Source organism: Enterobacter sp. T1-1 (genome assembly GCF_000710795.1).
Lineage (GTDB): Bacteria > Pseudomonadota > Gammaproteobacteria > Enterobacterales > Enterobacteriaceae > Enterobacter > Enterobacter cloacae.
Genome location: NZ_JALW01000044.1, coordinates 1 through 57,671, shown reverse-complemented (window position 1 = coordinate 57,671; position 57,671 = coordinate 1). Strand labels below are relative to the sequence as shown.

General features: G+C 55.5%; 53 protein-coding genes and 5 tRNA genes. 15 read left to right on the top strand and 43 right to left on the bottom strand.

Annotated features, from left to right (window positions below):
• Positions 1-44 precede the first annotated feature (44 nt).
• Positions 45-998: an HTH-type transcriptional regulator MetR gene (gene metR / locus AK59_RS0114805; RefSeq protein WP_013099245.1), complete on the top strand. Its 954-nt coding sequence runs from the start codon at positions 45-47 to the stop codon at positions 996-998.
• Here metR and AK59_RS0114800 read toward each other — a convergent pair.
• The 3 genes from AK59_RS0114800 to pldB all read right to left on the bottom strand — a co-directional run bounded on the left by AK59_RS0114800 (position 886) and on the right by pldB (position 3,686).
• The gene (locus AK59_RS0114800) at positions 886-1,785 is read right to left on the bottom strand and encodes a carboxylate/amino acid/amine transporter (protein WP_032618597.1); all 900 of its coding nucleotides are present in this window, start codon (positions 1,783-1,785) and stop codon (positions 886-888) included. The two genes, metR and AK59_RS0114800, sit on opposite strands and share 113 nt — an antisense overlap.
• 82 nt (positions 1,786-1,867) lie before the next feature.
• Positions 1,868-2,668: a sugar/pyridoxal phosphate phosphatase YigL gene (yigL, locus tag AK59_RS0114795; RefSeq protein WP_013099247.1), complete on the bottom strand. Its 801-nt coding sequence runs from the start codon at positions 2,666-2,668 to the stop codon at positions 1,868-1,870.
• A 25-nt stretch (positions 2,669-2,693) separates the two neighbouring features.
• On the bottom strand, positions 2,694-3,686 hold the full coding sequence (pldB, locus tag AK59_RS0114790) for a lysophospholipase L2 (RefSeq protein ID WP_013099248.1): 993 nt from the start codon (positions 3,684-3,686) through the stop codon (positions 2,694-2,696).
• Positions 3,687-3,797: 111 nt separating this feature from the next.
• On the opposite strand from pldB, the gene rhtB reads away from it, so the two are divergent.
• Entirely contained in the window at positions 3,798-4,418 is a 621-nt protein-coding gene (rhtB, locus tag AK59_RS0114785; RefSeq protein ID WP_013099249.1) for a homoserine/homoserine lactone efflux protein, read from the top strand.
• Here rhtB and rhtC read toward each other — a convergent pair.
• The 3 genes from rhtC to pldA form a co-directional block, all read right to left on the bottom strand.
• Entirely contained in the window at positions 4,415-5,035 is a 621-nt protein-coding gene (gene rhtC / locus AK59_RS0114780; RefSeq protein WP_014833703.1) for a threonine export protein RhtC, read from the bottom strand. The two genes, rhtB and rhtC, sit on opposite strands and share 4 nt — an antisense overlap.
• Before the next feature lie 61 nt (positions 5,036-5,096).
• Positions 5,097-6,926 carry an ATP-dependent DNA helicase RecQ gene (gene recQ / locus AK59_RS0114775; RefSeq protein WP_029883130.1) on the bottom strand — a complete coding sequence of 610 codons (1,830 nt, stop codon included), beginning with the start codon at positions 6,924-6,926 and terminating at the stop codon, positions 5,097-5,099.
• 90 nt (positions 6,927-7,016) lie between these two features.
• Entirely contained in the window at positions 7,017-7,886 is an 870-nt protein-coding gene (gene pldA, locus AK59_RS0114770) for a phospholipase A (protein ID WP_013099252.1), read from the bottom strand.
• 162 nt (positions 7,887-8,048) lie between these two features.
• Between pldA and yigI the strand changes: the two genes are divergently transcribed.
• Entirely contained in the window at positions 8,049-8,516 is a 468-nt protein-coding gene (gene yigI / locus AK59_RS0114765) for an acyl-CoA thioesterase YigI (protein ID WP_013099253.1), read from the top strand.
• 51 nt (positions 8,517-8,567) lie between these two features.
• The gene (rarD, locus tag AK59_RS0114760) at positions 8,568-9,464 is read left to right on the top strand and encodes an EamA family transporter RarD (protein WP_029883129.1); all 897 of its coding nucleotides are present in this window, start codon (positions 8,568-8,570) and stop codon (positions 9,462-9,464) included.
• Between the two features lie 70 nt (positions 9,465-9,534).
• Here rarD and corA read toward each other — a convergent pair whose 3' ends face one another.
• The 8 genes from corA to lptM form a co-directional block, all read right to left on the bottom strand.
• Positions 9,535-10,485, bottom strand: a complete 951-nt coding sequence (gene corA, locus AK59_RS0114755; protein WP_008501540.1) for a magnesium/cobalt transporter CorA — start codon at positions 10,483-10,485, stop codon at positions 9,535-9,537.
• Between the two features lie 151 nt (positions 10,486-10,636).
• Positions 10,637-10,693: a YsgD/CorL family protein gene (ysgD, locus tag AK59_RS1000000125275; RefSeq protein WP_212743980.1), complete on the bottom strand. Its 57-nt coding sequence runs from the start codon at positions 10,691-10,693 to the stop codon at positions 10,637-10,639.
• Positions 10,694-10,842: 149 nt separating this feature from the next.
• On the bottom strand, positions 10,843-13,005 hold the full coding sequence (uvrD, locus tag AK59_RS0114750) for a DNA helicase II (RefSeq protein WP_013099255.1): 2,163 nt from the start codon (positions 13,003-13,005) through the stop codon (positions 10,843-10,845).
• Between the two features lie 108 nt (positions 13,006-13,113).
• Positions 13,114-13,830, bottom strand: coding sequence for a 5-amino-6-(5-phospho-D-ribitylamino)uracil phosphatase YigB (gene yigB / locus AK59_RS0114745; RefSeq protein WP_013099256.1), 717 nt, complete (start codon positions 13,828-13,830; stop codon positions 13,114-13,116).
• Entirely contained in the window at positions 13,830-14,732 is a 903-nt protein-coding gene (gene xerC, locus AK59_RS0114740) for a tyrosine recombinase XerC (RefSeq protein ID WP_013099257.1), read from the bottom strand. Before xerC ends, yigB begins: the two co-directional genes overlap by 1 nt.
• Positions 14,729-15,436, bottom strand: a complete 708-nt coding sequence (locus tag AK59_RS0114735; RefSeq protein WP_023621549.1) for a DUF484 domain-containing protein — start codon at positions 15,434-15,436, stop codon at positions 14,729-14,731. Before AK59_RS0114735 ends, xerC begins: the two co-directional genes overlap by 4 nt.
• Positions 15,433-16,257 (bottom strand): diaminopimelate epimerase, encoded by an 825-nt coding sequence (gene dapF, locus AK59_RS0114730; RefSeq protein WP_013099259.1) that lies wholly within the window; start codon positions 16,255-16,257, stop codon positions 15,433-15,435. The genes AK59_RS0114735 and dapF overlap by 4 nt, the downstream gene beginning before the upstream one ends.
• Before the next feature lie 35 nt (positions 16,258-16,292).
• The gene (lptM, locus tag AK59_RS0114725; protein WP_013099260.1) at positions 16,293-16,496 is read right to left on the bottom strand and encodes an LPS translocon maturation chaperone LptM; all 204 of its coding nucleotides are present in this window, start codon (positions 16,494-16,496) and stop codon (positions 16,293-16,295) included.
• Positions 16,497-16,631: 135 nt separating this feature from the next.
• On the opposite strand from lptM, the gene cyaY reads away from it, so the two are divergent.
• Positions 16,632-16,952, top strand: a complete 321-nt coding sequence (cyaY, locus tag AK59_RS0114720) for an iron donor protein CyaY (protein WP_013099261.1) — start codon at positions 16,632-16,634, stop codon at positions 16,950-16,952.
• A gap of 73 nt (positions 16,953-17,025) precedes the next feature.
• Here cyaY and cyaA read toward each other — a convergent pair whose 3' ends face one another.
• Positions 17,026-19,569: a class I adenylate cyclase gene (gene cyaA, locus AK59_RS0114715; RefSeq protein WP_013099262.1), complete on the bottom strand. Its 2,544-nt coding sequence runs from the start codon at positions 19,567-19,569 to the stop codon at positions 17,026-17,028.
• Positions 19,570-19,919: 350 nt separating this feature from the next.
• On the opposite strand from cyaA, the gene hemC reads away from it, so the two are divergent.
• Genes hemC through hemY form a run of 4 tightly spaced genes read left to right on the top strand, consistent with a single transcriptional unit; the run spans position 19,920 to position 24,018 of the window.
• Positions 19,920-20,861: a hydroxymethylbilane synthase gene (hemC, locus tag AK59_RS0114710; protein WP_032618596.1), complete on the top strand. Its 942-nt coding sequence runs from the start codon at positions 19,920-19,922 to the stop codon at positions 20,859-20,861.
• On the top strand, positions 20,858-21,598 hold the full coding sequence (gene hemD / locus AK59_RS0114705) for a uroporphyrinogen-III synthase (RefSeq protein WP_029883127.1): 741 nt from the start codon (positions 20,858-20,860) through the stop codon (positions 21,596-21,598). Before hemC ends, hemD begins: the two co-directional genes overlap by 4 nt.
• Before the next feature lie 21 nt (positions 21,599-21,619).
• Positions 21,620-22,816 (top strand): uroporphyrinogen-III C-methyltransferase, encoded by a 1,197-nt coding sequence (hemX, locus tag AK59_RS0114700; protein WP_029883126.1) that lies wholly within the window; start codon positions 21,620-21,622, stop codon positions 22,814-22,816.
• Positions 22,817-22,818: 2 nt separating this feature from the next.
• A complete protein-coding gene (gene hemY, locus AK59_RS0114695) occupies positions 22,819-24,018 on the top strand; it encodes a protoheme IX biogenesis protein HemY (protein WP_013099267.1) in 1,200 nt (399 codons plus the stop codon).
• 538 nt (positions 24,019-24,556) lie between these two features.
• Here hemY and AK59_RS0114690 read toward each other — a convergent pair.
• The 17 genes from AK59_RS0114690 to trxA all read right to left on the bottom strand — a co-directional run bounded on the left by AK59_RS0114690 (position 24,557) and on the right by trxA (position 39,708).
• A tRNA-Pro gene (locus AK59_RS0114690) sits at positions 24,557-24,633 on the bottom strand.
• Positions 24,634-24,675: 42 nt separating this feature from the next.
• Positions 24,676-24,762, bottom strand: a tRNA-Leu gene (locus tag AK59_RS0114685).
• Positions 24,763-24,782: 20 nt separating this feature from the next.
• Positions 24,783-24,858, bottom strand: a tRNA-His gene (locus AK59_RS0114680).
• Between the two features lie 67 nt (positions 24,859-24,925).
• Positions 24,926-25,002 (bottom strand) — tRNA-Arg (locus AK59_RS0114675).
• Positions 25,003-25,104: 102 nt separating this feature from the next.
• Positions 25,105-26,490, bottom strand: a complete 1,386-nt coding sequence (thrP, locus tag AK59_RS0114670) for a bifunctional threonine/serine APC transporter ThrP (protein ID WP_029883125.1) — start codon at positions 26,488-26,490, stop codon at positions 25,105-25,107.
• Between the two features lie 197 nt (positions 26,491-26,687).
• The gene (gene wecG / locus AK59_RS0114665) at positions 26,688-27,428 is read right to left on the bottom strand and encodes a lipopolysaccharide N-acetylmannosaminouronosyltransferase (protein ID WP_013099269.1); all 741 of its coding nucleotides are present in this window, start codon (positions 27,426-27,428) and stop codon (positions 26,688-26,690) included.
• A gap of 12 nt (positions 27,429-27,440) precedes the next feature.
• Positions 27,441-28,793, bottom strand: a complete 1,353-nt coding sequence (gene wzyE / locus AK59_RS0114660; protein ID WP_014833719.1) for an ECA oligosaccharide polymerase — start codon at positions 28,791-28,793, stop codon at positions 27,441-27,443.
• A complete protein-coding gene (locus AK59_RS0114655) occupies positions 28,790-29,869 on the bottom strand; it encodes a TDP-N-acetylfucosamine:lipid II N-acetylfucosaminyltransferase (RefSeq protein ID WP_029883124.1) in 1,080 nt (359 codons plus the stop codon). The genes wzyE and AK59_RS0114655 overlap by 4 nt, the downstream gene beginning before the upstream one ends.
• Positions 29,866-31,116, bottom strand: coding sequence for a lipid III flippase WzxE (gene wzxE, locus AK59_RS0114650; RefSeq protein WP_013099272.1), 1,251 nt, complete (start codon positions 31,114-31,116; stop codon positions 29,866-29,868). The genes AK59_RS0114655 and wzxE overlap by 4 nt, the downstream gene beginning before the upstream one ends.
• Before the next feature lies 1 nt (position 31,117).
• A complete protein-coding gene (gene rffA / locus AK59_RS0114645) occupies positions 31,118-32,248 on the bottom strand; it encodes a dTDP-4-amino-4,6-dideoxygalactose transaminase (RefSeq protein WP_014833721.1) in 1,131 nt (376 codons plus the stop codon).
• Between the two features lie 4 nt (positions 32,249-32,252).
• Positions 32,253-32,930: a dTDP-4-amino-4,6-dideoxy-D-galactose acyltransferase gene (rffC, locus tag AK59_RS0114640; RefSeq protein ID WP_029883123.1), complete on the bottom strand. Its 678-nt coding sequence runs from the start codon at positions 32,928-32,930 to the stop codon at positions 32,253-32,255.
• Complete coding sequence (gene wecC / locus AK59_RS0114635; RefSeq protein WP_029883122.1) at positions 32,927-34,189, bottom strand: UDP-N-acetyl-D-mannosamine dehydrogenase; 1,263 nt, start codon at positions 34,187-34,189, stop codon at positions 32,927-32,929. The genes rffC and wecC overlap by 4 nt, the downstream gene beginning before the upstream one ends.
• Complete coding sequence (wecB, locus tag AK59_RS0114630) at positions 34,186-35,316, bottom strand: non-hydrolyzing UDP-N-acetylglucosamine 2-epimerase (RefSeq protein WP_029883121.1); 1,131 nt, start codon at positions 35,314-35,316, stop codon at positions 34,186-34,188. The genes wecC and wecB overlap by 4 nt, the downstream gene beginning before the upstream one ends.
• Before the next feature lie 56 nt (positions 35,317-35,372).
• Positions 35,373-36,419 carry an ECA polysaccharide chain length modulation protein gene (wzzE, locus tag AK59_RS0114625; RefSeq protein WP_028028025.1) on the bottom strand — a complete coding sequence of 349 codons (1,047 nt, stop codon included), beginning with the start codon at positions 36,417-36,419 and terminating at the stop codon, positions 35,373-35,375.
• Positions 36,420-36,432: 13 nt separating this feature from the next.
• The gene (gene wecA, locus AK59_RS0114620) at positions 36,433-37,536 is read right to left on the bottom strand and encodes a UDP-N-acetylglucosamine--undecaprenyl-phosphate N-acetylglucosaminephosphotransferase (RefSeq protein ID WP_014833726.1); all 1,104 of its coding nucleotides are present in this window, start codon (positions 37,534-37,536) and stop codon (positions 36,433-36,435) included.
• Between the two features lie 242 nt (positions 37,537-37,778).
• Entirely contained in the window at positions 37,779-39,038 is a 1,260-nt protein-coding gene (gene rho, locus AK59_RS0114615) for a transcription termination factor Rho (protein WP_001054528.1), read from the bottom strand.
• 340 nt (positions 39,039-39,378) lie between these two features.
• Complete coding sequence (gene trxA, locus AK59_RS0114610; protein WP_004386384.1) at positions 39,379-39,708, bottom strand: thioredoxin TrxA; 330 nt, start codon at positions 39,706-39,708, stop codon at positions 39,379-39,381.
• 144 nt (positions 39,709-39,852) lie between these two features.
• Here trxA and rhlB point away from each other — a divergent pair, with 144 nt between their 5' ends.
• Both rhlB and gppA read left to right on the top strand, forming a co-directional pair.
• Positions 39,853-41,118, top strand: coding sequence for an ATP-dependent RNA helicase RhlB (gene rhlB / locus AK59_RS0114605; RefSeq protein WP_013099279.1), 1,266 nt, complete (start codon positions 39,853-39,855; stop codon positions 41,116-41,118).
• 6 nt (positions 41,119-41,124) lie between these two features.
• Positions 41,125-42,609: a guanosine-5'-triphosphate,3'-diphosphate diphosphatase gene (gppA, locus tag AK59_RS0114600; RefSeq protein ID WP_013099280.1), complete on the top strand. Its 1,485-nt coding sequence runs from the start codon at positions 41,125-41,127 to the stop codon at positions 42,607-42,609.
• A 51-nt stretch (positions 42,610-42,660) separates the two neighbouring features.
• On the opposite strand, the gene rep is transcribed toward gppA, so the two are convergent.
• Positions 42,661-44,685 (bottom strand): DNA helicase Rep, encoded by a 2,025-nt coding sequence (gene rep / locus AK59_RS0114595; RefSeq protein WP_029883120.1) that lies wholly within the window; start codon positions 44,683-44,685, stop codon positions 42,661-42,663.
• An 85-nt stretch (positions 44,686-44,770) separates the two neighbouring features.
• On the opposite strand from rep, the gene ppiC reads away from it, so the two are divergent.
• Entirely contained in the window at positions 44,771-45,052 is a 282-nt protein-coding gene (ppiC, locus tag AK59_RS0114590) for a peptidylprolyl isomerase PpiC (protein WP_013099282.1), read from the top strand.
• 85 nt (positions 45,053-45,137) lie between these two features.
• On the opposite strand, the gene ilvC is transcribed toward ppiC, so the two are convergent.
• Positions 45,138-46,613: a ketol-acid reductoisomerase gene (ilvC, locus tag AK59_RS0114585; protein ID WP_013099283.1), complete on the bottom strand. Its 1,476-nt coding sequence runs from the start codon at positions 46,611-46,613 to the stop codon at positions 45,138-45,140.
• A 152-nt stretch (positions 46,614-46,765) separates the two neighbouring features.
• Here ilvC and ilvY point away from each other — a divergent pair, with 152 nt between their 5' ends.
• Positions 46,766-47,656, top strand: a complete 891-nt coding sequence (gene ilvY, locus AK59_RS0114580; RefSeq protein ID WP_013099284.1) for an HTH-type transcriptional activator IlvY — start codon at positions 46,766-46,768, stop codon at positions 47,654-47,656.
• A 45-nt stretch (positions 47,657-47,701) separates the two neighbouring features.
• On the opposite strand, the gene ilvA is transcribed toward ilvY, so the two are convergent.
• From ilvA to ilvL, 7 genes are all read right to left on the bottom strand, one after another.
• On the bottom strand, positions 47,702-49,246 hold the full coding sequence (gene ilvA / locus AK59_RS0114575) for a threonine ammonia-lyase, biosynthetic (RefSeq protein WP_029883119.1): 1,545 nt from the start codon (positions 49,244-49,246) through the stop codon (positions 47,702-47,704).
• Positions 49,247-49,248: 2 nt separating this feature from the next.
• Complete coding sequence (gene ilvD, locus AK59_RS0114570; protein ID WP_013099286.1) at positions 49,249-51,099, bottom strand: dihydroxy-acid dehydratase; 1,851 nt, start codon at positions 51,097-51,099, stop codon at positions 49,249-49,251.
• Between the two features lie 60 nt (positions 51,100-51,159).
• On the bottom strand, positions 51,160-52,089 hold the full coding sequence (gene ilvE / locus AK59_RS0114565) for a branched-chain-amino-acid transaminase (RefSeq protein WP_013099287.1): 930 nt from the start codon (positions 52,087-52,089) through the stop codon (positions 51,160-51,162).
• Positions 52,090-52,107: 18 nt separating this feature from the next.
• Positions 52,108-52,371, bottom strand: a complete 264-nt coding sequence (ilvM, locus tag AK59_RS0114560; protein ID WP_003860184.1) for an acetolactate synthase 2 small subunit — start codon at positions 52,369-52,371, stop codon at positions 52,108-52,110.
• Positions 52,368-54,014: an acetolactate synthase 2 catalytic subunit gene (gene ilvG, locus AK59_RS0114555; protein WP_023620832.1), complete on the bottom strand. Its 1,647-nt coding sequence runs from the start codon at positions 54,012-54,014 to the stop codon at positions 52,368-52,370. The genes ilvM and ilvG overlap by 4 nt, the downstream gene beginning before the upstream one ends.
• Before the next feature lie 2 nt (positions 54,015-54,016).
• Positions 54,017-54,067, bottom strand: coding sequence for a peptide IlvX (gene ilvX / locus AK59_RS1000000125010; protein WP_102046757.1), 51 nt, complete (start codon positions 54,065-54,067; stop codon positions 54,017-54,019).
• Positions 54,068-54,153: 86 nt separating this feature from the next.
• A complete protein-coding gene (gene ilvL / locus AK59_RS0114550; RefSeq protein WP_023620831.1) occupies positions 54,154-54,252 on the bottom strand; it encodes an ilv operon leader peptide in 99 nt (32 codons plus the stop codon).
• A 341-nt stretch (positions 54,253-54,593) separates the two neighbouring features.
• On the opposite strand from ilvL, the gene AK59_RS0114545 reads away from it, so the two are divergent.
• On the top strand, positions 54,594-56,114 hold the full coding sequence (locus tag AK59_RS0114545; RefSeq protein WP_029883118.1) for a YifB family Mg chelatase-like AAA ATPase: 1,521 nt from the start codon (positions 54,594-54,596) through the stop codon (positions 56,112-56,114).
• A gap of 32 nt (positions 56,115-56,146) precedes the next feature.
• Here AK59_RS0114545 and AK59_RS0114540 read toward each other — a convergent pair whose 3' ends face one another.
• Positions 56,147-56,485: a DUF413 domain-containing protein gene (locus AK59_RS0114540; RefSeq protein WP_013099290.1), complete on the bottom strand. Its 339-nt coding sequence runs from the start codon at positions 56,483-56,485 to the stop codon at positions 56,147-56,149.
• 118 nt (positions 56,486-56,603) lie between these two features.
• Here AK59_RS0114540 and hdfR point away from each other — a divergent pair, with 118 nt between their 5' ends.
• Positions 56,604-57,425, top strand: coding sequence for an HTH-type transcriptional regulator HdfR (hdfR, locus tag AK59_RS0114535; RefSeq protein ID WP_020685959.1), 822 nt, complete (start codon positions 56,604-56,606; stop codon positions 57,423-57,425).
• A 102-nt stretch (positions 57,426-57,527) separates the two neighbouring features.
• On the opposite strand, the gene AK59_RS0114530 is transcribed toward hdfR, so the two are convergent.
• Positions 57,528-57,603 (bottom strand) — tRNA-Trp (locus AK59_RS0114530).
• Positions 57,604-57,671 lie beyond the last annotated feature (68 nt).

Sequence of the window (57,671 nt, the reverse complement as noted above, 5' to 3'; positions counted from 1 at the left end):
TATTCCTCAAGCGCAAAATGTTCATGGCGAAGTGAAGGACTTTCATGATCGAGATAAAACACCTGAAAACGCTACAAGCGTTGCGAAACTGCGGTTCTCTCGCGGCGGCGGCGGCCTCACTGCACCAGACTCAGTCCGCCCTTTCTCACCAGTTCAGCGATCTGGAACAACGTCTCGGCTTTCGTCTTTTTGTGCGTAAGAGCCAGCCGCTGCGCTTTACCCCCCAGGGCGAGATCCTCCTGCAGCTGGCAAATCAGGTGCTGCCGCAGATTGCCAGCGCGCTTCAGTCCTGCAATGAGCCGCAGCAAACTAAATTGCGTATCGCCATTGAGTGCCACAGCTGTATTCAGTGGCTGACCCCCGCGCTTGAGAACTTCCGCCAGAAGTGGCCGCAGGTAGAAATGGACTTTACCTCCGGCGTGACGTTTGACCCGCAGCCGTCACTCCAGCAGGGCGAGCTGGATCTGGTGATGACGTCAGACATTCTGCCGCGTAGCGGCCTGCATTATTCGCCAATGTTCGATTATGAGGTGCGTCTGGTGCTGGCACCGGATCATCCGCTGGCCAGCAAGACGCGTATCACCCCGGAAGACCTGGCGACTGAAACGCTGCTGATATACCCGGTGCAGCGCAGTCGCCTGGATATCTGGCGCCATTTCCTGCAGCCGGCGGGCATCAGCCCACAGCTGAAAAGCGTGGATAATACGTTGCTGTTGATTCAGATGGTTGCCGCCAGAATGGGCATCGCGGCGCTGCCGCACTGGGTGGTAGAGAGTTTTGAACGCCAGGGCCTGGTGGTCACCAAAACCCTGGGAGAAGGACTGTGGAGCCGGCTGTACGCCGCCGTGCGCGATGGCGAGCAGCGTCAGCCGATCACGGAAGCGTTTATTCGCTCAACGCGGAACCACGCGTGCGACCATCTTCCGTTTGTGCGGAGCGCGGAGCGACCCAACGGCGATGTACCCACAGCGAAGCCAGGATCACCGCTCCCCCAATAAGGAAACTCGGCCAGTGGGGCTGTTGCTGCCAGATAGCAAGGTTTACCAGTAGCCCCGCGGGCACGTGCACGTTGTTCATGATACCCAGCGTACCGGCGTCTACCTGAGTTGCGCCGTAGTTCCACATGAAGTACCCCAGCCCCGAGGCCACCACGCCCAGCCAGACCAGAATGCCCCACTGCACGGCGGTGGTAGGTAATTTTTGCGGGTTACCCAGCATAAACCAGGCCACGACCGCGACCACCGCCGCCCCCATATAGAACCAGGCAAACGCGTTGTGCTGTGGCATCGGGCGGGTTTCCATCAGACGCTTGTAGCCCACCATACCAATAGCGAAGCTGATGTTTGCTAACTGCACGAACATCAGGCCGGTCCAGAAGTGATCGCTCACTTTATCGTAGCGAATAATCGCCGCGCCAATCACCGCCAGCGCTGCGCTCAACAGATAGCCCCAACGCAGACGACGCCTGCTGAGCAGGTCGTAAATCAGCGTGATATAGAGCGGCGTCAGCACTGTAAAGAGCAGAAACTCCGAGACGGACAGGTAGATATACGCCCGAAAGCTAAACAGATACATGATGCCGAGCTGCATCGCCCCCACCAGCATATACAGCAAAACGGTTTGCAGGGATTGTCCGCGCGTACGCAAAAAGGGCAGGAACACCAGCGCCGCCAGCCCCACGCGCATCAGCACCGAGAAATAGCTGTCGACCGATCCGGCAAGGTATTCGCCAATCAGGCTAAAGGAGAAGGCCCACAGGATAGTGGTGATAATGAGTAGCGCCACAATGCTTGTCTCTCAGAAAGAAGGAGAGGCATTGTAGCGAACTCTTTAGTTGACAACTGAGCAATAAACAACCAAATGAAGATTATTCAAGGAACAGCTTGCGCAGATATTTTGGTACCGCATTGTCTGCGTTGGTGCCGATCACTTCCAGCTCCGGGTGCAGGTCTTTCAGGCGCTGGTGCGCGTTCTGCATGATGCAGCCTTTACCCGCCATCGAGAGCATCTCAGCATCGTTCATGCCATCACCAAAGGCGATACAGTCTTTCAGCTCAAAGCCCATGCGTTTGGCCACCGCTTCCAGAGCGTGCCCCTTGGAAACGCCACCCGCCATCACTTCCAGGCAGGTCAGCGTGGAGAAGCTTACGTTGACGCGATCGCCCCAGCGGGCGTTGATCGCCTGCTCCAGCGGCAGCAGTTCTTCGTGACTTTCGCAGGTAAAGAAGACTTTGCTGATCCCTTCCGGCTCGAGCAGACCTGGCTCATACAGGGAGTAGTTAAACACCGCTTCTTTGAAGAAGCGCATCTCTTCCGGACGGTGGCGGTTCATGAACCAGTCATCGTCGCGGTAAACGTTCGTGACGATAGCCGGATTATTGTGCACCACACCGAACAGATCGGCGGCAATATCGCGATCCAGGTTGTGGGTAAAGATCAGATTGCCATCGGTGTCGTGAACACGCGCACCGTTGGAGGTGATCATGTACGATTTAATCTCAAGATTATCGCGGATCTGCCCCACATCCACGTGGTGGCGCCCGGTGGCAAACACAAAGTGCACGCCACGGGCAGTCAGCAGCTTTAAGGTCTCTTTCGCGTACGGCGACAGGGTGTGGTCGGGGGAAAGCAGCGTGCCATCTAAATCAGATGCAACAACCTGGTACATAGGAAAATTTAACCTCAATAGAAAATCAGTTATGCCGGTCGAAAAACTCGACGATGGCGTTAAGCGCGACTGAGCGCATAGCGTCCTTTTCAAAAAGGATCTCATGGTACGCGCCGTTGATGACCAGTGGTTTACCCCCTTCACAAGGGTGACCGGCGGCAGCGCGCAGTTCACAAAAACGGTCATGCATGCGGTTATCCACCACACGCTCTTCTTCAGCCTGAATCAGGAGTGTCGGCGTGTCATCATCACCAACGCCCGCCAGAACCTGCTCCCCTGCATGTATCCCCTCCCGCACCCAGTGCCAGGTGGGGCCGCCAACGCGCAAGCGAGGCTCATCGGCATAGAAGCGCAGGTTGCGGCGATAACGCTGACGGCTATGGGTTAAGACGTTGAGGGCAAACGGCAAAGCCCGCCAGCGCCCTGTTCCGATGGCGTAGCCTTCACGAATGCGCTGATGGCCCTCAGCCCAGTCGAGAAGATGGCGCACCATCCAGTCCGGAAAACGTATCACAATGCCATACATCGGCGCGGTCAGCGCAATGGCATCGCACTGGTGATCGTAGCGCTGCAAAAAGAGCGTAGAGATCGCGCCGCCCATGGAGTGCGCAAGAATATAGCGCTTACGCCACGGGCCGGGCTGCACTTCCTGCTGCCAGAAGGCGGCAAGATCGTCGACATAATCGCTGAAGTTATCTACGTGGCCACGATGGGTATCCGGCAACATTCGACCGGAAAGCCCCTGCCCGCGATGGTCGATAATTAACACGTCAAAACCCAGATGGAACAGGTCGTACGCCAGCTCGGCATATTTGATGTAGCTTTCGATACGCCCGGGGCAGACCACAATCACCCGGTCATTTTTTTCATCACGGAAACGAACAAAGCGTACCGGGATATTCCCGACGCCCGTAAACTCATCTTCCTCACGCTGACGCCAGAAATCGGTCAGCGGCCCCATGGAGAAAGCAGCAAATGCGTTTTCTCGTGTTTCCCAGTCCTTTTTCTGCTGCAACATCGGGTTTCCACCCCCCGTCATTCAGGGAATATCGTTTTTTTCGTAAATGGTCACAAAATGACTCAACAATAGCGTATTGTGGCATAAAAACAGACGATTCGGGAGTTTCAAATGACCTTCGAGTGGTGGTTCGCTTACCTGCTGACATCCATCATCCTCAGCCTGTCACCGGGTTCGGGGGCAATTAATACCATGACAACCTCCATCAACCACGGTTATCGCGGAGCGGCAGCATCCATTGCCGGTTTGCAAACCGGACTGGGGATTCACATTGTGCTGGTGGGCGTGGGTTTAGGGACGCTCTTCTCCCGCTCGGTGCTGGCATTTGAAGTGCTGAAATGGGCCGGTGCGGCGTATCTGATTTGGCTCGGCATTCAGCAATGGCGCGCAGCAGGCTCAATTGACCTCAACACTCTTGCCCGGACGCAAACGCGCGGTCGCCTGTTTAAGCGGGCGGTGTTTGTGAATCTGACCAACCCAAAAAGCATCGTTTTTCTGGCTGCCCTGTTCCCGCAGTTTATCGTCCCGCATCAGCCGCAGGTCATGCAGTACGTAGTCCTGGGCGTGACCACCATTGTTGTCGATATTATTGTGATGATTGGCTACGCGACGCTGGCGCAGCGGATTGCAGCATGGATTAAAGGGCCTAAGCAAATGAAGGCCCTGAACAAAGTGTTTGGTTCGCTGTTTATGCTGGTTGGCGCGCTGCTTGCGTCAGCGCGTCATGCTTAGCGAGAGATAATAAGATGGATACCAAAGCCGGCGAACAGCGCGCCGGCGAAGCCGTCAATCCACTTCGCGATGCGCTGATAGCCACGGCGCATCGCCGGTAAGGCAAACAGGCTGGCAACAACGGTGAACCACGCAAACGTCTCAACCACAATCAGCAGGAAGATACCCCAGCGTGCACCCGCCCCCACGCTGTCGCCCACGAACAGGGAGAAGACGGAACCGAAATAGATAATCGCTTTCGGGTTCGCCAGGTTGGTCAGCAGCCCTTTCACAAAGCTACGGCCGCCCGTTGCCAGCTCAACTTTTGGCTCTTGCGGTTTTTTCTCTTCTTTCTTCAACGCTCCGCGCAGCATCTGGTAGCCCATCCAGCACAGGTACAGACCGCCACCGACCATGATGATGTTATGCAGCCACGCCATCTTCGCCAGGATCAGGTTCAGGCCAAGCAGCGCCACGGCCGCCCAGACCATAACCCCCATAGTAATACCCAACACCCCCATCATGGCTTCTTTGCGGGAGCGGCTGACGGCGGTTTGTGACACGAAGAAAAAGTCAGGGCCCGGGCTCATCAGCGCAACAATGTGCACCAACGCCACGGTAAGAAATAGCATTAACATAATTCGCTCGCGGGGAAATAATTCAGTGAGTCATCATCCTGGCACTTTTTTGCGCGGCTGACTACTCCTCATCATCACCATCGACATGTGAACGGATGAGCGCCATGAATTCTTTACCAAAGCGCTCCAGCTTGCGCGTGCCCACGCCGTTGACGCTGAGCATTTCGCTGGCGCTGAGCGGCATCTGCTCGGCCATCTCGATCAGCGTCGCGTCGTTGAAGACCACATATGGTGGAATGTTCTCTTCATCGGCAATCGCTTTACGCAGCTTGCGCAGTTTGGCAAACAGCTTGCGGTCGTAGTTGCCGCCGTAGGATTTCTGCATCACCCGCGGTTTCAGGGCAACTACGCGCGGCACGGCGAGCTTGAGTTCAACATCCCCACGCAGCACCGGGCGCGCGGCTTCGGTGAGCTGAAGCGCGGAGTGCTGGGCAATGTTCTGTGTGGCAAAACCGAGGTGAATCAACTGACGAATAATGCTGACCCAATGCTCGTGGCTCTGGTCTTTGCCAATACCGTAGACAGGCAGCTTATCGTGGCCCATGTCGCGGATACGCTGGTTATTGGCGCCGCGCAGCACTTCCACCACGTAGCCCATCCCGAAGCGCTGATTAACACGGTATATGGTCGAAAGCGCCTTACGCGCGTCCATCAGGCCATCGTACTGCTTTGGCGGGTCGAGACAGATATCGCAGTTGCCGCACGGCTCCTGACGCCCTTCACCAAAGTAGTTGAGCAGCACCAGACGGCGGCAGGTCTGCGCTTCCGCAAACGCGCCCATGGCGTTGAGTTTGTGGCGCTCGATATCCTGCAGCTGTCCCTGCGGTTTCTCTTCCAGGCAGCGGCGCAGCCACGCCATATCGGCCGGATCGTAAAACAGCATCGCTTCCGCAGGCAGGCCATCACGGCCGGCGCGGCCGGTTTCCTGGTAGTAGGATTCGATATTTCGCGGAATGTCGAAGTGCACCACAAAGCGGACGTTGGGCTTGTTAATGCCCATGCCGAACGCCACCGTCGCCACCACAATCTGCAGGTCATCACGCTGGAATTTTTCCTGCACGTCGGCGCGGATGTGGTTTTCTAACCCGGCATGATAGGCCGCCGCGCTAAAGCCGCGGTTTTGCAGACGCGCAGCGGTGTCTTCCACCTTCGCGCGGCTGTTGCAGTAAATGATGCCTGACTTGCCGCGTTGCTCCTGCACATAGCGCAGAAGCTGATCCAGCGGCTTGAATTTTTCCATCAGCATATAGCGGATGTTCGGGCGGTCGAAGCTGCTGACCTGGATCAGCGGGTCGTTCAGCCCCAGCAGGCGGACGATATCCAGCCGCGTGGTGTCATCTGCCGTGGCGGTCAGCGCCATAAACGGCAGTTCAGGGAAGCGCTGACGCAGCTGACCAAGTGCCGCATATTCCGGGCGGAAATCGTGGCCCCACTGCGAGATACAGTGTGCTTCATCAACGGCCAGCAGAACGGGATTCCAGTGCGCCAGATGGTCGAGGAAGTTATCCAGCATCAGACGTTCTGGTGCGATATACAGCAAGCGAACCTGTCCGGTACGGCAACCGGCCATCACCTCTTGCTGCTGCTCGCGGGTTTGCGTGGAGTTAAGACAGGCCGCCGCCACGCCGTTGGCGAGCAGCTGGTCAACCTGGTCTTTCATCAGAGAAATCAGCGGCGATACCACGACCGTCAGGCCATTAAGTACCAGCGCGGGCACCTGATAACAGAGCGATTTACCGCCACCGGTCGGCATTACCACCAGGCAATCACGGCCTTCCAGCACGGTTTCAATGATGGTTTCCTGGCCAGGACGGAACTGCTGGTAGCCAAAGGTTTCATGCAAAACCTGTTTAGCCAGCGACTCCTGATTCAATACTTCCGCCTGCGCCACGTTAACCCCATATGCCAGAAATGAAACAGGCGCTATTTTCAGCGCCTGAGAGAGAAACTTCAACGTTTAACGCAAAAACATTCGAGCGTCTTAGAAAATATCGTTCAGCATTACGCCGACACCCACGCGGGTCTGATTGAAGTTGTAATCGATGAGCGACTCGCCGTAACCGCTGTAGACCTGTGTATAGATACGCACGTGTTTGGTCATCGGGTAGCTTAAGCCCACTTCTGCGCCGCCGTAACCGGTGTTCCAGTTGTACTGGCCCCTGGCGCTCAGCACCGCATCACCCAGCTGATAGCCAATCCTGAGCTGATAGTAGCCCATATATTTGGTGATATCCGGGTTGTCATCGGTGCTGCCCACCACGTACCACGGCTTCACTTCCACCATCATATTACCGTTTTGCGCCATCAGGCGCGTATAGGCGCGGTTCCAGCTACGTGAGGTTGGATCGGAACGGCCGTTGGAGTCATGGTTGAAGCCCACTTCAACGTCACGCAATGTCCAGCCTGCAAACTCATAATCCGTGGCGAACCCCAGGAACAGCTGGGGCTCATAGTTGGTTTCACGGAACGGTGAAGATTCACCGCTGTTGGAAAGCTGCCACCAGGATTTCTGGGTATAAGATGCACCGAGAACCGAATTCGGCCCCAGAATGCCGCGCCAGAACGGAAACGCGAGGCTGAGCTGATATTTCACCTCATCTTTGCGCGCATTCTCAGCCCAGTCATAGGAGCGAATCGCCTCTTTGTTGAGATCGCTGGTCCAGGTATAGAGCACATAGTTGGTGTCGTACGGGTAGAGCGTGAAGGGATTATCATGCTCCTGCAGCAGGTTAGCGATAATGCTACCGCGAACTGCTGGCGTATCATGCACCTCTTTGACTGTCGCTTCCTGCGCATAGGCTGTGAGGGGCAGCGCAACCGCTGCCAGTAACCCTGCCAGATACGTCCGCATCGGTGGTGTTCTCCTGCAAAATGTTAAATGATCTGAATCGTTATATGGCGCACATTCTACAGACTTCTGCAGCAACTGCTGCATCCTCGTTTCTGAAAGTGGCATTCTTGCCTGTCCGGGCATAAAATCAACATTTTATTAACATTAAGGATGTGATGTCTCATGTCAGCCATGCTAACCGCCGAAGAAGCGTTAAAACTCGTGGGCGAGATTTTTGTTTACCATATGCCATTTAACCGCGCGCTGGGACTGGAGCTGGAGCGTTACGAAAAAGACTTTGCCCAGCTCAGTTTTAACAACCAGCCGATGATGGTAGGCAACTGGGCACAGAGCATTTTACATGGCGGAGTGATTGCCTCCGCGCTGGACGTGGCTGCAGGGCTGGTATGTGTTGGCAGCACCCTGACGCGCCATGACACCATCAACGAAGACGAGCTGCGTCAGCGTTTATCCCGCATGGGTACCATCGATTTACGCGTCGATTATCTGCGACCCGGGCGCGGAAACCGCTTCACCTGCAGCAGCAGCCTGCTCCGTGCGGGTAATAAGGTCGCCGTGGCGCGTGTTGAATTGCATAACGAAGAACAACTTTATATCGCCAGCGCAACCGCCACTTATATGGTGGGTTGAAGCTGAAAAATCGGGTAAAGTTAATTCACTTTTTTGTCACGGATTTTCCCGATGGATGCTAAACAGACGCGGCAGGGCGTGTTACTCGCCCTTGCCGCTTATTTTATTTGGGGTGTCGCACCCGCCTACTTTAAATTTATCGCTTACGTACCGGCTGATGAGATCCTCACTCACCGCGTCATCTGGTCCTTCTTCTTCATGATCGCGCTGATGAGCGTTAGTCGTCAGTGGTCTGGCGTCAAAACGCTGCTACAAACTCCGAAGAAGATCTTCCTGCTGGCACTCTCGGCAGTACTGATTGGCGGAAACTGGCTGCTGTTTATCTGGGCGGTGAATAATCATCATATGCTCGAAGCGAGTCTGGGCTACTTTATTAACCCGCTGGTGAATATTGTGCTGGGGATGATTTTTCTCGGCGAGCGCTTCCGCCGGATGCAGTGGCTGGCGGTGATCCTCGCCTTCTGCGGCGTGCTGGTTCAGCTGTGGACCTTCGGTTCACTGCCTGTTATTGCGCTGGGGCTGGCGTTCAGCTTTGCGTTCTACGGGCTGGTGCGTAAGAAGATTGCCGTGGAAGCGCAAACCGGCATGCTGTTTGAAACCCTGTGGCTGTTGCCGGTGGCCGCTATCTATCTGTTCGGCATTGCCGACAGCCCGACCAGCCACATGGGCAGCAACCCGTGGTCCCTGAATGTAATGCTGATGGCCGCAGGCGTGGTGACGACCATCCCACTGCTCTGCTTTACCGGTGCGGCAACGCGCCTGCGTCTGTCCACGCTGGGCTTTTTCCAGTACATCGGCCCGACGCTGATGTTCCTGCTGGCGGTGGTGTTTTACGGCGAAGTGCCGGGTGCGGATAAGATGGTGACGTTCGCGTTTATCTGGGTGGCGCTGGCGATTTTTGTCGCTGATGCGATTTATACCCAGCGCCGGGTGCGTAAAGGGCTGTGATTTTCCCCCTCCCGGTGGGAGAGGGAATTCGATCGTAGGGCGGGTAAGCGCAGCGCCACCCGCCAGATTTTTACAGCCAGTTCCTGCGCTTGAAATAGAGATACGGCGCCAGCCCGGCGAGGATCATAAAGATAATCGCCCCCGGATAGCCGAAACTCCACTTCAGCTCTGGCATAAACTCAAAGTTCATCCCATAGCTGGATGCCACCAGCGTCGGCGGCAGGAACACAACGGATACCACCGAGAAGATCTTGATAATGCGGTTCTGCTCGATGTTGATAAAGCCCATCGCCGCCTGCATCAGGAAGTTGACCTTCTGGAACAGTGATTCGTTGTGCGGCAGCAGGGATTCGATATCGCGCAGGATCTCACGCGCCTGTTCCAGCTGGCCGCCCGGCAGACGCGCCTTGCGCACCAGGAAGTTCAGCGCGCGCTGGGTATCCATCAGACACAGACGCACCTTCCAGCCGATATCTTCCAGCTCCGCCAGCGTGGAGAGCGCTTCGTCGTATTCATCGCCCTGATGGCCTTCCATGATGACGCGGCTAAGTTTTTCCAGATCGCTGTAGATGTTTTCAATCTCATCTGCCAGCTGCTCAATTTTGGTTTCGAACAGATCGAGCAGCAATTCGTAAGCATTGCCGTCCACCATCGCCTGGCTGCGGGCGCGCATACGGTAGAGACGAAACGCCGGCAGTTCGCGCTCGCGCAGGGTAAACAGGCGACCGTCGCGAATGGTAAATGCCACGGTGGAGTTCCCCGCGTGGTCTTCGGCATCTTCAAAGAAGAAGAAGGAGTGAATGTGCAGGCCGTCTTCGTCTTCAAAAAAACGTGCGGATGCTTCGATGTCTTCCAGTTCCGGGCGAGTGGCCAGACTCTGCCCCAGCTCAGATTGTACGCGCAGGCGTTCATCGTCGTCCGGCTCGACCAGATCCACCCATACGGCATCAATGAGGGGCTGTGACTCTTCGGCTTCAAGCCGAGTCAGTCGGTTATTTTCGAGTTGAAATGCGCTCAACATGACCGGGACTCCCAATGCAAAAAATATCGGACAGTTCGGTGGGCACACAGAAACAAATTGGGTTTCAGACCATTAAACAGCCTGACTCAGCGCGACGGGAATAATGCAGGTCGCTGACAACCACTAAGGCCATCAGCAAGAGGAGATAGCCTTAGGAGTTGTTCCTGGATGACAGGGAATTGAGCCAGTATCTACTGGGTGTGTCCAAGGCGAATGTCCTCTTAGCGTAATCGTGCGCGCATGTTACGCCAGCAGCAACTGTGGCGTCAACACGCAACGAAACGCTGAAGGGCATTAATTGACCTTCAACGTATAAGGCTAGCAGATTATTACAAAATAATGATATTTTTCTGAAAGTTACACTGCTTCCAGCTTGGCATACGCGGCCACCAGCCATTTGATCCCCTGCCCCTGGAACGCCACCTGCAGGCGACTGTGCTCGCCGCTGCCTTCCAGATTGACGATGGTGCCTTCGCCAAACTTCGAATGGCGCACGCGCTGGCCCAGCTTGTAGCCAGTGTCGGTTTCCGCAATCGGCGAGCCCATCCGCTGATGGCTGACCGGGCGGCTGATACTGGCACGCAGACGAACCTCTTCGACACACTCTTCCGGCAATTCGCCGATAAAGCGCGACGGACGGTGATAGACCTCTTTACCGTACAAACGGCGGGTTTCAGCGTAGGTCAGCGTCAGCTTCTGCATCGCTCGCGTCACGCCTACGTAAGCCAGACGGCGCTCCTCTTCCAGACGCCCGCCTTCATCCAGCGACATCTGGCTCGGGAACATGCCCTCTTCCATGCCGACGATAAACACCTGCGGGAATTCGAGGCCTTTGGCAGAGTGCAGGGTCATCAGTTGAACCGCATCCTGCCAGGTATCCGCCTGCCCTTCGCCCGCTTCCAGCGCGGCGTGAGAAAGGAACGCCTGCAGCGGCATCAGGTCTTCGTCTTCTTCGTTGTAGCTGAACTGGCGCGTTGCCGTCACCAGTTCCTCTAAGTTCTCAATACGGGTCTGGCCCTTCTCGCCTTTCTCCTGCTCGTACATGGTGCGCAGGCCGGAGTCTTTGATCACCCGGTCAGTCTGCACGTGCAGCGGCATGTCGGCGGTTTCCTGCGCCAGCGCGTCAATTAATTCCAGGAAGCGCTGCAGCGCGCTGGCAGCGCGTCCGGCGAGGGCTTTTTCCTGCAACAGCTCGCGGCACGCCTGCCAGAGCGTAAGCTGGCGATCGCGCGAGGCCTGACGCACCACGTCCAGCGTTCGGTCACCAATGCCGCGGGTTGGCGTATTCACCACACGTTCAAATGCCGCATCGTCGTTTCGGTTAGCGATCAGGCGCAGATACGAGAGCGCGTCTTTGATCTCCTGACGTTCGAAGAAGCGCATGCCGCCGTAGATACGGTACGGCATGCTCACCTGCAGCAGCGCCTCTTCCAGCACGCGCGACTGGGCGTTGCTGCGGTAGAGAATGGCGCACTGTTCCAGCGCGCCACCGTTGTCCTGCCAGGTTTTGATGCGGTTCACCACGAAACGTGCTTCGTCGAGCTCGTTGAAGGCGCAGTAAATCGAAATCGGCTCACCGTCGACCCCATCGGTCCACAGCTTTTTACCCAGGCGCCCGTTGTTGTTTTCAATCAGGGCGTTGGCCGCGCTGAGGATATTGCTGGTCGAGCGGTAGTTCTGCTCCAGACGGATAGTTTCGGCGCCGGGGAAGTCGTTGAGGAAGCGCTGAATGTTTTCCACCTGCGCGCCACGCCAGCCGTAGATGGACTGGTCATCATCGCCTACGATCATCACCTTGCCGGTATCCCCGGCCAGCAGGCGGATCCAGGCGTACTGGATGTTGTTGGTATCCTGGAATTCGTCCACCAGGATATTAGTGAAGCGTTCACGGTAGTGCTGCAGGATATGCGGTTTGTTCAGCCACAGCTCGTGGGCGCGCAGCAACAGTTCGGCAAAGTCCACCAGCCCGGCGCGGTCACACGCTTCCTGGTAGGCCTTGTAAACGTTCTGCCAGGTCTGCTCCACCGGATTGCCAAAGCTCTGAATATGGTGCGGGCGCAACCCTTCGTCTTTCTGGCCGTTGATGTACCACATCGCCTGACGCGGCGGCCACTGTTTCTCGTCGAGATTCATCGCCTTAATCAGGCGTTTCAGCAGACGGAGCTGGTCTTCACTGTCGAGGATCTGGAAATCCTGCGGCAGATTGGCGTCCATATGGTGCGCACGCAGCAGACGGTGCGCCAGACCGTGGAAGGTGCCGACCCACATGCCGCCCTGGCTGGTGCCCATCAGTTGGGCAATACGGTGGCGCATCTCCGCCGCCGCCTTGTTGGTGAACGTGACCGCCATGATGGAGTACGGAGAGCAGTTTTCCACGCTCTGCAGCCAGGCGATACGGTGAACCAGCACGCGCGTCTTACCACTGCCCGCCCCAGCCAGCACCAGCAGGTTGGTACGCGAGGCGGCAACCGCGTCACGCTGTTTGTCATTAAGGCTGTCGAGCAGGTAAGAAACGTCCATTGGCACCGTCACATAGTATTCAGGAACACAGCAAAGCGCCCGGTGGCGCTTTGCTTACCGGGCCTACAACTGCAAAAACCCTGGTAATTTATACAATATTACTGGTGATTATATCAGCGTCGTGAGGGATGCCAACCGTGAAATTTCCAGGTGCGGCAGAAGACGGCTGTCCGGGGCGATCATCAGGTCCGTCTTTTCTGGCTTGATCCAGCAGGCCTGCATACCGCAGCGGATGGCACCCGCTACGTCTGTGGTCAGGTCATCACCCACATGCAACATTTCGCCGAGCGGCAGGTTCAGCTTCTCCGCCGCCAGATGATACATATCGTTAAACGGCTTCGAGCGCCCGTGCGGACCCGCCCGCAGCACAAATTCGAAGTAATCCCCCAGACCAAACAGCTCCGGCTGCGCATTGCCATTGGTGATGGCGACCAGCGGCCATTTTTCTGCCAGTTTTGCCAGGGTGTCGTGCGTTTCCTGCGGCACGTCGATACGGCTGCGCCATTTGGCGAAGTTTTCCATTGCGGCTTCAGCCCCGACGGCCGCATCCTGTGCGCTCAGCCCAGCGTTGAGCATCGCCTGCTCCACCGCACGGCGACGCCATTCGGTTACATCGTGATAAATATCCGGCTCGGTCTCACGCAGGGACTGGCGCAGCAGCTGAAAGTCCTTGTTCTGCATCGTCTTTAGCGCCGGATGGTAGTTCTGAACAAACGCCAGTGACTCCTGCTCAGTTCGCAGGATCACTTCACGGTTGTCATAAAGGGTGTCATCAAGATCAAAAGTCAGGGCTGAGATGTGACCCAGTGGGCGGTAAAAACGCATTATTTCCCCCGTTTGGCGCGTGGATGCGCCGCGTCATACACCGACGCAAGGTGTTGAAAGTCTAAGTGGGTATAGATTTGGGTGGTGGAGAGATTCGCGTGGCCGAGCAGCTCCTGCACGCCACGCAGATCGCCACTCGATTCCAGCATATGGGTGGCAAAGGAGTGGCGCAGCTTATGTGGATGTACGTGGCTGTTGAGCCCCTGCTTAATGCCCCACTCTGCAAAGCGTTTCTGCACGTTACGCGCCGAGATCCGCTTGCCGAGTTTCGACAGGAACAGCGCATCCTCCTCGGCGCCAAACAGCCCGCGCAGATCCAGCCAGTGCTCAATCCACGAGACGGCATTACGGCCAATCGGCAGGCGGCGCTCTTTGCTGCCCTTACCCATCACCCACACTTCGCCGGACTCCAGATCGAGATGTTTTAAATCGAGATTAACCAGTTCGGAAAGACGCAGACCCGCACCGTACATGACCTCCAGCATCGCGCGATCGCGCACGGCCAGCGGGTCGTTGAGGTCAATATCCAGCAGGCGGTTTACATCGTCGACGTCGATATTTTTCGGCAGGTGACGCGGGGCTTTCGGCGTGGCGATGCCTTTCGCCGGGTTGGCTTTTAAGCCGCCCTGGCTCACCAGCCAGTCGAAGAAACTGCGCAGCGCAGAAAGCCTGAGCGCCAGACTCGCCGGGCTTAGGTTTTTTTTACGGCTGCGCACAACAAACCCACGGACGGTCGCAGCGTCACATTGTTGCCAGCTTTTCAGGCCGATCTCATCGGCAATCTGCATGATGGCATCAAGCTGACGCTGATAGTTCAGCAGCGTAATGGGGCTTAGCTGACGTTCAACGCCCAGGTAGCGCAGAAAGCGCGAGACGTCAGTCGCGAGCAGGGCGTCCGTCATACACGTTCAATCCAGCGCTCCAGCAGCTCAGGCAGCATCAGGGCGATCTCCTGCAGCAGCTGCGTGCCTTGTCCCTGCTCGTAATGATGCGCGTCGCGGCTGGTAAATAACATCACCCCCAGATCGCCATCACGCCCCATCATCGACATCGCCACCGAGCCTATCGCTTTCGCCTCCGGCAGTACCACCAGCAGTTCCGGCCCGTTAAGCGGCCCAAGATAGTGATGTTCGTGGCCCAGACGCTGAATACGCAGGGGTTCAAACGCCTGGCGACTCAACGCCAGATGGGTAAAACCGGACGGCGCGCCAATGCGCCAGCGGTCAGGGAAAAGACGAATCGTTGCGCCAGCCAGCCCCAGTTCACGCGCCCAGCGGTGGAAGCGGCTGAGAAATTCTTCAAGGCTGTGCGCCGAGGCCAGACGCGCCTGCAGATGCAGAAGACGATAGAACAGGCTTTCGTTCGTGTTGGCCTGCTCCATCAGCAGCGTCATGTTCTCTTCAAGCTGACTGATGTGGTTGCGCGAGCGTGCCATGTGCCATTCGACCAGCGACACGGTCCCGCGAACCGGATGCGGCACACGCATCGCTTCGACGACGCGTGCATTGCGAATAAAAAACTCAGGATTGCGCAGCAGATAATCAACAACAGCCCTGTCGTCCAGTTCCGTCACCGTTTCCTGCAGTTCTTCCCCTGGTTGTTTCATAGATGGATAAACCCGTCATAGACATGTGCCGCCGGGCCAGTCATATACAGTGGATGACCCGGTCCTTTCCAGGCGATATCAAGACGACCGCCTGGCAACTCCACGCGAACCTCTTCGGCCAGTAACCCCTGAGAGATGCCGACGGCCACCGCAGCACAGGCACCGCTTCCGCAAGCCTGCGTTTCGCCCGCGCCGCGCTCGTACACGCGCAGACGGATATGCTCACGCTTCACCACCTGCATAAAACCGATATTCGCCCGTTCCGGGAAACGTTCATGGCTTTCCAGCACCGGACCCAGGGTTTCAACCGCGGCCGTTTCCACGTTATCGACCTGAATCACACAGTGTGGGTTGCCCATCGAGACGACGCCACACAATACTGTCTGCTCGGCCGCACGCATAATATAGGTCTTTTCCGCTTTGTTTGCGCGAAACGGCACCGCAGAAGGCTCGAAGTTTGGTTCGCCCATGTTCACGCGCACCAGCTCGTCATCGGTAACGCTGAGCACCATGCGGCCATTCGCCGTGCTGACTCGGATATCGCGTTTGTTGGTCAATCCTTTCAGGCGGACAAAGCGGGCAAAACAGCGCGCGCCGTTGCCGCACTGATTCACCTCGCTGCCATCCGCATTGAAAATACGGTAGTGGAAATCGAGGTCGGGATCGTACGGCGGTTCAACCACCAGCAGCTGATCGAACCCCACGCCCAGGTGTCGATCCGCCAGGCGGCGGATCAGTTCCGGGGAGAAAAAGACATTCTGCGTTACCGCGTCGACGACCATAAAATCGTTACCAAGGCCATGCATTTTAGAGAACTGCATCATTTGCTCCATTGCGCGGGTACAGAACGTGATCGTCAGAGATTAACCTGAGTCGGGCCACCGTTGTTGCCACGATCGTTAGTGTCTGGCGTAGATGACTCAATGCCGCTGTTCACTGGCTTCGTCGGCGGCGGCGCGGTTTTATCCGCTGGCGGGAAGTACAGCGGCCCCTTCAGCCCACAGCCAGTCAGACTAAACAGCGTGATGAGAACGGCAAGCGTTCGGAAAGCGTTTTTCATTATAAAGTTGCCCGTAAGTTCAAATCTGTTTCTATCATCGCAGGAGAAGACACAAAAGCAAGAGTTTGCCGCTTTCCTGCAACGGGAATTATTTAGGGTTATACTGCCGGCATCACGAAAAACAGGAACAAAACCATGAACGACAGTGAATTCCATCGCCTTGCCGACACCCTGTGGATGACCATTGAAGAGCGCCTGGACGACTGGGAAGGCGACAGCGATATCGATTGTGAAATCAACGGCGGTATCCTGACCCTCAGTTTCGAAAACGGCAGCAAAATTATTATTAACCGCCAGGAGCCGCTTCACCAGGTATGGCTGGCGGCCAGACAGGGTGGCTACCATTTCGATCTGAAAGGGGATGAATGGGTTTGTGACCGTAGCGGCGAAACCTTCTGGGATCTGCTGGAGCAGGCTGCAACCGCGCAGGCGGGGGAAGATGTGAGTTTCAGGTAGTGTTGTTGCCCGGTGGCGGCTACGCCTTACCGGGCCTACAACGGCTCGGACCGTAGCCACCCGGCGAAAAGCATCACGAGAAATACTGCTGCAACAGCGGTGCGGTATCCTGATTCGCAGGCACGGCAGGCGTGACGGCCTGAGTACGGAACGGAATCACCTGCGCACGGCCATCGACATTCACAATCTGGTAGAACTGCGGCAGGTTGAAGTTGATGAAGCTGGAGCCGTAGGTGAAGCGGTCGTGTGATGAGGAGTAGAAGCGGCTAACGTCACGCACCAGCTCCTCTTTACTGCCTTCGCAGTGGTGATACACCTCTGCGCGGTTGGTCTCATCAAGAATATAGATGTTGAAACCGGCATCGTCTCCCGACTCTTCAAAGAAGAACTGGATAATCCCTTCACTGGCAAATCCATCCACCACCTGCGGCAGCTTGACGTGGTTAGTCTCCACCTGAACCGACAGGCCATGCAGTTTGTTGTGGGAAATCGCGCCGTAAAACTCAATGGCGTTCTCCAGCTTCTGCACCGACACGTTCAGGCGTTCGAAGAACAGACCCCAGGTTTGCCCTGAAACACGCAGCGCTTTAAAGCGACCGGTTTCCTGACGGGTACTGGAAAGACGCAGCTCAATACACTCTGAAACTAACTGCTGCACGCGGGTACGAATCAAACCACGCAGGTGCTGGCTGTAGCAGAACACTTCCACGCTGTCCGGCGGCGCGGCATCCTGGTGCATCTTACCGAGAATGGTTTTCAACGCTTCGATCATCGCCTGCTCACCGTTGAAGTGCAGCGTACGCACTTCGTTCCACGAGTTGCGGTACAGCAGATCCACGCTGCCGACCAGGCAGTTTTGCTGCTCGCCAAAGCTGAAGACGTCCAGCTTGCGGAAGTCAAAATGCACGACCTGATTGCGGAAGGCCGCCGTCGGGTCATATTCCAGGTTGACGATAATCGCCAGATGACGAATTTCACACGGGCTGTAGAGCGCTTTTGGCGTGGGTGCTGGCAGACGCAGCGGGAAGTGATGGGAGACATCCGCCACCATCTCCTGCAGTTTGGCTAAATCGACCACCTCGTTGCCTTTGATAAACAGGCGGGTGCGCGAGGTCAGCAGGCCGTTAAACCAGGCCCAGGCCACCAGCTTGTTCAGGTAACGGTTATACTCCAGCGGCTGATGACTAATGATCGAATCCATGCTTGGGGCACGGTTATACAGATACCACCCGGTGCGGTTCGCGCGGCCCGGCGGCACATAGATAAAGGTCAGGTTTGGCTCTGACAGATCGGGCGAAATTTGCGGGTTAACCAGAGTGACTTTGCCCGGCAGCGCTTCAAACGCGGCATACAGTTTGCGGGTCAATACCCCGATGTCCTGCGGGCTGGCGGACACGCTGAGGTTGTTACGGCGCGCAAAGCGGATCAGGTTACGGTAGCTTTGCATCATCGCATCAAGCAGTTCGTTGTGCGCTTCACGCACCTGATCGATTTTCCAGTTGGCGCGATTGTCGAGCATGGAGAGACGCTCTTCGCCCCATCCCCACTCTTTGACGAGCTGAGAAACCACTTCACGACGCCAGCCCACGCAGGCGCGTTCGCGGCTCAATTTCTCGCAAACTTTGAGATAGAAACATCGACGCACCAGGTCGAGACGCGTGGTGTCATCAATGGCTTTCAGGTATTCGGTAACGCGTTCCAGCATCATGCAGTAGGCATCAAGCCCAAAGGAGACAATCTCCCCGTCGTGCAGACGCTGCTTGATATCTTTCGCCAGCAGGCGTGGGGTTGGGTATTCCCAGGAATAGGCTTCGAGCAACAGCGTTTTCAGCACCGCTTTGTACGGTGAGTCGATGCTCTTATAAAGCTGCCAGAGGCTCGCGCCAAAGTACTCTTCGGCTGACAGGGAGCTCAGGCCGCCCAAATCCAGCCATTCGTTTGGCGTCAGTACGCCCTGCGCGTAGAGCGACATCACGTAATCATCGTAATGCTCTTCTTCTTCGCACGGAACCATATTCCACAGAATACGCTTCCCGGCCAGACGCACTGCCGTACGGTAAAATTCGTCCAGCAATAAGATGTGCTGCGTGGAGCCGCAGTCCTCACCACCCAGACTGCCGCTTTCGTTATGGCGGAAACGGTTTTCATCAATCAGGAAGAAGCTCACTTCCACGCCAAGCGATGCCGCCCAGCTTTCCAGCAGGCTACATTTACGCTGCAGCAACTGACGCTCTTCGTTATCGAGCCAGGATTGATGACAGACCCAGATGTCCAGGTCAGACGAACAGCTTTGCCCTACCGAAGATGTGCTCCCCATGGAGTAAACGCCGGTGATAGGCAGTTCACCTTTCGGGGATTCCTGCGGCGGCATGCCACGGTAGAGTTCAAGTTCGTTGAGATAATGCTGTTGGGTTTCATCAGGCGTGAAAAGGCAAATGCCCTTGGGAACGTTACCGTCAAGGTAACCCGGCATCAGCGGATGGTGATAGTGCAATAATGTCGGCAGCAGACTGTATACCTGCTGGAAAGCAGGGCCCATGGCAGCAAGCGCGCGATCCACACGCAGTTGATTGATGGCATCCAGTCTCTGTTTCAGAGTCTCAATATAGAGGTACAAGACGTATCGCCTGATGTTTCCGGGTGTCGCAAGCTATTCAAAAACAAAAATAACAGCGAGCCCGCAGTATTTCAAAAAGATAACCGTTACCCTTTTTCGCCCTTATCATTATGCTGGTACCGACGAAAAAATGGTCTAAAACGTGATCAATTTAACACCTTGCCGATTGACCGTAAAGAAAGTTGCGCTACATACAAAGTGTAGCACCGTTCTGTACGTGTAAATTCCTTAATACGGCTGTGGCTGACGAGAACTCCCGCCCTGTCCCTCTCTTCTTCATCACCGTAAAACTGCCATCCCAGAGTCAACAATGTTAGGATGGTTAGCGATTGATAATGACGGTAACAAGCATGTTAGACAATGTTTTGAGAATTGCCACACGCCAAAGCCCTCTTGCGCTCTGGCAGGCACATTATGTTAAGCAGCGCCTGGAAGCCTGCCACAGCGGCTTGCGCGTCGAGCTGGTGCCCATGGTCACGCGCGGCGATGTGATCCTTGATACGCCGCTGGCGAAAGTGGGCGGCAAAGGCTTGTTTGTCAAAGAACTGGAACTGGCATTGCTTGAGAACCGCGCCGATATCGCCGTGCATTCGATGAAAGATGTGCCCGTCGAGTTCCCGGAAGGGCTGGGACTGGTGACCATTTGCGAGCGCGAGGATCCGCGCGATGCGTTTGTCTCTAACCAGTTTGACTCGCTTGATGCGTTGCCCAAAGGCAGCGTGGTTGGCACGTCCAGTTTACGCCGCCAGTGTCAGTTGGCTGAACGCCGTCCGGATCTGATCATACGCTCGCTGCGCGGTAACGTTGGCACGCGTCTGGGCAAGCTGGATAACGGCGATTACGATGCCATTATCCTCGCGGTAGCAGGACTTAAGCGTCTGGGGCTGGAGTCACGCATTCGCGTCGCGTTGCCACCGGAGCTCTCTTTGCCGGCCGTGGGACAGGGCGCTGTAGGTATTGAGTGCCGTCTGGATGACAGGCGTACCCGTGAACTGCTTGCGCCGCTGAATCATGACGAGACGGCCATTCGCGTCAAAGCCGAGCGTGCGATGAATACCCGCCTTGAAGGGGGGTGCCAGGTGCCGATTGGCAGCTATGCTGAATTAATTAACGGTGAACTGTGGCTGCGTGCGCTGGTTGGCGCGCCGGACGGTTCGCAGATGGTACGCGGTGAGCGCCGCGGTAAACCGCAAGATGCTGAGCAGCTTGGCGTTTCGCTGGCGGAAGAGTTACTGGATAACGGTGCCCGCGAGATTCTGGCTGACGTTTACGATGGAGAGCCCCCTGCATGAGTATTCTCGTCACCCGCCCTTCTCCCGCAGGAGAGCAGTTAGTGAGCCGTCTGCGCGCACTGGGGCAGGTGGCCTGGAGTTTTCCGCTTATTGAATTCTCCCCGGGTCGGGAGCTGTCCGCGCTCGCCGACCATATGAATACCCTTCAGGAAGGCGACCTGCTGTTTGCCTTGTCGCAACATGCCGTGGAATTTGCCCATGCGCAGCTACAACAGCAGGGACTGAACTGGCCTACCGCGCCACGCTATTTCGCGATTGGCCGTTCCACCGCCCTGGCGCTGCATACCGTAAGTGGAGCAGACGTGCGTTACCCGTTAGATCGGGAAACCAGCGAAGTCTTGCTACAATTACCTGAATTACAAACCCTAATCGGAAAACGTGCGCTGATTTTACGCGGTAACGGCGGACGCGAACTGTTAGGCGAAACGCTGCGTGAACGCGGAGCTGACGTCACGTTTTGCGAATGTTATCAACGCTGTGCAAAACATTACGATGGTGCACAAGAGGCGATGCGCTGGCATACGCGCGGCATTACAACGCTGGTGGTGACCAGCGGCGAAATGCTGCAGCAACTCTGGTCGCTGGTGCCGCTTTGGTATCGTGAAAACTGGTTACTCCACTGTCGGCTTTTGGTCGTCAGTGAGCGTCTGGCGAACCTCGCCCGGGAACTGGGCTGGCAAGATATTCGGATCGCTGATAACGCCGACAACGATGCGCTGCTGCGCGCATTACAATAACTCTCATAATGGGATGCCATAATGACGGAACACGACAAATCCTCCGCCGTGGTTGAAGAGACCAGGGAGACTGTGGACATGACGCCACAGTCAGAAACGACTGAGAAAACCGTTGAGAAGAAAAACGGCAGCAACAAGACCAGCCTCGCGCTGAGCGCGATTGCCATCGCCATTGCGCTGGCAGCAGGCGTCAGCCTCTACGGCCTGGTGAAACAGCAAAGCACCAATCAGACGGCAACCAGCGACGCGCTGGTTAATCAGCTCGCCGCGCTGCAAAAAGCGCAGGAGACACAAAAAACCGAGCTGGAAGGCGTCATCAAACAGCAGGCCGCCGCGCTTGCCGATGCGAACAGCAAACAGGAAGAGCTAACCAAACAGCTGGACGAAGTGCAGCAAAAAGTGGCCTCCATTTCCGGTACCGATGCCAAAACATGGCTGCTTTCTCAGGCCGATTTTCTGGTGAAACTGGCCGGGCGTAAGCTCTGGAGCGATCAGGATGTCACCACCGCCGCCGCTCTGCTGAAAAGCGCAGATGCGAGTCTGGCGGACATGAACGATCCAAGCCTCATCACCGCACGTCGCGCCATTACCGAAGACATCGCCAGCCTCTCCGCCGTTTCTCAGGTGGATTATGACGGCATCATCCTCAAGGTAAATCAGCTCTCGAACCAGATTGATAACCTGCAGCTGGCAGATAACAACGACGACGATTCTCCCATGGATTCTGACGGCACCGAACTGTCCAGCTCCCTGAGCGAGTGGCGTGTAAACCTGCAAAAAAGCTGGCAGAACTTTATGGACAGCTTCATCACCATTCGTCGCCGTGATGAAACCGCCGTGCCGCTGTTAGCGCCGAACCAGGATATCTACCTGCGTGAGAACATTCGTTCCCGTCTGCTGGTCGCGGCCCAGGCCGTGCCACGTCATCAGGAAGAGACCTACAAACAGGCGCTGGATAACGTCTCCACATGGGTACGTGCTTACTACGATACCGATGATGCCACCACCACGGCGTTCCTCGATGACATCGACAAACTGAGTCAGCAGAACATCACCATGAACGTGCCGGATAAACTGGCCAGCCAGCCGATTCTGGAAAAGCTGATGCAAACGCGCGTACGTAACCTGCTGGCACAGCCGGGCGTTCCGGCTGCGCAGACGGGTGAACCTGCACCAGCCGCCGCGCCCGCGCCTGAAAGCGCCCCACAAGGAGAGTAACGATGCTTAAAGTACTCTTACTCTTTATCCTGCTGATCGCCGGGATCGTCCTTGGGCCGATGCTTGCCGGTCACCAGGGATACGTGTTGATCCAGACCGACAATTACAACATCGAAACCAGCGTAACGGGTCTGGTGATCATTCTGATCCTGGGCGTTGTGGTGCTGCTGGCGCTGGAGTGGATCCTGCGCCGTATTTTCCGCACCGGTGCCCATACCCGTGGCTGGTTCGTTGGCCGCAAGCGCCGTCGCGCCCGTAAGCAGACCGAGCAGGCGCTGATTAAGCTCGCCGAGGGCGACTATCAGCAGGTGGAAAAGCTGATGTCCAAAAACGCCGATCACGCCGAACAACCCGTCGTGAACTATCTGTTGGCTGCTGAAGCAGCTCAACAGCGTGGTGACGAGGCCCGTGCCAATCAGCATCTGGAGCGCGCGTCGGAGATGGCGTCCGACAACCAGATCCCGGTTGAGATCACCCGTGTTCGCCTGCAGCTGGCACGTAATGAAAACCATGCGGCGCGCCACGGCGTTGACCGTCTGCTGGAAATCACCCCTCGCCACCCTGAAGTGCTGCGCCTTGCCGAGCAGGCCTATATCCGTACCGGTGCCTGGGGTTCACTGCTGGACATTATTCCTTCGATGGCGAAAGCCGACGTGGGTGATGATGAACATCGTGACGAACTCCAGCGCATGGCGTGGATTGGTTTGATGGATCAGGCGCGTGCCGATCTGGGCAGCGATGGTCTGAAAACCTGGTGGAAGAATCAGAGCCGCAAAACACGTCAGCAGGTTCCTCTGCAGGTGGCAATGGCGGAACACCTGATTGAATGTGACGATCATGACACTGCTCAGGAGATCCTCCTCGACGGTCTGAAGCGCCAGTACGACGATCGTCTGGTCATGGTGATCCCGCGTCTGAAAACCAACAACCCTGAGCAAATCGAAAAAGTGCTGCGCCAACAGATCAAAACCGTTGGCGATCGTCCGCTGCTCTGGAGCACGCTGGGCCAGTCGCTGATGAAACACGGTGAATGGCAGGAGGCGAGCCTCGCCTTCCGTGCGGCGTTAAAACAGCGCCCGGACGCGTTTGACTACGCGTGGCTTGCCGATACGCTCGACAAGCAGCATAAACCGGAAGAAGCTGCCGCCATGCGGCGCGACGGGCTTCTGCTAACGCTACAGAACAACGGAACGCAGCAGTAATTATCAAGGAGGCCAGACGGCCTCCTTTTTTAGGCATAAAAAAACGCCTGCTTTAAAAGCAGGCGTTAAAACAGGTCTGTAAGACAACATATTTGGTGCTTCACTCAACGTTATGCCCATGGTGTCTGATGAGGCCGAAGCGACATCTGTCAGTGGACGATAAGCACCGTAAATGGCTCTGCATCATTCCTGAGTTTATGAGGCACGAAGGCGAACATAAGAGATGGAATGAGCATCTACACGTATATTATTGCACGTTACATGCCAACGTTACACGAACAAATTTTACATCGCGCAACATTTTAAGATAAAAGGAATTTCTGCTGCTAAGACCCGTCTGACGCACCATAAGATATCGGTAAAAGCGCAGAAGTGTCGTCAGAAAGAGACAGTTAAGACGCTGATGCAATATTATTTTAGTTTTCAATTAATTAAGTGTCGCTGGTTCGCGACAACAGGAAACGCGTATGTCGGGGAATGGATACAGAGGTGAAAAGCCGCAGAAAACAAAAAACCCCGCCGAAGCGGGGTTCAAAATTGGTCGGCGAGAGAGGATTCGAACCTCCGACCCACTGGTCCCAAACCAGTTGCGCTACCAAGCTGCGCTACTCGCCGATGTACTGCTTTTTGAATTTTTAGTTCAATTCATTAAAGTCGTGGTGCGAGGGGGGGGACTTGAACCCCCACGTCCGTAAGAACACTAACACCTGAAGCTAGCGCGTCTACCAATTCCGCCACCTTCGCAATTCACAACTCTTCAATAATGGGGTGGCTAATGGGATTCGAACCCACGACAACTGGAATCACAATCCAGGGCTCTACCAACTGAGCTATAGCCACCACTGTATTCTTTCACGCGGTACTGACTACTTCTCAGACCACCGCAGCTCTAGCGCCGGGACTAAAATGGCGCGCCCGACAGGATTCGAACCTGAGACCTCTGCCTCCGGAGGGCAGCGCTCTATCCAGCTGAGCTACGGGCGCTTAGCGCCGTTGCGGGGCTGGATATTACGTACCTCCGACCCCGCTGTCTAGTGCTTTTTTGAAAAAAATGCGCGTTTGGTTATGGTTTGCACATTTTGCCGCTTATTCCTCCACTTCCTGCGTGGTGGCGCGGCGCCCCAGCCCAAATAGCTTATAGGCTGCAGTGACTGCCGCCAGGAAGATCATCCCGACAAACAGCGACATGCGGGTATCATCATTAAAGTACATCCCGATTAATACGCAAATCAGGAACGCCATCGTCAAATAGTTCGCATACGGGAACAGAATCGAGCGGAACGGATGGCTGGCAATCGCCTGTTTATGCGCATGGCGGAAACGCAGCTGGCTAATCAGAATAACGAACCACGGCACCATCCCCGGCAGCACGCTGGCGCTGTAGACATAAACAAATACGCGCTGCGGGTTTGGAATAATGTAGTTCAGGCATGAGCCAATCAGCAGGATGGCAATCGACACCGCCACACCCGCAACAGGCACACCCGCGCGGGACACTTTACTCATTGCCGCAGGCAATTGGTTGTTCTTCGAAAGCGCATAGAGCATACGACCACAGCTGTACATTCCGCTGTTACAGCCAGACAACGCCGCCGTCAGGACGACAAAGTTGATGATACCTGCTGCCGCCGTAATACCAATCTTCGCGAATGTTAAGACAAACGGGCTGCCTGTCGTGCCGATCTCATTCCACGGGAAGATGGTCACGATAACGAAGATCGCCCCCACATAGAAAATCAGGATACGCCACAGCACCTTACCCACCGCACTACGCAGCGTGACCTGCGGGTTCTTCGCTTCACCGGCTGTAATACCGATAAGCTCAACGCCCTGATAGGACGCGACAACGATACACAGCGCCGTCAGGAAGCCTTTCCAGCCACCAGCGAAGAAGCCGCCGTGCCCGGTCAGGTTACCGAAGCCAATCGCGTGACCACCGTTGCCAAAGCCGAAGAAAATGACGCCGAGTCCAACCACAATCATCACGATGATGGTGGTGACTTTAATCATCGCAAACCAGAACTCGATTTCACCATAAAGGCGAACGGCTGCCAGGTTTGCCATTGCCACCAGCCCCACAGCAATCAGCGCCGGTATCCACTGGACCATATCCGGGAACCAGAACTGCACATACACCCCGATTGCGGTAATCTCCGAGATACCCACCGCCATCCACATAAACCAGTATGACCAGGCCGTCAGGTAGCCGAAGAACGGGCTCATGTAGCGGTGCGCATAGACGGCGAAAGAGCCGGTCACTGGCTCCAGGAAGAGCATTTCGCCCATCGAACGCATGATGAAGAAAACGAACAGGCCAGCAATAATATATGCCAGCAGAACGGATGGCCCGGCCCATTTGAGCGTGCTTGCAGAGCCCATAAACAGGCCCACACCAATAGTGCCGCCCAGCGCTATCAGTTCAATATGACGAGCTTCCAGCCCACGCTGTAGCTCCGGTTTTTTCTCTGCCATAGATCCTCGGTTGTGTTTGCTGTTTCCCGGCTTAATACCAGGTATTGTTTTTTAGGGGTACTAAAATACGGAGCGAATGGTTTCTTAAATTCTGCAAAATGGCAAACAATGCATTAAAAAAATAAATGCATTGCACAGTTTCGCAGCAGTTTTGCAGGGGAGTTGCAGCGCGAACAGCATATCGCGCTACATTTTGATTACATTTTTCCGGTGTAGTGCCAGGCGAGATAACGCAGCAGACGGAGCTGGCGTTTAATACGTGTTGGTTGCGACAGCAGGCGGTACAGCCACTCCAGTCCCAGGTTTTGCCATACCTTCGGCGCACGTTTTACATGGCCAGTAAAGACGTCATAGGTCCCGCCGACGCCCATATAGAGGGCATCCGGGCAAACCAGACGGCAATCACGCATCAGGATTTCCTGGCGCGGTGAGCCCATCGCCACGGTGACAATTTTCGCCCCGCTGTCGCGCACGCGGTCAAAAAGCGCCTGCCGGTCCTCGGGTTTAAAATAGCCGTCCTGACTACCCACAATATTAACATTCCACTGACGCCGCAGCTTCTGCTCGGTCTGCGCCAGGACCTCAGGCTTACCGCCTATAAGAAATACGGGCGTGCCTTCTGCCCCTGCACGTGCCATCAGCTGTTCCCAGAGATCGGCCCCCGCGACGCGTGAAACATTAGCACCAGGAAACTTTTTGCGGATCGAGCGCACCACGCTGATACCGTCCGCGTATTTAAACTCGGCGGCCTCGATCAGACTTCTGACTTCAGCGTTATCTTCTACCGCCAGCATCTTCTCTGCATTGATGGCGACCAGCGTACCGGATTTCATCTGGCCACCCGCAAAGAGAAAATCCAGCGCGTGTTGCATATCGCGCCAGCCAATAAGCTGCAGGCCACGCAGCGCGTAGCGCGGTGCAGAGGTTGTGTCGGTCATGACTATCCTTACTCAGACTTGCGACAGCGTTCTGCTGCCCTGTGGCTCGCGCTTATGCACAAGCCCTGCACTGTCAAACAACCAGTACAGCAGTTTGGCCAGCAGCAGGCAGACGCCGAAAACGACCATGAAGAAAACCACGCGCGAGACGAATGAATCCAGCCCCTCGCGCGCCAGAACGATCATATTGAAAATGGCACCAAAGCAGAAACTGTGCAAAATGGCGGCCTTGTAGCGGTTAGTCTCTTCGTTGCCGAGCACATAGAGCCAGTCAAACCATTTGATAATCAGCCCTACCACAACCGCGCCCGGCAGAATAAACCAGCTTCCGCCCATTACCACCAGCGAACCAATCAGCGTAGGGGAAATGGCCAGACCTGAATGGTTGTTCAGCACTTCCCAGGTGAAGTAGTTCGCTGTGTTGAGCACGGCACCCGGGCGGTCAGGCCACAGCCACGACGGGATAAACACATAGAAGTCACGCACAATGGGCGCCAGCCCCTGGAAATCGATCTTGTCGTAGTTTTGCAGCAGTAAAGCGAGGTTTTCCCACGGCGAGAAGGTGTCGCGCGTGAGATACAGGAAGGTGTAAAACGCTTCGTCACCGGCCACATTCAGCCCATAACGCTTAAGGGCCAGCCAGAACATTCCCACAATGCCAAACACGCCCGCTGCCGCCAGCATCCACAGGGAGATCCATCCGCGAATGATGCCGATAAAAAGGAAGATCGCAAAGGCGATAATAATGTTGGCGCGCGTCCCACCCACAATCATGTAGGTCAGGAAACCAAAGGCGACCGTGCTCACCAGGAAGAAGAGCCAGGCCTTACTGTCCTGGCGCAGGAAAAAGATCACCAGCATTGCCGGGATGAAGAAATAGAAGAAGCGCTTAAGCGCCACGCCCGAAACTTCGGCAGAAAAAATCTGACTGTAGGAGTGCAGCTTAAACAGCAAAAAGCCGTTATGCATGAAGAAGATCCCCACGCTGACCAGCGCGATGGTCATCAGCATTACCCACGTCAGATGGGTCTCTACCCTGTTCATGGTGAACAGCGGACGACGCGGCGCACTCGCTTTCACCGCACGCAGACGTGTTTTATAGGTGACGTAGTACACCGCATAGAAGCAGGTCGCCGACAAGAGTGCCTGGAGCAGGATTTCCGGCGGCGCGACGCTCACGTCAAAACGGAAAACCAGAATACTGGTCAGCGGAAAACCGAAGAAGAAGGTCAGAAGAAACAGTAACGAGAAGAAGACGTTAAAGTTAAAACGCACGCGGCGGAACTCAAACCAGGTCAGAGTGGCGATAAATAGCGTGCTCAGAAGCCATACCACTAACAAGCCGCTGAATTGCAACTGGCTCATGCGTTGTCTCCTGAAGCGATACGCAGCGCACGGTGCCACGGCGTAAGATAGTTCGGGTTAAAGAAATCGATGGTACTTTTATCCACCAGCGCCAGTTGACGCTGAGCTTCACGTACCACCTCCACGTTCAGGGTATCCGTGGTGAACAGCACCGGAATGTGTTGTTCAGCCATATCCTGCCAGAACGGGTTATCGCGATTAAGCACACAGGGAACGCCTGCCTGAATCAGCAGGCACAGCGTGCCAATTCCCTGCTGGCGGGCAAAGATGAAATAGCCGAGATCGCACTGGCGAAGCAGCGCAAGGTATTCATCAAATTCCAGCTTATCGCGCAGGATGTTCACATTCTCCGGGCTAAACAATCCCAGAGCCTGCTGGCGAACGTCATTGATGTAAGCATCATTATTGGCCGGATAGCCCATCGGCACAACGACATTTACCGTGTCGCCAAACTGCTGATGTACCGCCTTCAGCGCAGCAATATGCTCGTTGCTGCGATCGCCAGAGTTACCCACCAGGATCGTCAGCTTACCCTCACGCGGCGTATCGTTTGCCATGTTATTCAGCGCCGGGTTCATGCGTGTCGGGAAATAGAGCAGCTCACCGCGAACGTTGGGGTGCTGTTTCGCGAAGTAATTGAGATCGCCACGGGTGGCGAAAACACAGCCAACCCGCCCCTGCGCCATACGCCGTAGCGGGTAGAAGAGTCGGAACTTCCAGCCGCGGGAGACTTCATAGAGATCGGCTCCCCAGATATGCCAGCTGCACTGGGAAGGTTTAATCCCGCCGCTCAGAAGAGCCAGCCACAGACCGGTATTAAATTGTCCATGGAAGAAGAAGCGCTGCTCACGATCCGCTTTCGCTTTCGCGACAACCGCCTTTGCCAGGGCGGCTTTATCCGGCCAGAAGGTAAGCGTCAGCGCCGGACACATCTCGCTCAGGCCCCTGTCCTGGCCTGCAACCATAAACTCGCGTGCATCGGGATTGCCCGGGGCCAGCTCATCGTTGAAGAACCGCAAAACGGTCTGGTTATGGTGTGGGATATCCGATCCCAGTATGTGAATCAGTGCAGTCATGCGCGTTTACGCCAAAGTAAAAATACGCCGCAACAGGCAGCGAAATAAACGATATAGGTTGCCATATAGGCCTGAGCCGCCCCCAGTGCACCGTGTGCCGGGATCAGCCAGTGTGAGAACGCCGTCAGGAGCGTAAACTGGCTTATCTCTGCCAGGATATACAAACGCAGCGAGGCTTTCGCAATCACCAGATACCCGAATACGTAAGCGCCTACTTTCAGTACATCCCCCACCAGCTGCCAGGCAAACAGATCGCGCATGGCGATGAATTTCGCCGAAAAGAGCAGCCAGATGGCGACATCGCGCAATAACCACACGGTAAAACTGGCCGCCGCCACGGCGGGAAGTACAAAACGCAGCGAGCGGGTAATCTCGCGGGTAATATCCTGTCGGGAGCTCAGACGCGATAAGGTTGGCAGCAACCAGACGCTAAAGGAAGCCGTTATAAATTGGAGGTAGGCGTCAGAAATGCTGCTTACGCCCTGCCAAATTCCCACCTCATCCCAGCTGTAATGCGCCGCCAGCAGGTTTCGCATCATCACGTAAGCCACTGGCAGCGTAACAGAGGTAATGAGCGCCATCAGGGTAAATTTACCCAGTTGACCCGCCAGCACCTTGTCCCACTGCGGTTTCAGGTAGCTTAAGGGGATAACGCCACGACGCATCAGCATAAACGCCGCCGGAACGACCACTAACGCAGGTACCAGCGCCAGACCCAGCAGCGCGCCTTCATACCCGCCCAGGCGGTAGCAGAAGTAATAGGCGATAACACCTATAACGCTGCCCAGGATCAGCGCAAGCGCGTTCCCGGCAGCATCACGAAACCCTTTCATCAGCGCCAGTAGCAGGTTAGCCCACGCGATCCCCATCTGAACCAGAGCGACCAGACGCACCAGCCCTTCATAATGCGTGTGTCCAAACAGCCCCTGGCTAATGGGGGCCGCCGCCAGCAGAAACACCGCGGCCAGCAGAGTAGAGAAACCTAACACCATCGCCGACGATGTGCCGACGACTTTGCGCAGCTGCGCTGCGTCATCCTGATGCTGTGCAACGTATTTCGTAACGCCGTTGAAGATCCCGGCGCCGGCCAATACCCCAAGGACGGTGACAAGCTGGCGGAAATTACCCGCCAGTCCCACCCCAGAAGGGCCGAATGAGACGGCCAACAGCTTGACGACCAGCAGCCCGGCGCCAATTTTGACAAGCGTGGACGCGGCGGTCCACACCGATGCTTTTGCCAAAGACATATCAGCCGAAATAGCTCAGAAGGGTATTAATCACCGTACGCTGGTTAACCGGAGCGAGGTTGTAGAACAGTGGCAAGCGAAGCAAACGCTCACTTTCTTTCGTGGTATAGCGGTCTTCACCCGCGAATGTCCCGAACGCTTCACCGGCCGGGCTGGAGTGCAGCGGAATGTAGTGGAACACCGCCATAATCTCAGCCTCTTTCAGCCAGGCAATCAGCTTGCTGCGATCGTCGTTATCGCGCAGTTTGATGTAGAACATATGGGCATTGTGGACGCAGTCTGCCGGAATGGTCGGCAGCGCAATACGCCCGGCTTTTGCCAGCGGTGCCAGCGCGTCGTAATAGGTCTGCCACAGGGACAAACGCTGCAGGTTAATGCGCTCTGCCGCCTCCAGCTGTGCCCACAGATACGCCGCCTGCAGATCCGCCATCAGATAGCTTGAGCCGATATCGCGCCAGGTATACTTATCAACCTGGCCACGGAAGAACTGGCTGCGGTTGGTGCCTTTTTCGCGGATCACTTCCGCACGCTCAACCAGCGCGCGGTCGTTAATCAGCGTCGCGCCGCCTTCACCACCTGCGGTGTAGTTTTTGGTTTCGTGGAAGCTAAAACAGCCGATATGGCCGATGGTGCCGAGCGCGCGTCCTTTGTAAGTGGACATCACGCCCTGAGCGGCATCTTCCACCACAAACAGGTTATGCTTTTTCGCGATCGCCATAATGGTGTCCATTTCACAGGCCACGCCCGCGTAATGGACCGGAACAATCGCCCGCGTTTTATCAGTGATCGCCGCTTCAATCAGCGTTTCATCGATATTCATGGTGTCCGGACGAATATCCACAAAGACGATTTTCGCCCCGCGTAACACAAACGCGTTTGCCGTGGAGACGAAGGTGTAGCTCGGCATAATCACTTCATCACCGGGCTGAATATCAAGCAACAGCGCAGCCATTTCCAGCGACGCCGTACAGGAAGGGGTCAGCAGCACTTTAGCGCTGTGAAAACGCTGTTCCATCCACTGCTGGCAGCGACGGGTAAACCCACCATCACCGCAGAGTTTGCCGCTGCCCATAGCAGACTGCATATAGTCGAGTTCGGTTCCCACGACGGGTGGTGCGTTAAATGGAATCATCTTGTCACCTGTATAACCAGTAGGCGGTGGCGTCGATGTTGGCACCACTCGCAATATAACGTTTAAGCGCAGCGGTGTTGCCCATCTGGGTTGCCACCCGCAGCGTCGAGACCTGTTGCTGCTGCGCCCAGTGTAGCGCCGCCTGCATGAGTTTCTCGCCCATACCCCGGCCAGCTAATAAGCCGATACGCGCCTCGCGCTCGTTGAGCTTGCGAAGCGAAACAAAACCCTGGATCTGGCCGTCCGCCGCGCGGAACACCAGACAAACATGATCGAACGTCCCTTTTACCGCATTCTCAATCCACTGGGCATAGAAACGTCCGCTGTCCTCAGGTGCATACCAGGGCGCACGAAAGCGGCTGCGGGCAAACGCCTGCGCTGCCATTTCGCGCAGCACCGGGATATCCTGCTCAGCGGCAACCTCCGCGCCTGGCGCCTCATGCCGGGTTAGCGTAATGGCAAGATCGACTTCGCCTTCCACCAGCTGAAAACCGTGTTGCTGAAGCGCATCCAGCAGGTCGGCGCGGTCCGCCGGGATCTTCGCCTGTACCCGCTGCCAGACGCGAAAGTCGGCGTCAGTCAGTGCCGGTGCAGTTTCGCGCAGACGCAGAATGGCTGAAGGCAGGCCAAAAAAATGGCTCTCCCACTCTAGGGACTCAAGCGTCCCGTTCAGGTTGCTCAACGCCAGACACCTTTGGTATCAACAATGTAACGCTGCTGTACGGCATCAGCGGGGGTCGCTTTAAACTCTTTATGATCCACCAGCAGCACCAGTACGTTCGCCGTGGCCAGCGCGTCATCCAGCGCGGTAAGCGTGCAGTGCCCCGCCAGTTTTGCCGGCAGTTCATGAATATTCGGCTCGACTACCAGCGTTTCGCCCGTGTGCCATTGGGCAATCATCTCAGCAATTTCCATCGCCGGGCTTTCGCGCAGATCGTCGATGTTAGGTTTGAACGCCAGGCCAAAGCAGGCAATTTTCAGTTCGCTGGCCCGTTTGCCACTGTCAGCCAGACAATCTGCCACCGTGGTTTTAACCTGGTTGAGAACCCAGTGTGGCTTGCTGTCGTTAACTTCACGCGCGGTGCGGATCAGGCGTGCCTGATCGGGGTTTTGCGCCACGATAAACCATGGATCGACGGCGATACAGTGACCGCCCACGCCCGGGCCTGGCTGCAGAATGTTAACGCGCGGATGGCGATTCGCCAGGCTGATTAATTCCCAGACGTTAATCCCCTGATCGGCACAAATGAGCGACAGTTCGTTGGCAAAAGCGATGTTCACGTCGCGGAAGCTGTTTTCCGTCAGTTTGCACATTTCTGCGGTACGGGCATTCGTCACCACGCATTCGCCTTCGAGGAAAATCTTGTACAGCGCGCTGGCACGAGCGGAACAAACAGGCGTCATCCCGCCAATCACGCGGTCGTTTTTAATCAGTTCGACCATCACCTGCCCCGGCAGCACGCGCTCCGGACAGTAGGCGATATTGATATCGGCCTGCTCTCCCGCCTGCTGCGGGAAGCTTAAATCCGGCCGGGCTTCTGCCAGCCACTGTGCCATCTGCTCGGTTGCGCCAACCGGAGAAGTGGACTCCAGGATCACCAGCGCCCCTTTCTTGAGCACAGGTGCAATAGATTTCGCAGCGGCCTCGACGTAGACCATGTCGGGTTCATGGTCGCCTTTGAATGGCGTCGGCACAGCAATGAGATAAGCATCGGCTTCAACCGGCGTGGTACTGGCGCGCAGGTATCCCCCATCAACGGCCTCTTTGACCACGCGGTCGAGATCGGGCTCCACAATATGGATTTCGCCACGGTTAATGGTTTCCACCGCGCGCGCATTGATGTCCACGCCTACAACCTGTTTTTGACGAGAGGCAAATGCTGCCGCAGTAGGCAAGCCAATATAGCCAAGACCAATGACAGAGATGGTAGTAAAACTCATAGCGATACCCGATTGTGTTTAAGTGCATGCAAAATACGGCCACAAGCCAGCCCATCACCGTACGGGTTATGGGCCCGGCTCATCGCCTGATACGCTTCTTCGTCGTGCAGCAGGTGTGTCACTTCATCGACGATACGCTGCTTATCCGTGCCGACCAGACGCACCGTGCCCGCTTTTACCGCCTCCGGGCGCTCGGTGGTTTCACGCATTACCAGCACCGGCTTGCCGAGTGAAGGTGCTTCTTCCTGAATACCGCCTGAATCGGTGAGGATCAGCCAGGCATGATTCATAAGCCAGACAAACGGCATGTAGTCCTGCGGCTCAATCAGAAGGACATTTTCAACATGTCCCAGAATGCGGTTGACCGGCTCGCTGACGTTAGGGTTGAGATGCACCGGATAGACAATCTGCACATCTTCGTTTTGCGCGGCGATTTCAGCCAGCGCATGACAGATTTGCTCGAAACCCCGGCCAAAGCTTTCACGACGGTGGCCGGTGACCAGAATGGTTTTTTTGCCGTTGTTCAGGAACGGGTAGCGCGCAGCGAGTTCTGCCTGAAGTTCGTTGTTAGCCAGCACACGGTCACGCACCCAAATCAGGGCATCAATAACCGTATTGCCGGTCACAAAGATTTTTTTGTCGGCAATATTTTCACGCAGCAGGTTCTGGCGCGAATTTTCGGTGGGTGCAAAGTGGTACATCGCCAGGTGCCCGGTAAGCGTGCGGTTGGCTTCTTCCGGCCACGGCGAGTAAAGATTGCCGGTGCGCAGGCCCGCTTCAACGTGGCCGACAGGAATACGTTGATAAAACGCTGCCAGACTGGTTGCCACGGTAGTGGTGGTGTCGCCATGCACCAGCACGACATCAGGCTTAAAGGATTCCAGAATGGGCTTTAGCTCTTGCAAGATACGGCAGGTTATCTCCGTTAATCCCTGCCCCGGCTTCATTATATTGAGGTCATAGTCCGGGGCGATGGAAAAGAGCGTTAAAACCTGATCGAGCATCTCCCGGTGTTGCGCCGTGACGCACACTTTCGCTTCAATATCAGGATCGCTGGCCAGCGCATGCACCAGAGGCGCCATCTTGATGGCCTCCGGCCTGGTGCCAAATACGGTAAGTACTTTCACATCGATTCTCTTCGATTAGGCGATGAAGGCCGTAGCCTTCATCGTAGACGGCGTTCTTAATTTGTGCGACGACGTATTAACGCCACGCCAGCGCCCGTCAGTGCGCCTACAATCCCCCACATGATCATCAGGAATGCACGACGCGGACTATCGCGTTTTACAGGTTCTTCAGGCGTTCGCAAATAACGATAGGTCTGAAAACGCGGGTCCAGCGTTGGACCAACATTCAGGGTGGTGAGCATGGCGCGGTTTTGATCGTAGTCGAGGTCAAAATCAGGGCCAACGGCCTGCAGGTTTTCCAGACGAGCCTGCAGCATTGGACGACCAAGCAGGAACATTTCAGAATCAGGCAGTTCATCCGCCGGAACGTCCGTTTCGCTGCGAGAAATATTGTGCTGTTCCGCAATTTTGAGTGCCTGTTCAATGTTATGAACACGGCGGGAGAATATGGCTTTAGCCACCTCTTCCTGACGTTTTACCTGCGCTTTCATCTGGATGGTACGGGCCGCCCAGGCGCCTTTGAGTTCTTCATTAAGATGACTTGCGGCGCGCTGGCTGGCAAAAGCGACATACTGGCGCAACAGGTTATTGGCATCCGGCGCCGTCTCTGCAATCAGTTTGACGCTGTCATTAACATTACGCAGCGCATCGCCCGGCATAAACTGAATGTTGTTAATCAGGTCATCCAGTAGCGCGGCATCGGCTTTGCTGTTGCCCACCATGCGTTGCTTGTAATAATCCGTCTGGCTCCAGAAATCACGACGCGTGTCCCAGGAGGCCAGTTGCATGACAAACTCTTTATACGCCTCATCCATGACGGAGGCCTGATCGGGCGTCGCCAGATTCGCCTTGATATCCAGGTTGCGCAGGAACTGCTGCTGGGAATAAAACCCGCCGAGCATGTTAACCGTTGGTCTGTCTGTAATTGCCGTGGCGCTCCACTCCTGCTTTGCAAAGAAAGTGTAGGCCAGCGCTAACAGTGCGAACCCCAGCGCGATCCCCGCAATCCAAAGTTTGCCTGCCCATAACACGCGAAACAAACCCCGAATATCCAGTTCATTCTCAGTTACCACTGATTTCGCTCCCGCCAACGGTTGAGTCATCATAGTCCCGGTTTTACTTAGTTAATGTTGTGTTTTTGTCATTGTTACGACGCATCCTGCGTTTCAGACGTTTAATGAATCGCGCCACTTTCCATGCGCGCTTAATGCAGTAGCCGTACAGGAAAAATGCTAGCAAGAATAATACCAACATTACCCATTCAGGAATGAAATGAGCATATTCTGCGGCAACGCCAATCGCGGCCAGAATAGCGGCGGCAAGGGTAATCAGGACAAACGCCTGACGGGAAGTAAAGCCAGCACGCATGATGAGATGATGAATATGCTGGCGATCGGGAGAGAAAGGACTCATCCCTTTACGCAGACGGCGATACATAATCGCCACCATATCCATTAACGGAATGGCGATAATCCACAGCGCGGTTACCGGGCTAATCGGGTGAGTTTTACCCTGCGTAGTTTCGAGCAAAATCCAGATAACGGTAAAACCGATTAGCGTACTGCCGGCGTCACCCATAAAGACTTTATAGCGACGCCCCAGCGCACCGAGATTAAGGAGAATATAAGGCAGGATGGCGGCAATCATGGCAAAACACCACATTGACAGGCTGTACTGACCATCAAACCAGAGAATGATGCCGATTGCGGCAAACGAAACCGATGACAATCCGCCAAGCAGACCGTCAATACCATCAACCATGTTGAAAGCGTTAATCGCCGCCCAGACAGCAAAAAGCGTCAGGAAGAAGCCAAATGGACCCAGGACTAATTCCCATGGGCCAAAGACATAGCCGAGGCTTCTCAGGTAAAGTCCGCCGACGACCATCATTATCACGCCAATCGCCGCCTGAACGGTGGCGCGGATTTTCACCGCGATATCGAATCGGTCATCCAGTGCCCCGACAAGGACCAGGACACCCGCACAGGCAAGATAGAGTGCTGCGTGTGGAATATAATAATCCGCAATGCCAAATGTGAAACAAATGCCAGCGTAAACAGAAATCCCTCCAACCAGAGGAATAAGTCCCTGATGACGTTTACGGAAATTGGGCTTATCCACCAACCCTATTCTTTTTGCCACCTTACGCGCGATGAACAAAAAACAGGTTGTGAATAAAAAAATACTGATCAGCTCAGTAACGGCGGTGAGTAGATTCACAATGGATTGCTCTCAACAAATGTTAGTCCCGGAAGTATAACCATGAAGCCTCCGCCTCAGAAGTATTAAAGGTGGCTTCTTACAACTCCCTTTGTATATTTTTCAATCAATTATTTCTTTGACTGTACAAACGGTCCTATTGTCGCACCGACCGGTCAAAATTGGGAGTGTGTGGTAATAGCGTATAGTCCATAAAAGAAAAACGCCACGTAAAAACGTGGCGTTCACTGGCTTTATTTGCGTTACGAGCGCTTCATCATGTCGAAGAAATCGTCGTTGGTTTTGGTCATCGCCAGTTTGTTAATGAGGAATTCCATTGCGTCGATTTCACCCATTGGGTGGATAATTTTGCGCAGGATCCACATTTTCTGCAGCTCTTCCTGAGTGGTGAGCAGCTCTTCCTTACGGGTACCGGAACGGTTGTAGTCGATAGCCGGGAAGACACGTTTTTCTGCAATCTTACGAGAGAGGTGCAGTTCCATGTTACCTGTCCCTTTAAACTCTTCGTAGATCACTTCGTCCATTTTGGAGCCGGTATCGATAAGAGCCGTCGCGATGATGGTCAGGCTACCGCCCTCTTCCACATTACGTGCAGCACCGAAGAAGCGCTTCGGACGATGCAGGGCGTTGGCATCCACACCACCGGTCAGTACTTTACCGGAAGCCGGAACCACGGTGTTGTAGGCACGCGCCAGGCGGGTGATGGAGTCGAGCAGAATGATAACGTCTTTCTTGTGCTCAACCAGGCGTTTCGCCTTCTCAATAACCATTTCCGCAACCTGAACGTGACGGGATGCCGGTTCGTCAAAGGTCGACGCCACAACTTCACCTTTCACCAGACGCTGCATCTCGGTCACTTCTTCCGGACGTTCGTCAATCAGCAGTACCATCAGCACGCAGTCAGGGTGGTTGTAGGCAATGCTCTGCGCGATGTTCTGCAGCAGCATGGTTTTACCCGCTTTTGGCGGTGCCACAATCAGACCACGTTGACCACGACCAATTGGCGAAGCCAGATCCAGCACGCGCGCGGTTAAGTCTTCGGTAGAACCGTTACCACGCTCCATACGCAGACGAGAGTTCGCATGCAGCGGCGTTAAGTTCTCGAAGAGGATCTTATTACGCGAGTTTTCCGGTTTGTCGTAGTTAACTTCGTTAACTTTCAACAGCGCAAAGTAGCGTTCACCCTCTTTTGGAGGACGAATCTTACCTGAAATGGTGTCACCAGTGCGGAGGTTGAAACGGCGGATTTGGCTGGGGGATACGTAGATGTCGTCAGGGCCGGCGAGGTAGGAGCTGTCTGCAGAGCGGAGGAAACCAAATCCGTCTTGCAATATCTCCAGCACACCGTCGCCAAAGATATCTTCGCCACTCTTAGCGTGCTGCTTCAGGATGGCGAAAATGATGTCCTGCTTGCGCATACGAGCCTGGTTTTCCAGTCCCATATTTTCGCCGAGAGTGATCAGCTCAGAAACCGGCGTATTCTTTAATTCGGTAAGATTCATAATGGTGTGGGTTCTTAAACTCGGGGTGATTCTCGAACTTAATGTTGTGAATGGTATGGCAGGGTCATCCATGCCTGTTTAGCGGCCATCAACTCATGTCTGTTCGCTGTCTGGTCACAGGGAAAGAACGCAGATCTGAAACGACAAGACGGATTGAGTGACAAGCCCGGAATTTAGCCACTTCACGCACTGTTTAAGTTAACAACGGGAAGTTTCGGGTAAAACAAGATTCAAACAACAAGATATGTTTAAAACGAAGTCATAGCTAACTTAGCACGACTTAAGCCGGGCGTCCAGAGTTGCACATCATTTTGGCCTCTGGACGCGCAGCGGAGAAACCTTACGCCAGGTTAGCGTCGAGGAACTCTTTCAGTTGACCTTTGGACAGTGCGCCCACTTTGGTCGCCGCCACTTCGCCGTTTTTAAACAGCAGCAGGGTCGGGATGCCACGGATGCCGTATTTTGGCGCGGTACCCGGGTTCTGGTCGATGTTCAGCTTGGCAACGGTCAGTTTGCCCTGATATTCGTCAGCGATCTCATCCAGAATCGGGGCGATCATTTTGCAAGGACCACACCATTCAGCCCAGAAATCGACGAGGGTCAGCCCGTCAGCCTTAAGTACGTCCGTGTCAAAACTGTCGTCAGTCAGGTGAATAATTTTATCGCTCATATATAACTCCACAGGAATAAGCCTGGTGCGTTGGTTTCGCCTTCATCAACGACGTGTTGATGTCGCATTAACCAACTAAAGGTTGACTTTATTTCACCGGATACGCTTTCGTAAAGCAATAGTAAGCTGATATTCTACCACACTATGAGCAAAACACATTTAACAGAACAGAAGTTTTCCGACTTCGCCCTGCACCCAAAAGTGATTGAAGCCCTTGAAAATAAAGGGTTTCATAACTGCACGCCCATTCAGGCTCTCGCCCTGCCGCTGACGCTGGCCGGTCGTGACGTAGCAGGGCAGGCGCAAACCGGTACTGGCAAAACGATGGCGTTTTTAACGTCAACGTTTCACTATTTACTTTCTCATCCAGCGATTGCAGACCGCAAAGTTAACCAGCCGCGCGCGCTTATCATGGCTCCGACGCGAGAACTGGCGGTACAGATCCACGCAGACGCTGAACCTCTGACGCAGGCGACCGGCCTGAAGATTGGCCTGGCTTACGGCGGCGATGGCTACGATAAGCAGCTGAAAGTGCTGGAAAGCGGCGTGGATATCCTGATCGGTACCACTGGCCGTCTTATCGATTATGCAAAACAGAATCACATTAACCTCGGCGCAATCCAGGTTGTGGTGCTGGATGAAGCCGACCGCATGTACGATCTGGGCTTTATCAAAGACATCCGCTGGCTGTTCCGTCGCATGCCTCCGGCGAACCAGCGTCTGAACATGCTGTTCTCCGCTACCCTTTCTTATCGCGTACGCGAGCTGGCGTTCGAGCAGATGAACAACGCCGAATATGTGGAAGTGGAGCCGGAGCAGAAAACAGGTCACCGCATTAAAGAAGAGCTCTTCTATCCTTCCAATGAAGAGAAAATGCGTCTGCTGCAAACGCTGATCGAAGAAGAGTGGCCAGATCGCGCCATTATCTTCGCGAACACCAAACACCGCTGTGAAGATATCTGGGGCCATCTGGCTGCAGATGGTCACCGTGTGGGTCTGCTGACCGGCGATGTGGCACAGAAAAAACGCCTGCGTATTCTCGACGAATTTACCCGTGGCGATCTCGATATTCTGGTCGCAACCGACGTGGCCGCGCGTGGTCTGCATATACCCGCCGTCACGCACGTCTTCAACTATGACCTGCCGGATGACTGCGAAGACTACGTACACCGCATTGGTCGTACCGGTCGTGCTGGTGCAAGCGGTCACTCCATTAGCCTTGCGTGTGAAGAATATGCGCTGAATCTCCCGGCGATTGAGGCCTACATTGGTCACTCTATTCCACAGAGTAAATACAATCCGGATGCGCTGTTAAGCGAACTGCCGCCGCCTAAGCGCCTTACCCGCGCCCGCTCCGGCAATGGCCCGCGTCGTTCTGGCGCACCGCGTAATCGTCGTCGTTCAGGTTAAGAAAATATGCTCAGCTCCACCTCGCTTTATGCGGCAATTGATCTCGGTTCGAATAGTTTTCATATGCTGGTTGTGCGCGAGGTGGCGGGAAGCATACAAACGCTGACGCGCATTAAGCGCAAGGTCCGCCTCGCGGCGGGCCTGAGCAGCGATAATTATCTCTCTCCCGAAGCCATGGAACGTGGCTGGCAGTGTCTGCGTCTCTTTGCCGAACGCCTGCAGGATATTCCCCATTCGCAAATTACCGTTGTCGCCACCGCGACGCTGCGCCTGGCAGTCAATGCCGTGGATTTTATTGCCAAAGCGCAGGAAATTCTCGGGTGCCCGGTTCAGGTTATCAGCGGTGAAGAAGAAGCACGTCTGATCTATCAGGGTGTTGCGCACACGACGGGCGGCGACGATCGCCGTCTGGTCGTCGATATCGGGGGTGCCAGCACCGAGCTCGTCACCGGCACGGGCGCGCAGGCGACCTCGCTGTTCAGCCTGTCGATGGGCTGTGTGACCTGGCTTGAGCGCTACTTTGCCGATCGAAATCTGGGTAAAGAAAACTTCGACGAAGCGGAAAATGCTGCCCGCGAGGTGTTACGTCCGGTAATGGACGAACTGCGCTATCACGGCTGGAAAGTTTGCGTGGGTGCGTCAGGTACCGTGCAGGCGTTGCAGGAAATCATGATGGCCCAGGGGATGGACGAGCGGATCACGCTTACCAAGCTCCAGCAGTTAAAACAGCGCGCGATTCAATGTGGTCGCCTGGAAGAGCTGGAAATAGAAGGCCTGACGCTGGAACGCGCGCTGGTCTTCCCGAGCGGCCTGGCCATTTTGATCGCCATTTTTACCGAGCTGAACATCCAGTGTATGACGCTGGCCGGTGGTGCGCTGCGTGAAGGTCTGGTCTACGGAATGCTGCATCTTTCGGTTGATCAGGACATCCGCACCCGAACCCTGCGTAACGTACAGCGTCGCTTTATTGTCGATACCGATCAAGCGCAACGGGTAGGTCAGCTGGCATCACTGTTTGCCGATCAGGTAAAAAACAGCTGGGATATCGACCCGTTGAGCCGCGATCTGCTGCTAAGTGCCTGCGCGCTGCATGAAATTGGGCTGAGCGTCGAGTATAAGCAGGCGCCGCTGCACGCAGCCTGGCTGGTGCGTAATCTCGATCTGCCGGGCTACACGCCGGCACAAAAGAAGCTGCTGGCAACGTTACTGTTGAACCAGACCAACGCCGTTGACCTCTCCTCGTTACATCAGCAAAACGCCGTGCCGCCGCGCGTCGCCGAGCATCTGTGCCGCCTGCTGCGTCTGGCAATACTGTTTGCCAGCCGACGTCGCGATGATTTGCTGCCCAATATTCATCTGGTGGCGGATGACGAAAGACTGTCTCTGACGCTGCCGGAAAACTGGATTGATAATCACCCGCTTGGGGCAGAGATGATTGAGCAGGAGTGCCAGTGGCAGAGCTATGTCCATTGGGCACTTGAAGTGAAGTAACACGCTGTGCATTGCCGGGCGGCGGCTTCGCCTGACCCGGCCTGCAAATTCTTATCCCTTCTCTTTGGCTTTAGCCAGCATGGCGCGAATGTTGGCGACGTTAGCCTGACCTTTGTGCATCCGTTCTTCAGCGGTAATCACCTTGCGCTCCTGCTCCCAGATCAGGTCATCCTGCGGCAACTCCAGCAGGAAACGGCTCGGCTCAGGGCGAACCAGCTCGCCATACTGACGGCGCTCTTTACACAGCGTGAACGTTAGTTCTTTCTGTGCGCGGGTAATGCCCACGTAGGCCAGACGACGCTCTTCATCGACGTTATCTTCATCAATGCTGCTCTGGTGCGGCAGTAAGCCCTCTTCCATGCCGACCAGGTAAACATACGGAAACTCCAGCCCTTTAGACGCATGCAGCGTCATCAGCTGAACCTGATCGGCTTCCTCTTCGCTCTCACCGCGCTCCATCATGTCGCGTAGCGTAAAGCGGGTAACGACCTGGGTCAGGGTCATCGGCTCGTCGATTTCTGAGCCTTCCAGCATTTCCGTCATCCAGCTGAACAGCTGGTTAACGTTTTTCATGCGCATCTCTGCCGCCTTCGGGCTGGCAGAGGTTTCATACAGCCAGGACTCGTAGTCGATGCCGTGGATCAGATCGCGAACGGCGGCAACCGGTTCGCGCTCCGCCAGACGCTGGACTTCGCCAAGCCAGTGGGTAAAGCGGGTTAAGGAATCATAACCGCGCCCGGTTAACGTCTGGCTCAGCCCCATATCGAAGCTGGCGGTGAACAGGCTTTTGTTGCGCGTCATCGCCCATTCACCGAGCTTTTGCAGCGTCGCCGGGCCGATTTCACGTTTCGGCGTGTTCACGATACGCAGAAAGGCGCTGTCGTCATCCGGGTTGGTGAGCACACGCAGATAGGCCAGCAGATCTTTGATTTCAGGGCGCGAGAAGAAGGAGGTGCCGCCGGAAATTTTGTACGGGATGCGGTTCTGCATCAGCATCTTTTCAAAGACGCGCGACTGGTGGTTGCCGCGATAGAGGATCGCGTAATCTTTATATTCCGTTTTATTGACGAAGTGGTGCGCAATCAGCTCGCCCGTCACGCGCTCCGCTTCATGCTCTTCATTATTGGCACTGAGCACTTTGAGCTCCGTGCCATAGCCAAGTTCCGAGAAAAGGCGTTTTTCGAAGACGTGCGGGTTATTGGCAATCAGGATATTTGCCGCTTTCAGGATGCGCCCGGATGAGCGGTAGTTCTGTTCCAGCTTGATCACCTGCAGCGCCGGAAAATCTTTGCTCAGCAGCACCAGGTTTTGTGGGCGCGCACCGCGCCAGGAGTAGATTGACTGGTCATCATCGCCTACCACGGTGAAACGCGCGCGCTGTCCCACCAGCAGCTTCACCAGCTCATACTGGCTGGTGTTGGTGTCCTGGTATTCATCCACCAGCAGATAGCGGATTTTGTTCTGCCAGCGTTCACGCACCTCTTCATTACGCTGCAACAGCAGCGTGGGCAGCAGGATCAGATCGTCAAAATCCAGCACGTTACACGCTTTCATATGTGCATCGTACAGACCGTAGCAGTGAGCAAAGATCCGCTCCCGCTCACCTTTGGCGCTCGCCGCCGCCTGAGCGGGGGTCATCAGATCGTTTTTCCAGTTGGAGATCGTCGAGATCAGCTGCTGCAACAGCACTTTGTCATCTTCGATCAGCCCCTCGGTAAGCTCTTTAAGCAATGCCACCTGATCGGTGTCGTCGAAGAGCGAGAAGTTAGACTTCATCCCCAGCGCCGCGTATTCGCGTTTGATGATATCCAGCCCCAGCGTGTGGAACGTGGAGATCATCAGGCCTCGCGCCTCTTTACGCCCCAGCGTCTGGCCGACACGCTCTTTCATTTCGCGCGCCGCTTTGTTGGTAAAGGTCACCGCAGCGATATGCCGGGCCTGATAGCCGCAGCCGCGGATCAGGTGGGCGATTTTGTTCGTGATCACACGCGTTTTGCCGGAGCCAGCCCCCGCCAGCACCAGACACGGTCCGGTGACAAATTCGACAGCTTGTTGTTGTCCGGGGTTTAAACGCATAAATGATCACTCAATGAAAGTCAGGAGGGGAGAATAACAGCGTGGTAGTATAGCGAGCCTAATCCATACCACTCAAGGCACGATCATGGCAAAAACAGCAGCAGCACTGCATATCCTTGTTAAAGAAGAGAAACTGGCTCTGGATCTTCTGGAGCAGCTCAAAAACGGCGCCGACTTCGGCAAGCTGGCGAAGAAGCACTCCATTTGCCCGTCAGGCAAACGCGGCGGTGACTTAGGTGAATTCCGTCAGGGTCAGATGGTTCCGGCGTTCGACAAAGTGGTCTTCTCCTGCCCGGTACTGGAGCCGACTGGCCCACTGCATACGCAGTTCGGCTATCACGTGATCAAGGTCCTCTATCGCAAATAAAAAGCCGGGTGGCGGCTGCGCCTTACCCGGCCTACGTCTTAGCGTTTTGTAGGTCGGGTAAGCGAAGCGTCACCCGACAAGGTTGTTAACCCGCTACCGCGATACGTTTCATATCGGTCATGTAGCCACGCAGTTTGTGACCTACTTTCTCGATCTGGTGGCTGCGAATCGCTTCGTTCACATCGCGCAGTTGCGCGTTATCTACCGCACCTTCCGCAATGGCTTTGCCCAGATCGCCCGGTTGCAGGGTGGTCATGAACTCTTTCAGCAGCGGTACGCATGCATAAGAGAACAGGTAGTTGCCGTACTCAGCGGTATCGGAGATAACCACGTTCATTTCGTACAGACGCTTACGGGCGATGGTGTTCGCGATCAGCGGCAGCTCGTGCAGTGATTCGTAGTACGCAGACTCTTCGATGATGCCGGAATCCACCATGGTTTCGAACGCCAGCTCAACACCTGCTTTCACCATCGCGATCATCAGTACGCCTTTGTCGAAGTACTCTTGCTCGCCGATTTTACCTTCATACTGTGGCGCAGTTTCGAACGCGGTCTTACCGGTCTCTTCACGCCAGGTCAGCAGTTTCTTATCATCATTCGCCCAGTCAGCCATCATGCCGGAAGAGAACTCGCCGGAGATGATGTCGTCCATATGTTTCTGGAACAGCGGCGCCATGATGGTTTTCAGCTGCTCGGACAGGGCGAAAGCACGCAGTTTCGCCGGGTTGGACAGACGATCCATCATCAGCGTGATACCGCCCTGCTTCAGCGCTTCGGTGATGGTTTCCCAGCCGAACTGAATCAGTTTTTCTGCGTATGCCGGGTCGGTACCCTCTTCCACCAGCTTATCGAAGCACAGCAGTGAACCGGCCTGCAGCATGCCGCACAGAATGGTCTGCTCGCCCATCAGGTCAGATTTCACTTCAGCCACGAAGGAAGATTCCAGAACGCCCGCACGATGGCCACCGGTAGCCGCTGCCCATGCTTTCGCGATCGCCATCCCTTCGCCTTTCGGATCGTTTTCCGGGTGAACCGCGATCAGCGTCGGCACGCCGAAACCACGCTTGTACTCTTCACGGACTTCTGTACCCGGACACTTCGGAGCCACCATCACTACGGTGATGTCTTTACGGATCTGCTCGCCCACTTCAACGATGTTGAAGCCGTGAGAGTAACCCAGCGCCGCGCCGTCTTTCATCAGCGGCTGAACGGAGCGCACAACATCAGAGTGCTGTTTGTCTGGCGTCAGGTTAACAACCAGATCCGCCTGCGGGATCAGCTCTTCGTAGGTACCCACTTTGAAGCCGTTTTCGGTCGCTTTACGCCAGGAAGCGCGTTTTTCAGCAATTGCTTCTTTGCGCAGGGCGTAAGAGATATCCAGCCCGGAGTCACGCATGTTCAGGCCCTGGTTCAGACCCTGTGCGCCACAGCCGACGATGACCACTTTTTTACCCTGAAGGTAGCTCGCGCCATCAGCAAATTCATCGCGCGCCATGAAGCGGCATTTGCCCAGCTGCGCCAGCTGCTGGCGCAAGTTCAGTGTATTAAAGTAGTTAGCCATGGGTGATACCTCGTGATGTTGTGTGTCTTATTGTTCGGTTCGCGTTTCAGCGAGAATGTACCCACATTACAACAGGAAATTTATTGCGGAAATTGATATATTCACAACGTCACGTTGCAATATCTGCAATGTAAAAAGGGGGAGTGGAATCCGTGGATTTACGCGATCTGAAAATGTTCCTGCATCTGGCGGAAAGCCGCCATTTTGGCCGTAGCGCCCGGGCCATGCACGTCAGCCCGTCCACGCTTTCGCGCCAGATCCAGCGCCTTGAAGAGGACCTCGGCCAGCCGCTGTTTGTGCGGGATAATCGCACCGTTACCCTCACAGAAGCGGGCGAAGAGCTGCGGGTCTTTGCTCAGCAGACGTTGCTGCAGTATCAGCAGCTACGACACGCCATCGATCAGAAAGGGCCGTCTTTATCCGGCGAGCTGCATATTTTCTGTTCCGTAACGGCCGCCTATAGCCATCTTCCCCCTATCCTTGACCGCTTCCGCGCGGAGCATCCCTCGGTTGAAATTAAGCTCACCACCGGCGATGCCGCCGATGCCATGGAAAAAGTCGTCACAGGCGAAGCCGATCTGGCCATTGCCGGGAAGCCCGAAACCCTGCCGGGCGCGGTGGCGTTCTCTATGCTGGAGAATCTGGCGGTGGTGCTGATCGCCCCGGCGCTACCCTGCCCGGTGCGTAATCAGGTGTCGGTGGAAAAGCCGGACTGGTCATCGGTGCCGTTTATCATGGCCGATCAGGGTCCGGTGCGACGCCGTATCGAACTCTGGTTCCGTCGTCAGAAAATCAGTAATCCGTCGATTTACGCGACGGTGGGTGGACACGAGGCGATGGTCTCGATGGTGGCGCTTGGCTGCGGCGTGGCGCTGTTGCCGGAAGTGGTGCTGGAAAACAGCCCGGAACCGGTGCGCAATCGCGTGATGATTCTGGAGCGCAGCGACGAAAAGACGCCGTTCGAGCTTGGCGTGTGTGCACAAAAAAAGCGGCTGCATGAGCCGCTTATTGATGCGTTCTGGAAGATATTGCCGAACCATTAAAGTCGGGTGGCGCTACGCTTACCCGACCTATACGCAGACCTCCCCTTAGCCCGCGAGGAAGAAGCGGAACGCCGGGTTGTGGGTTTCATCATGGCACTCATAGCCCAGCTCATTCAGACGCGTTTCGAAATCCGGCTCGTGCTCGGCCAGTTCAAACGCGGCCAGCACGCGGCCATAGTCGGTGCCGTGGCTGCGGTAGTGGAACAGGGAGATGTTCCAGTGCGTGCCCAGCGTATGCAGGAACTTCAGCAACGCGCCCGGGGATTCCGGGAACTCAAAGCTGTAGAGACGTTCCTTAAGCGGCTTCGACGGACGACCGCCGACCATATAACGTACGTGCAGTTTCGCCATCTCATCGTCAGAGAGATCGACCACGCTGTAGCCGCCTTCGTGCAGCAGGTGGAGGATCTCTTTGCGCTCTTCCAGGCCGCGGCTTAAACGCACGCCGACAAAAATACAGGCGTCTTTCGCATCGGCAAAACGGTAGTTGAACTCCGTTACCGAACGGCCGCCAAGCAGCTGACAGAACTTCAGGAAGCTGCCCTTCTCTTCCGGAATGGTCACCGCCAGCAGGGCCTCACGCTGCTCACCCAGCTCGCAGCGTTCAGAAACGTAACGCAGACCATGGAAGTTGACGTTAGCGCCCGAGAGCACGTGCGCCAGGCGCTCGCCGCGAATGTTGTGCTGGGCAATGTATTTTTTCATTCCAGCCAATGCCAGCGCGCCGGACGGTTCCGCTACCGCACGCACATCCTCGAAGAGATCTTTCATCGCCGCACAGATCGCATCGCTGTCGACGGTGACGATGTCGTCAAGATACTCCTGGCACAGACGGAAGGTTTCGTCGCCAATACGTTTCACCGCCACGCCTTCGGCAAATAGCCCAACGCGCGGAAGATCGACCGGATGACCCGCATCCAGCGCGGCCTTCAGGCAGGCTGAATCTTCCGCTTCCACGGCAATCACTTTGATCTGCGGCATCAGCTGTTTGATCAGCACCGCCACGCCTGCGGCTAAGCCACCGCCGCCCACCGGAACGAAAACGCGGTCAAGATGGGCATCCTGCTGCAGCAGTTCCAGCGCCAGGGTACCTTGTCCTGCAATCACCATCGGATGATCGAACGGCGGTACCCAGGTAAAGCCCTGCTGCTGCGCCAGCTCGATCGCTTTGGCTTTTGCTTCGTCAAAGTTAGCGCCGTGGAGCAGCACTTCGCCGCCGAAGCCACGCACCGCATCCACTTTGATATCTGCCGTGGCAACCGGCATCACGATCAGCGCTTTCAACCCCAAACGGGCAGACGAGAACGCCACACCCTGCGCGTGGTTGCCCGCCGACGCGGTAATCACGCCGCGTGCTTTTTGCTCGTCGGTCAACCCGGCCATCATCGCGTAGGCCCCGCGCAGCTTGAAGCTGTGCACCGGCTGACGATCTTCGCGCTTCACCAGAATCACGTTGTCGAGGCGCGAAGAGAGTTTTTCCATTTTCTGCAGCGGGGTGACCTGCACCGCTTCATAGACCGGCGCGCGTAGCACTGCCCGGAGATATTCCGCCCCCTCAGGGGCGGCGGATAAGGGTTGTGACTCGGCCATCATTAGCCCCCAAGTTTCGATTTATCGCGTACCGCGCCTTTGTCTGCACTGGTCGCAAGGCTCGCGTAAGCGCGCAGGGCGAAGGAGACTTCACGCTGGCGGTCCTTCGGCGTCCAGGCTTTATCGCCGCGCGCTTCCTGTGCTTCACGACGAGCCGCGATCTCCTGATCGCTCAGCTTGAGCTGGATCCCGCGATTCGGAATGTCGATTTCAATCAGGTCACCGTCTTCGATGATCGCAATGTTGCCGCCACTCGCTGCTTCCGGTGATACGTGGCCGATGGAGAGACCGGACGTACCGCCCGAGAAACGTCCGTCGGTGATCAACGCACAGGCTTTACCAAGGCCCATCGATTTCAGGAAGGTGGTTGGGTAGAGCATCTCCTGCATGCCTGGACCGCCTTTCGGCCCTTCGTAACGGATGACCACCACGTCGCCTTCCACAACTTTGCCGCCCAGGATGGCGTCTACCGCCTCGTCCTGGCTTTCGTACACTTTGGCCGGGCCGGTGAATTTCAGGATGCTGTCATCCACGCCCGCGGTTTTTACGATGCAGCCGTTTTCCGCAAAGTTGCCGTACAGCACGGCCAGACCGCCGTCTTTACTGTAGGCGTGCTCCAGCGAACGAATGCAGCCTTCGGCGCGGTCATCATCCAGGGTGTCCCAGCGACAATCCTGAGAGAAGGCCTGCGTGGTACGAATACCGGCCGGACCCGCGCGGAACATGTTTTTCACCGCCTCATCCTGAGTCAGCATCACGTCATATTTATCCAGCGTCTGCGGCAACGTCAGACCGAGAACGTTCTTCACATCGCGGTTCAGCAGCCCGGCGCGATCCAGCTCGCCAAGAATACCGATGACGCCACCCGCACGGTGTACATCTTCCATGTGGTATTTCTGGGTGCTTGGCGCGACTTTACATAGTTGCGGCACTTTGCGGGACAGCTTATCGATATCGCTCATGGTGAAGTCGATTTCCGCTTCCTGCGCCGCAGCCAGCAGGTGCAAAACGGTGTTAGTAGAACCGCCCATGGCGATATCCAGCGTCATGGCATTTTCGAACGCCGCCTTGCTGGCGATGTTGCGCGGCAGCGCGCTGGCATCGTCCTGCTCGTAGTAACGTTTGGTCAGTTCAACAATGCGCTTACCGGCGTTGAGGAACAGCGCTTTACGGTCAGCGTGCGTCGCCAGCAGCGAACCGTTGCCCGGCTGAGAGAGGCCCAGTGCTTCGGTCAGACAGTTCATGGAGTTGGCGGTGAACATCCCGGAACAGGAGCCGCAGGTTGGGCACGCGGAGCGTTCCACCTGGTTGCTCTGCTCGTCAGACACTTTTGGATCCGCGCCCTGGATCATCGCATCGACCAGGTCGAGCTTGATGATTTTGTCAGAAAGCTTGGTCTTGCCCGCTTCCATAGGACCACCGGAGACGAAAATTACCGGAATGTTCAGACGCAGGGAAGCCATCAGCATCCCCGGGGTGATTTTGTCGCAGTTGGAGATACAGACCATGGCATCCGCACAGTGTGCGTTAACCATGTATTCCACCGAGTCGGCAATCAGCTCGCGCGACGGCAGTGAATAGAGCATGCCCCCGTGCCCCATCGCGATACCGTCATCCACCGCAATGGTGTTGAATTCTTTCGCCACACCGCCCGCAGCTTCAATTTGCTCAGCAACCAGTTTGCCGAGATCGCGCAGGTGCACATGGCCCGGCACAAACTGGGTGAAGGAGTTCACCACGGCGATGATAGGTTTACCGAAATCTGCGTCGGTCATCCCGGTGGCGCGCCACAGTGCGCGGGCACCCGCCATGTTACGGCCGTGGGTGGTGGTGGCGGAACGATACTTAGGCATGCTTTATTTACTCCCGTCTGACTATTAAATGGGACGGTGCGTGCCGTCCCATATTTATGCTTATTGATTAACCTGATCCAACCAGCCGTATTTATCTTCTGTTTCGCCGGTGAAGAGGCCGAAGAAGGCTTGCTGAATACGTTTGGTAACCGGGCCACAGCGGCCTGCGCCCACCTGAATACCGTCTACACTGCGAACCGGCGTGATCTCAGCAGCCGTACCGGACATAAAGACTTCATCGGCCAGATACAGGGATTCGCGGGACAGTACCTGTTCACGCACTTCGATACCCAGATCTTTCGCCAGCTTAATGATGGCATCACGGGTAATTCCCGGCAGGGCTGAAGAGGTAAACGGCGGGGTGAACAGGATGCCGTCTTTCACTTCAAACAGGTTTTCACCTGCACCTTCAGAGATATAACCGTTCACATCCAGCGCGATGCCTTCCTGGTAGCCGTGGCGGCGCGCTTCGCTGCCGACCAGCAGTGAGGAGAGGTAGTTACCGCCCGCCTTGGCCGCAGTTGGGATGGTATTAGGCGCCACGCGGTTCCAGGACGAGACCATTGCGTCGATCCCTTGCTCCAGCGCTTCTGCACCCAGGTACGCCCCCCACGGGAACGCAGCAATGATCACGTCAGTGGTGTAACCGGCTGGCGGGTTTACGCCCATGCCCACGTCACCCACGAAGACCAGCGGACGAATATAGGCGCTGGTCAGGTTGTTCTTACGAATCACCTCGCGGCAGGCTTCCATCAGCTCATCAACGCTCTGAGAAACCGGGAAACGATAAATTTTGGCTGAGTCATGCAGACGCTGCATATGTTCACGATGACGGAACACCACTGGCCCTTTGTGAGAGTCGTAGCAACGGATGCCTTCAAACACAGACGTACCGTAGTGCAGCGCATGGGACATCACGTGGACCTTCGCGTCCTCCCAACGAACCATCTCACCATTGAACCAAATGTAATCAGCTTTTTTTGTCGTCATTTTCTCTTCCTGTCACGCTCAGGCGCGGATTTGTTGTGATGTGGTTGTGCTCTGGCAGATGGCAACATGGGCAACATCCACCAGTTTTGATAACTGACTAAACAGTAAGTCGACCGGGCGCGGGCTGGCAACGGTTAATTCGATACTGATGTTTTGGGCGTCAGTGGCCGTCTCCATATTCATAGAGCAAATCTGAAAGCCACGATGACGGACCACGCGCAAAACGCGTTCTAATGTCTCTGGATTGAAGCGAGCCTGAACGGCGACCTGATGTTGCATCATGATAATTTCTCCAGCATTTGTGAGTTACTGGCACCTGGCGGTACCAACGGCCAGACGTTCTCAAGCTCGTCGATTGAGACATGAAGCAGGTAAGGCCCTTCGCTTGACAGCATGGTGTCGAGTGCCGCTTCAACCTGGTCTTTACGGGTGATGTGCTGTCCTGGAATGCCAAAGGCGCTGGCCAGAGTGAGGAAATCGGGGTTATCAGTCAGGGTGGTTTCGCTGTAGCGCTCCTCGAAGAACAGCTGCTGCCACTGGCGCACCATCCCTAAACGCTGGTTATCAAGCAACACGATCTTCAGCGGCAATTGTTTACGCTTAACGGTGCCCAACTCCTGAACGTTCATCATGAAGGAGCCGTCACCGGAGATACAGATGACCGTATCGTTTGGACGGGCAACCTGAGCACCCACCGCGGCAGGCAGGCCGAAGCCCATCGTACCTAATCCGCTGGAGGTGATGAAGTTTTCCGGGCGGGTGTAGGTCATGTGCTGCGCAGACCACATCTGGTGCTGGCCGACATCGGTCGTCACTACACTGTCTGCCGGTTTACGGTCAGACAACTGCTTCAACAACAGCGGCGCATAGATGGCCTCACCCGGATGGTCGTAACGCCAGGCGTGCTCGGCACGCATTTCAGCCGTGTGCTGGCGCCACTCGCCGATATTCAAAGGCTGCTGTAACGCCGGCAGCAGCGTGTTGAGATCGCCCTGCAGCGCAACATGCGCCTGACGCAGCTTGTTCATTTCCGCCGGGTCGATATCCATATGGATAACTTTGGCGTTTGGCGCGAAGGTATTCAGCTTGCCGGTCACGCGATCGTCAAAACGGGCACCGACGGCAATCAGCAAATCACACTCCTGCACCGCCAGGTTTGCCGCTTTGGTGCCGTGCATCCCCAGCATGCCCAGGTAGTATGGGTAGTCAGCATCCACTGCGCCCAACCCTTTCAGCGTGCAGGTGGCAGGCATTTGCGTTACCGCGATAAATTCGCGCAGGGCCGGAACTGCCTGTGCCATGCCAACGCCGCCGCCGACGTACAGCATCGGCTGGGCTGCCTGCGCCAGCATCCGACGCGCCTCTTCGACTTCCGCATGTGGGAACGCGTCGTCACTTTCAACGGTGGAGAAGTGCGGTTCCAGCTCGCCGAGTGCGACCTGAATATCTTTCGGGATATCCACCAGAACCGGGCCAGGACGGCCAGAGCTGGCAATACGGAACGCTTCCGCCATCACGCCTGGCAGTTCTTCGAGGGACTGCACGAGGAAGCTGTGTTTGGTGCAGGCCAGCGACAAGCCGAGCACATCGACTTCCTGGAAGGCATCGGTACCGATGAAGGGTGAGGCCACCTGGCCGGTGATCGCCACCACGGGAACGGAATCGAGCAGCGCGTCAGCCAGACCGGTGATCAGGTTTGTGGCGCCCGGTCCAGACGTTGCCATGCAGACGCCCGTTTTACCGGTGGCACGTGCATAGCCAATGGCCGCCATGGCTGCGCCCTGCTCGTGTCGGCACAAGAGGTGTTCCACGCCGCCGTCATACAGTGCATCGTAAATCGGCATAATTGCGCCTCCCGGATAACCAAAGACGGTTTCGACTCCCTGTGCGCGCAACGCATGTACTACCCACTGTGCCCCATTCATAGTTAGTTCCCCGTCATAAATCGGGAGAAACAGAATTTTGTGCTATTTGTCATTCTCTGCTCCTCGTTTAAGTTTTTTAGTCATAAAAAAACCCCCGGACCTTTCGGTGCGGGGGTCTTAGTTCGTTAAGGCTTGATTTCTAAGCCTTTCCTCGTCCAAGTGCAGCCCCGCACGGTGGGATAATAATCACCACCACGCTAATCACGACCAGGCTAATCACTAGTAGAAGGGCTGTCATTTTCAGTTCTTTGTGCATCTTGTTCGAAGGAATGCCTAAAGAGTTATCACAGTTATCAAACCAAACACAAGATTTATTTATGACGGATTTGATTAGCAGGCAAATCATATTCCTGAAAAGCTTTGTTTTATATAAGGAAATTAGAGAGTGAATATTTTTCATTTTTTTGGCGTGTTTTAGCGCTCTGCCGCGTTCCGTCCTTCTCTTTGCGAGATGGCTTCCGAATGAGTGAAATAGTTACACTATGTCGCTAAAAAGCAGGAATGAGCGTCGTAAATCAGCCAACTGACACTCAACAGGCAAAATCAATACTGACATAGTGAATCACTGAGGAGGTGCTTATGTCACTGTCAGTTGTTTACACGCGTGCGGCGATCGGAGTAAAGGCACCGCTTATTTCTGTGGAGGTTCATCTGAGTAATGGGCTCCCTGGGCTAACGCTTGTCGGCTTGCCAGAAACCACGGTCAAAGAAGCCAGAGATCGGGTTCGCAGCGCAATTATCAATAGCGGTTATACCTTTCCCGCAAAGAAGATTACGATCAATCTTGCCCCCGCGGATCTGCCCAAGGAGGGCGGACGATACGATTTACCTATCGCTATTGCGCTTCTCGCAGCCTCTGAGCAGCTCAACACAGCGAGGCTAGGCTCGTACGAGTTCATTGGCGAACTGGCGCTTACAGGCGCGTTAAGAGGCGTTCCTGGCGCCATCTCTGGTGCGCTGGAAGCCATTCATGCCGGTCGACAAATTATTGTAGCCAATGAAAATGCCTCAGAAGTGAGCCTGATTGCCGAGAAAGGATGCCTGGTCGCGGGGCATTTACAGGAAGTCTGCGCGCACCTTGAAGGCCGACATACGCTCTCCGAGCCAGAGGAAACCGGAGATATCCTGCCTGAAAGCCCGGACGACCTCAGCGATATTATCGGGCAGGAGCAGGGGAAGCGGGCACTGGAGATCACCGCAGCCGGAGGACATAACCTGTTGCTGATTGGCCCGCCGGGAACAGGGAAAACCATGCTGGCGAGCAGGCTGAATGGGTTATTGCCACCACTCAATAATCATGAGGCACTTGAAAGCGCAGCGATATTTAGCCTGGTGAGCTCTGCATCATTGCAAAAACAGTGGCGACGACGCCCTTTTCGCTCTCCCCATCACAGTGCCTCCCTGACGGCCATGGTCGGAGGGGGCTCCATTCCGGGGCCGGGAGAGATCTCGCTGGCACACAATGGCATCCTGTTCCTTGATGAACTGCCTGAGTTTGAACGCCGCGTACTGGATGCCCTGCGGGAACCTATCGAATCTGGCGAGATCCATATCTCCCGCACGCGCGCCAAAATAAGCTACCCGGCACAGTTCCAGCTGGTTGCCGCCATGAACCCCAGCCCATCAGGCCATTATCAGGGAAATCATAATCGCTGCACGCCTGAGCAGACGCTGCGCTATCTGGGGAAGCTGTCAGGCCCTTTCCTCGATCGTTTTGATTTATCCCTGGAGATCCCATTACCGCCCCCTGGTTTGCTCAGCCAGACAACGATACGCGGTGAGAGCACAGCGAAGGTTCGCGAACGGGTAATCACCTCACAGGCCCGACAGTACGCTCGTCAACATAAGCTAAACGCGCGTCTGGATAATGCTGAGATTCGGCAGTTTTGCCATCTTAAGGCTGAGGATGCCTGCTGGCTTGAAGAGACATTGACGCGATTTGGGCTCTCGATCCGTGCATGGCAGCGCCTGCTGAAAGTGGCTCGCACCATCGCCGATGTGGAAGGAGACCCAGAGATTGAAAGACACCATCTGCAGGAAGCGCTGAGCTATCGCGCCATAGATCGGTTGTTGCTGCACCTGCAAAAATTACTGGCATAAAAAAAGGAGCCGAAGCTCCTTTTCTCATCAACTTAGTCGTCAGACTCGGTGTAGTCTTCAGCACCTTCCATCTGCGGCTTACCGCCAGACAGCGTATGGAAACGCTTTGGACGCTTGATGCGTGCCATGTACTTGATCCATACACGTTCTGCTTCAGACTGCGGCTCACGCTCACCGCGACAAACAGCAACAAACTGTTTTTCGTCTTCAGTCGCAGGCTCACGTTTACCCAGATCCAGCTCGTTAAAGGCATAACCATGACGCTCAAGCAATTGCGCCTCTTTGATGGTGAAATCGCCGTGACGAGAGAACCCGCGTGGATAATTTTTATTGTCGAAAAAACGATTAGTCGTCGTAAAGCTTTCCGCCATCCTACACGCTCCTAATTCTTTGGCCGAGCTATTTATGGCGCGGAGTATTAGTTACGCTTGACAGAGTGTAAAACAAAACATTTAAATCATAACGACAAATAATTTTGTGGAGAAAGATGTGGATACGGAATTGCTAAAAACTTTCCTTGAAGTGAGCAGGACACGCCACTTCGGGCGAGCAGCTGAAGCCCTCTATCTGACGCAGTCAGCGGTCAGTTTTCGTATTCGACAGCTGGAAAATCAATTGGGTGTGAATCTATTTACCCGTCACCGCAACAATATCCGCTTAACGCCGGCCGGTGAGAAACTGCTCCCGTATGCAGAAACGTTGATGAATACCTGGCAGGCGGCCCGTAAAGAGGTGGCTCATACGTCCAGGCACAATGAGTTCTCGATCGGCGCCAGCGCCTCCCTGTGGGAATGTATGCTCAGTCAGTGGCTTTCGCGGTTATACCATTCGCATGGGCATTTGCAATTCGAGGCCAGAATTGCGCAACGGCAGTCGCTGGTTAAGCAACTTCACGAGCGCCAGCTTGATCTGCTGATCACCACTGAAGCCCCCAAGATGGACGAATTTAGCAGCCAGATTGTTGGGCAGTTTGGTCTGGCTCTGTATGCGTCTGAGCCTGCGATGATGAAGTCCGATCTAACCTATCTGCGGCTTGAATGGGGCCCCGATTTTCAACAGCATGAAACCGGTTTGATCGCCCCTGACGATGTTCCACAGCTAACAACCAGCTCAGCGGAGATCGCCTGCCAACAGCTTTCCTTGCTAAAGGGCTGCACGTGGTTACCCGTTTGCTGGGCAGACAGTAAACCGGGACTCCATACCGTACTGGATTCCACTACGCTTTCCAGGCCGCTGTATGCAATCTGGCTGCAGAACAGCGATAAGCAATCGCAGATAAAAGATCTATTAAAAATCAATATTATGGAATGATTGACCAGCCAGCATAATAGCTGGCTGCAGTTTTTGATTAGGAAGGGATTTTGGCCATGTTGAAGACAAAAAAAATCCTTTGCCGAAGCAAAGGATTCTATATGGCAGGGGCGGAGAGACTCGAACTCGCGACACCCGGTTTTGGAGACCGGTGCTCTACCAACTGAGCTACGCCCCTAAAGTTTTTTGCCATTAAGCCTGCCGATAAGGCAGGCTTAATGTCTTAATAAGTGGCGGAACGGACGG

Coding starts and splice junctions, on each gene's coding strand:
- metR (WP_013099245.1), top strand. CDS start 45: ATGATCGAGATAAAACACCTGAAAACGCTACAAGCGTTGCGAAACTGC.
- yigL (WP_013099247.1), bottom strand. CDS start 2,668: ATGTACCAGGTTGTTGCATCTGATTTAGATGGCACGCTGCTTTCCCCC.
- pldB (WP_013099248.1), bottom strand. CDS start 3,686: ATGTTGCAGCAGAAAAAGGACTGGGAAACACGAGAAAACGCATTTGCT.
- rhtB (WP_013099249.1), top strand. CDS start 3,798: ATGACCTTCGAGTGGTGGTTCGCTTACCTGCTGACATCCATCATCCTC.
- rhtC (WP_014833703.1), bottom strand. CDS start 5,035: ATGTTAATGCTATTTCTTACCGTGGCGTTGGTGCACATTGTTGCGCTG.
- pldA (WP_013099252.1), bottom strand. CDS start 7,886: ATGCGGACGTATCTGGCAGGGTTACTGGCAGCGGTTGCGCTGCCCCTC.
- yigI (WP_013099253.1), top strand. CDS start 8,049: ATGTCAGCCATGCTAACCGCCGAAGAAGCGTTAAAACTCGTGGGCGAG.
- rarD (WP_029883129.1), top strand. CDS start 8,568: ATGGATGCTAAACAGACGCGGCAGGGCGTGTTACTCGCCCTTGCCGCT.
- corA (WP_008501540.1), bottom strand. CDS start 10,485: ATGTTGAGCGCATTTCAACTCGAAAATAACCGACTGACTCGGCTTGAA.
- uvrD (WP_013099255.1), bottom strand. CDS start 13,005: ATGGACGTTTCTTACCTGCTCGACAGCCTTAATGACAAACAGCGTGAC.
- yigB (WP_013099256.1), bottom strand. CDS start 13,830: ATGCGTTTTTACCGCCCACTGGGTCACATCTCAGCCCTGACTTTTGAT.
- xerC (WP_013099257.1), bottom strand. CDS start 14,732: ATGACGGACGCCCTGCTCGCGACTGACGTCTCGCGCTTTCTGCGCTAC.
- AK59_RS0114735 (WP_023621549.1), bottom strand. CDS start 15,436: ATGAAACAACCAGGGGAAGAACTGCAGGAAACGGTGACGGAACTGGAC.
- dapF (WP_013099259.1), bottom strand. CDS start 16,257: ATGCAGTTCTCTAAAATGCATGGCCTTGGTAACGATTTTATGGTCGTC.
- lptM (WP_013099260.1), bottom strand. CDS start 16,496: ATGAAAAACGCTTTCCGAACGCTTGCCGTTCTCATCACGCTGTTTAGT.
- cyaY (WP_013099261.1), top strand. CDS start 16,632: ATGAACGACAGTGAATTCCATCGCCTTGCCGACACCCTGTGGATGACC.
- hemC (WP_032618596.1), top strand. CDS start 19,920: ATGTTAGACAATGTTTTGAGAATTGCCACACGCCAAAGCCCTCTTGCG.
- hemD (WP_029883127.1), top strand. CDS start 20,858: ATGAGTATTCTCGTCACCCGCCCTTCTCCCGCAGGAGAGCAGTTAGTG.
- hemX (WP_029883126.1), top strand. CDS start 21,620: ATGACGGAACACGACAAATCCTCCGCCGTGGTTGAAGAGACCAGGGAG.
- hemY (WP_013099267.1), top strand. CDS start 22,819: ATGCTTAAAGTACTCTTACTCTTTATCCTGCTGATCGCCGGGATCGTC.
- thrP (WP_029883125.1), bottom strand. CDS start 26,490: ATGGCAGAGAAAAAACCGGAGCTACAGCGTGGGCTGGAAGCTCGTCAT.
- wecG (WP_013099269.1), bottom strand. CDS start 27,428: ATGACCGACACAACCTCTGCACCGCGCTACGCGCTGCGTGGCCTGCAG.
- wzyE (WP_014833719.1), bottom strand. CDS start 28,793: ATGAGCCAGTTGCAATTCAGCGGCTTGTTAGTGGTATGGCTTCTGAGC.
- AK59_RS0114655 (WP_029883124.1), bottom strand. CDS start 29,869: ATGACTGCACTGATTCACATACTGGGATCGGATATCCCACACCATAAC.
- wzxE (WP_013099272.1), bottom strand. CDS start 31,116: ATGTCTTTGGCAAAAGCATCGGTGTGGACCGCCGCGTCCACGCTTGTC.
- rffA (WP_014833721.1), bottom strand. CDS start 32,248: ATGATTCCATTTAACGCACCACCCGTCGTGGGAACCGAACTCGACTAT.
- wecC (WP_029883122.1), bottom strand. CDS start 34,189: ATGAGTTTTACTACCATCTCTGTCATTGGTCTTGGCTATATTGGCTTG.
- wzzE (WP_028028025.1), bottom strand. CDS start 36,419: ATGACTCAACCGTTGGCGGGAGCGAAATCAGTGGTAACTGAGAATGAA.
- rho (WP_001054528.1), bottom strand. CDS start 39,038: ATGAATCTTACCGAATTAAAGAATACGCCGGTTTCTGAGCTGATCACT.
- trxA (WP_004386384.1), bottom strand. CDS start 39,708: ATGAGCGATAAAATTATTCACCTGACTGACGACAGTTTTGACACGGAC.
- rhlB (WP_013099279.1), top strand. CDS start 39,853: ATGAGCAAAACACATTTAACAGAACAGAAGTTTTCCGACTTCGCCCTG.
- gppA (WP_013099280.1), top strand. CDS start 41,125: ATGCTCAGCTCCACCTCGCTTTATGCGGCAATTGATCTCGGTTCGAAT.
- rep (WP_029883120.1), bottom strand. CDS start 44,685: ATGCGTTTAAACCCCGGACAACAACAAGCTGTCGAATTTGTCACCGGA.
- ppiC (WP_013099282.1), top strand. CDS start 44,771: ATGGCAAAAACAGCAGCAGCACTGCATATCCTTGTTAAAGAAGAGAAA.
- ilvC (WP_013099283.1), bottom strand. CDS start 46,613: ATGGCTAACTACTTTAATACACTGAACTTGCGCCAGCAGCTGGCGCAG.
- ilvA (WP_029883119.1), bottom strand. CDS start 49,246: ATGGCCGAGTCACAACCCTTATCCGCCGCCCCTGAGGGGGCGGAATAT.
- ilvD (WP_013099286.1), bottom strand. CDS start 51,099: ATGCCTAAGTATCGTTCCGCCACCACCACCCACGGCCGTAACATGGCG.
- ilvE (WP_013099287.1), bottom strand. CDS start 52,089: ATGACGACAAAAAAAGCTGATTACATTTGGTTCAATGGTGAGATGGTT.
- ilvM (WP_003860184.1), bottom strand. CDS start 52,371: ATGATGCAACATCAGGTCGCCGTTCAGGCTCGCTTCAATCCAGAGACA.
- ilvG (WP_023620832.1), bottom strand. CDS start 54,014: ATGAATGGGGCACAGTGGGTAGTACATGCGTTGCGCGCACAGGGAGTC.
- ilvL (WP_023620831.1), bottom strand. CDS start 54,252: ATGACAGCCCTTCTACTAGTGATTAGCCTGGTCGTGATTAGCGTGGTG.
- AK59_RS0114545 (WP_029883118.1), top strand. CDS start 54,594: ATGTCACTGTCAGTTGTTTACACGCGTGCGGCGATCGGAGTAAAGGCA.
- AK59_RS0114540 (WP_013099290.1), bottom strand. CDS start 56,485: ATGGCGGAAAGCTTTACGACGACTAATCGTTTTTTCGACAATAAAAAT.